At 37.0% G+C, this 57,671-nt stretch carries 55 protein-coding genes and 1 pseudogene (1 of these 56 only partly in view); 15 read left to right on the top strand and 41 right to left on the bottom strand.

All coding sequences use genetic code 11. The features are described from left to right. Positions 1–52: 52 nt before the first annotated feature. The 3 genes from sucC to Q0948_RS11240 all read left to right on the top strand — a co-directional run bounded on the left by sucC (position 53) and on the right by Q0948_RS11240 (position 3,224). Entirely contained in the window at positions 53–1,243 is a 1,191-nt protein-coding gene (gene sucC / locus Q0948_RS11250; protein WP_035328085.1) for an ADP-forming succinate--CoA ligase subunit beta, read from the top strand. Between the two features lie 343 nt (positions 1,244–1,586). Further along, positions 1,587–1,922: a hypothetical protein gene (locus tag Q0948_RS11245; protein WP_298352495.1), complete on the top strand. Its 336-nt coding sequence runs from the start codon at positions 1,587–1,589 to the stop codon at positions 1,920–1,922. A 105-nt stretch (positions 1,923–2,027) separates the two neighbouring features. Then, positions 2,028–3,224 (top strand): DUF4105 domain-containing protein, encoded by a 1,197-nt coding sequence (locus tag Q0948_RS11240; protein ID WP_298352492.1) that lies wholly within the window; start codon positions 2,028–2,030, stop codon positions 3,222–3,224. A 5-nt stretch (positions 3,225–3,229) separates the two neighbouring features. Here Q0948_RS11240 and Q0948_RS11235 read toward each other — a convergent pair whose 3' ends face one another. The 29 genes from Q0948_RS11235 to Q0948_RS11095 form a co-directional block, all read right to left on the bottom strand. Next, positions 3,230–4,624 (bottom strand): sugar transferase, encoded by a 1,395-nt coding sequence (locus tag Q0948_RS11235; protein ID WP_298352489.1) that lies wholly within the window; start codon positions 4,622–4,624, stop codon positions 3,230–3,232. A 36-nt stretch (positions 4,625–4,660) separates the two neighbouring features. Next, positions 4,661–5,677, bottom strand: a complete 1,017-nt coding sequence (locus Q0948_RS11230; protein WP_298352486.1) for a glycosyltransferase family 4 protein — start codon at positions 5,675–5,677, stop codon at positions 4,661–4,663. Next, positions 5,631–6,956 carry an O-antigen ligase gene (locus Q0948_RS11225; RefSeq protein ID WP_298352483.1) on the bottom strand — a complete coding sequence of 442 codons (1,326 nt, stop codon included), beginning with the start codon at positions 6,954–6,956 and terminating at the stop codon, positions 5,631–5,633. The genes Q0948_RS11230 and Q0948_RS11225 overlap by 47 nt, the downstream gene beginning before the upstream one ends. A 40-nt stretch (positions 6,957–6,996) precedes the next feature. Beyond that, entirely contained in the window at positions 6,997–8,070 is a 1,074-nt protein-coding gene (locus Q0948_RS11220; protein WP_298352480.1) for a glycosyltransferase, read from the bottom strand. Next, positions 8,070–9,179, bottom strand: coding sequence for a glycosyltransferase (locus tag Q0948_RS11215; RefSeq protein WP_298352477.1), 1,110 nt, complete (start codon positions 9,177–9,179; stop codon positions 8,070–8,072). Before Q0948_RS11215 ends, Q0948_RS11220 begins: the two co-directional genes overlap by 1 nt. After that, complete coding sequence (locus tag Q0948_RS11210) at positions 9,179–9,724, bottom strand: serine O-acetyltransferase (RefSeq protein WP_035328067.1); 546 nt, start codon at positions 9,722–9,724, stop codon at positions 9,179–9,181. Before Q0948_RS11210 ends, Q0948_RS11215 begins: the two co-directional genes overlap by 1 nt. Next, the gene (locus Q0948_RS11205; protein ID WP_298352470.1) at positions 9,724–10,716 is read right to left on the bottom strand and encodes a glycosyltransferase family 2 protein; all 993 of its coding nucleotides are present in this window, start codon (positions 10,714–10,716) and stop codon (positions 9,724–9,726) included. The genes Q0948_RS11210 and Q0948_RS11205 overlap by 1 nt, the downstream gene beginning before the upstream one ends. A 1-nt stretch (position 10,717) precedes the next feature. After that, complete coding sequence (locus tag Q0948_RS11200) at positions 10,718–11,749, bottom strand: exostosin family protein (protein ID WP_298352467.1); 1,032 nt, start codon at positions 11,747–11,749, stop codon at positions 10,718–10,720. Then, on the bottom strand, positions 11,746–13,212 hold the full coding sequence (locus Q0948_RS11195; RefSeq protein ID WP_298352464.1) for a glycosyltransferase family 2 protein: 1,467 nt from the start codon (positions 13,210–13,212) through the stop codon (positions 11,746–11,748). The genes Q0948_RS11200 and Q0948_RS11195 overlap by 4 nt, the downstream gene beginning before the upstream one ends. Further along, positions 13,209–14,351: a glycosyltransferase family 4 protein gene (locus Q0948_RS11190; RefSeq protein WP_298352461.1), complete on the bottom strand. Its 1,143-nt coding sequence runs from the start codon at positions 14,349–14,351 to the stop codon at positions 13,209–13,211. The genes Q0948_RS11195 and Q0948_RS11190 overlap by 4 nt, the downstream gene beginning before the upstream one ends. Further along, positions 14,351–15,751, bottom strand: coding sequence for a UDP-glycosyltransferase (locus Q0948_RS11185; RefSeq protein ID WP_298352458.1), 1,401 nt, complete (start codon positions 15,749–15,751; stop codon positions 14,351–14,353). Before Q0948_RS11185 ends, Q0948_RS11190 begins: the two co-directional genes overlap by 1 nt. A 2-nt stretch (positions 15,752–15,753) precedes the next feature. After that, on the bottom strand, positions 15,754–16,629 hold the full coding sequence (locus tag Q0948_RS11180; protein ID WP_298352455.1) for an N-acetylneuraminate synthase family protein: 876 nt from the start codon (positions 16,627–16,629) through the stop codon (positions 15,754–15,756). Further along, positions 16,622–17,785, bottom strand: a complete 1,164-nt coding sequence (locus tag Q0948_RS11175; protein WP_298352452.1) for an acylneuraminate cytidylyltransferase — start codon at positions 17,783–17,785, stop codon at positions 16,622–16,624. Before Q0948_RS11175 ends, Q0948_RS11180 begins: the two co-directional genes overlap by 8 nt. Before the next feature lie 89 nt (positions 17,786–17,874). Further along, positions 17,875–19,005 (bottom strand): hypothetical protein, encoded by a 1,131-nt coding sequence (locus tag Q0948_RS11170; protein ID WP_298352449.1) that lies wholly within the window; start codon positions 19,003–19,005, stop codon positions 17,875–17,877. Continuing rightward, the gene (locus Q0948_RS11165; RefSeq protein WP_298352446.1) at positions 19,002–20,096 is read right to left on the bottom strand and encodes a glycosyltransferase; all 1,095 of its coding nucleotides are present in this window, start codon (positions 20,094–20,096) and stop codon (positions 19,002–19,004) included. The genes Q0948_RS11170 and Q0948_RS11165 overlap by 4 nt, the downstream gene beginning before the upstream one ends. Positions 20,097–20,119: 23 nt before the next feature. Continuing rightward, positions 20,120–21,067, bottom strand: coding sequence for a glycosyltransferase family 2 protein (locus Q0948_RS11160; RefSeq protein ID WP_298352443.1), 948 nt, complete (start codon positions 21,065–21,067; stop codon positions 20,120–20,122). Continuing rightward, positions 21,064–22,131: a galactosyltransferase-related protein gene (locus Q0948_RS11155; RefSeq protein WP_298352438.1), complete on the bottom strand. Its 1,068-nt coding sequence runs from the start codon at positions 22,129–22,131 to the stop codon at positions 21,064–21,066. The genes Q0948_RS11160 and Q0948_RS11155 overlap by 4 nt, the downstream gene beginning before the upstream one ends. Positions 22,132–22,172: 41 nt before the next feature. Then, the gene (locus tag Q0948_RS11150) at positions 22,173–23,258 is read right to left on the bottom strand and encodes a glycoside hydrolase family 99-like domain-containing protein (RefSeq protein ID WP_298352435.1); all 1,086 of its coding nucleotides are present in this window, start codon (positions 23,256–23,258) and stop codon (positions 22,173–22,175) included. Continuing rightward, on the bottom strand, positions 23,242–24,078 hold the full coding sequence (locus Q0948_RS11145; RefSeq protein ID WP_298352556.1) for a glycosyltransferase: 837 nt from the start codon (positions 24,076–24,078) through the stop codon (positions 23,242–23,244). Before Q0948_RS11145 ends, Q0948_RS11150 begins: the two co-directional genes overlap by 17 nt. A 100-nt stretch (positions 24,079–24,178) precedes the next feature. Continuing rightward, positions 24,179–24,958 (bottom strand): glycosyltransferase, encoded by a 780-nt coding sequence (locus tag Q0948_RS11140; protein WP_298352433.1) that lies wholly within the window; start codon positions 24,956–24,958, stop codon positions 24,179–24,181. Positions 24,959–24,961: 3 nt separating this feature from the next. Further along, entirely contained in the window at positions 24,962–25,822 is an 861-nt protein-coding gene (locus Q0948_RS11135) for a glycosyltransferase family A protein (protein WP_298352430.1), read from the bottom strand. Continuing rightward, entirely contained in the window at positions 25,822–26,601 is a 780-nt protein-coding gene (locus tag Q0948_RS11130) for a glycosyltransferase family 2 protein (protein WP_298352427.1), read from the bottom strand. Before Q0948_RS11130 ends, Q0948_RS11135 begins: the two co-directional genes overlap by 1 nt. Positions 26,602–26,623: 22 nt before the next feature. Beyond that, positions 26,624–27,562, bottom strand: a complete 939-nt coding sequence (locus tag Q0948_RS11125) for a glycosyltransferase family 2 protein (RefSeq protein WP_298352424.1) — start codon at positions 27,560–27,562, stop codon at positions 26,624–26,626. Between the two features lie 9 nt (positions 27,563–27,571). Beyond that, entirely contained in the window at positions 27,572–28,456 is an 885-nt protein-coding gene (locus tag Q0948_RS11120) for an FkbM family methyltransferase (RefSeq protein ID WP_298352421.1), read from the bottom strand. 2 nt (positions 28,457–28,458) lie between these two features. Continuing rightward, positions 28,459–29,706, bottom strand: coding sequence for an ABC transporter ATP-binding protein (locus tag Q0948_RS11115; protein ID WP_298352419.1), 1,248 nt, complete (start codon positions 29,704–29,706; stop codon positions 28,459–28,461). A gap of 6 nt (positions 29,707–29,712) precedes the next feature. Then, the gene (locus tag Q0948_RS11110; RefSeq protein ID WP_298352417.1) at positions 29,713–30,528 is read right to left on the bottom strand and encodes a polysaccharide pyruvyl transferase family protein; all 816 of its coding nucleotides are present in this window, start codon (positions 30,526–30,528) and stop codon (positions 29,713–29,715) included. Next, entirely contained in the window at positions 30,528–31,400 is an 873-nt protein-coding gene (locus Q0948_RS11105; protein ID WP_298352414.1) for an ABC transporter permease, read from the bottom strand. The genes Q0948_RS11110 and Q0948_RS11105 overlap by 1 nt, the downstream gene beginning before the upstream one ends. 5 nt (positions 31,401–31,405) lie before the next feature. After that, entirely contained in the window at positions 31,406–33,844 is a 2,439-nt protein-coding gene (locus Q0948_RS11100; RefSeq protein WP_298352411.1) for a tyrosine-protein kinase, read from the bottom strand. Positions 33,845–33,847: 3 nt separating this feature from the next. After that, the gene (locus Q0948_RS11095; protein WP_298352408.1) at positions 33,848–34,633 is read right to left on the bottom strand and encodes a polysaccharide biosynthesis/export family protein; all 786 of its coding nucleotides are present in this window, start codon (positions 34,631–34,633) and stop codon (positions 33,848–33,850) included. 268 nt (positions 34,634–34,901) lie between these two features. Here Q0948_RS11095 and Q0948_RS11090 point away from each other — a divergent pair, with 268 nt between their 5' ends. The 9 genes and pseudogenes from Q0948_RS11090 to Q0948_RS11050 all read left to right on the top strand — a co-directional run bounded on the left by Q0948_RS11090 (position 34,902) and on the right by Q0948_RS11050 (position 44,118). After that, complete coding sequence (locus tag Q0948_RS11090) at positions 34,902–36,821, top strand: ABC-F family ATP-binding cassette domain-containing protein (RefSeq protein WP_298352552.1); 1,920 nt, start codon at positions 34,902–34,904, stop codon at positions 36,819–36,821. Between the two features lie 46 nt (positions 36,822–36,867). Beyond that, positions 36,868–37,527, top strand: a pseudogene (locus tag Q0948_RS14950) (class I SAM-dependent methyltransferase); the annotation flags it as partial. Beyond that, a complete protein-coding gene (locus tag Q0948_RS11080; protein WP_298352404.1) occupies positions 37,528–37,653 on the top strand; it encodes a hypothetical protein in 126 nt (41 codons plus the stop codon). Between the two features lie 125 nt (positions 37,654–37,778). Further along, a complete protein-coding gene (locus Q0948_RS11075; RefSeq protein ID WP_298352400.1) occupies positions 37,779–38,468 on the top strand; it encodes an ABC transporter ATP-binding protein in 690 nt (229 codons plus the stop codon). Between the two features lie 124 nt (positions 38,469–38,592). Then, entirely contained in the window at positions 38,593–38,781 is a 189-nt protein-coding gene (locus tag Q0948_RS11070; protein WP_298352397.1) for a hypothetical protein, read from the top strand. A gap of 21 nt (positions 38,782–38,802) precedes the next feature. Further along, complete coding sequence (locus Q0948_RS11065) at positions 38,803–39,378, top strand: cob(I)yrinic acid a,c-diamide adenosyltransferase (RefSeq protein WP_035328013.1); 576 nt, start codon at positions 38,803–38,805, stop codon at positions 39,376–39,378. 176 nt (positions 39,379–39,554) lie between these two features. Then, on the top strand, positions 39,555–39,776 hold the full coding sequence (locus tag Q0948_RS11060; RefSeq protein ID WP_013751528.1) for a DUF2795 domain-containing protein: 222 nt from the start codon (positions 39,555–39,557) through the stop codon (positions 39,774–39,776). A gap of 95 nt (positions 39,777–39,871) precedes the next feature. After that, positions 39,872–43,234: a preprotein translocase subunit SecA gene (gene secA / locus Q0948_RS11055; RefSeq protein ID WP_298352389.1), complete on the top strand. Its 3,363-nt coding sequence runs from the start codon at positions 39,872–39,874 to the stop codon at positions 43,232–43,234. 65 nt (positions 43,235–43,299) lie between these two features. Next, positions 43,300–44,118, top strand: a complete 819-nt coding sequence (locus Q0948_RS11050; protein ID WP_298352387.1) for a Cof-type HAD-IIB family hydrolase — start codon at positions 43,300–43,302, stop codon at positions 44,116–44,118. Here Q0948_RS11050 and Q0948_RS11045 read toward each other — a convergent pair. The 4 genes from Q0948_RS11045 to Q0948_RS11030 form a co-directional block, all read right to left on the bottom strand. Then, a complete protein-coding gene (locus Q0948_RS11045) occupies positions 44,090–44,773 on the bottom strand; it encodes a peptidoglycan DD-metalloendopeptidase family protein (RefSeq protein ID WP_298352384.1) in 684 nt (227 codons plus the stop codon). The genes Q0948_RS11050 and Q0948_RS11045 overlap by 29 nt on opposite strands. A gap of 90 nt (positions 44,774–44,863) precedes the next feature. Beyond that, on the bottom strand, positions 44,864–46,570 hold the full coding sequence (locus Q0948_RS11040; protein ID WP_298352381.1) for a hypothetical protein: 1,707 nt from the start codon (positions 46,568–46,570) through the stop codon (positions 44,864–44,866). Position 46,571: 1 nt separating this feature from the next. Further along, positions 46,572–47,177 carry a hypothetical protein gene (locus Q0948_RS11035; protein WP_038600036.1) on the bottom strand — a complete coding sequence of 202 codons (606 nt, stop codon included), beginning with the start codon at positions 47,175–47,177 and terminating at the stop codon, positions 46,572–46,574. Beyond that, positions 47,161–47,706 carry an RNA polymerase sigma factor gene (locus tag Q0948_RS11030; protein WP_035327995.1) on the bottom strand — a complete coding sequence of 182 codons (546 nt, stop codon included), beginning with the start codon at positions 47,704–47,706 and terminating at the stop codon, positions 47,161–47,163. The genes Q0948_RS11035 and Q0948_RS11030 overlap by 17 nt, the downstream gene beginning before the upstream one ends. Before the next feature lie 209 nt (positions 47,707–47,915). Here Q0948_RS11030 and Q0948_RS11025 point away from each other — a divergent pair, with 209 nt between their 5' ends. Both Q0948_RS11025 and meaB read left to right on the top strand, forming a co-directional pair. Then, entirely contained in the window at positions 47,916–48,383 is a 468-nt protein-coding gene (locus Q0948_RS11025) for a DUF2383 domain-containing protein (protein WP_298352373.1), read from the top strand. Positions 48,384–48,481: 98 nt separating this feature from the next. Then, the gene (gene meaB, locus Q0948_RS11020; protein ID WP_298352370.1) at positions 48,482–49,528 is read left to right on the top strand and encodes a methylmalonyl Co-A mutase-associated GTPase MeaB; all 1,047 of its coding nucleotides are present in this window, start codon (positions 48,482–48,484) and stop codon (positions 49,526–49,528) included. 8 nt (positions 49,529–49,536) lie between these two features. On the opposite strand, the gene Q0948_RS11015 is transcribed toward meaB, so the two are convergent. From Q0948_RS11015 to Q0948_RS11005, 3 genes are read right to left on the bottom strand one after another with little or no spacing between them, the layout of a single operon-like run. Continuing rightward, positions 49,537–50,100: a phosphatase PAP2 family protein gene (locus Q0948_RS11015; RefSeq protein WP_298352367.1), complete on the bottom strand. Its 564-nt coding sequence runs from the start codon at positions 50,098–50,100 to the stop codon at positions 49,537–49,539. 3 nt (positions 50,101–50,103) lie between these two features. After that, a complete protein-coding gene (locus Q0948_RS11010; protein WP_038600020.1) occupies positions 50,104–50,334 on the bottom strand; it encodes a hypothetical protein in 231 nt (76 codons plus the stop codon). Between the two features lie 35 nt (positions 50,335–50,369). Then, positions 50,370–51,716, bottom strand: a complete 1,347-nt coding sequence (locus tag Q0948_RS11005) for an MATE family efflux transporter (protein ID WP_298352549.1) — start codon at positions 51,714–51,716, stop codon at positions 50,370–50,372. A 120-nt stretch (positions 51,717–51,836) separates the two neighbouring features. Here Q0948_RS11005 and Q0948_RS11000 point away from each other — a divergent pair, with 120 nt between their 5' ends. Then, positions 51,837–52,217 (top strand): hypothetical protein, encoded by a 381-nt coding sequence (locus Q0948_RS11000; RefSeq protein ID WP_298352361.1) that lies wholly within the window; start codon positions 51,837–51,839, stop codon positions 52,215–52,217. A gap of 15 nt (positions 52,218–52,232) precedes the next feature. Here Q0948_RS11000 and Q0948_RS10995 read toward each other — a convergent pair whose 3' ends face one another. The 5 genes from Q0948_RS10995 to Q0948_RS10975 form a co-directional block, all read right to left on the bottom strand. After that, a complete protein-coding gene (locus Q0948_RS10995; protein WP_298352358.1) occupies positions 52,233–53,516 on the bottom strand; it encodes a hypothetical protein in 1,284 nt (427 codons plus the stop codon). Positions 53,517–53,730: 214 nt separating this feature from the next. Beyond that, complete coding sequence (locus Q0948_RS10990; protein WP_298352355.1) at positions 53,731–55,158, bottom strand: M20/M25/M40 family metallo-hydrolase; 1,428 nt, start codon at positions 55,156–55,158, stop codon at positions 53,731–53,733. Continuing rightward, positions 55,151–56,020, bottom strand: a complete 870-nt coding sequence (locus tag Q0948_RS10985) for a PPK2 family polyphosphate kinase (protein ID WP_298352351.1) — start codon at positions 56,018–56,020, stop codon at positions 55,151–55,153. Before Q0948_RS10985 ends, Q0948_RS10990 begins: the two co-directional genes overlap by 8 nt. Positions 56,021–56,095: 75 nt before the next feature. Continuing rightward, positions 56,096–57,085 carry a T9SS type A sorting domain-containing protein gene (locus tag Q0948_RS10980; protein WP_298352348.1) on the bottom strand — a complete coding sequence of 330 codons (990 nt, stop codon included), beginning with the start codon at positions 57,083–57,085 and terminating at the stop codon, positions 56,096–56,098. A gap of 53 nt (positions 57,086–57,138) precedes the next feature. Continuing rightward, positions 57,139–57,671, bottom strand: partial view of a sigma-54 dependent transcriptional regulator gene (locus Q0948_RS10975; protein ID WP_298352345.1) — the 3' portion only. It continues 631 nt past the right edge of the window; 533 of the gene's 1,164 nt are visible here — the last part of the coding sequence; its start codon lies off the right edge, out of view; the stop codon is at positions 57,139–57,141.

The following is a 57,671-nucleotide window of genomic DNA, read 5'->3' as shown; positions in this document are numbered from 1 at the left end:
GTAGCGCATTTGTTATTTTTGCGAGGCAAATTAAGCATCTTAAACGAAGATTATGAATCTACACGAATATCAAGGAAAAGAGATATTAAATAGTTTTGGCGTACGTATCCAACGCGGTTATGTAGCACAGACTCCAGATGAAGCTGTTGCAGCTGCCAAAAAACTTACAGAAGAAACCGGTACTGGATGGCACGTAATCAAAGCCCAAGTACACGCAGGTGGACGCGGTAAAGGTGGCGGTGTAAAACTCGCAAAAAGTCTTGATGAAGTAAAAACAATCGCAGACCAGATTATAGGGATGGATCTTGTAACACCTCAGACTAGCGCTGAAGGTAAGAGAGTACACCAAGTACTTGTTGCAGAGGATGTATACTACCCAGGTGACAGCGAGCCAGAAGAATATTATATGTCTGTACTTCTTAACAGAGGGACAGGTCGCAATATGATTATGTACTCTACAGAAGGTGGGATGGATATTGAGACGGTAGCAGAGGAGACTCCGCACCTTATCTTTCACGAAGAGATAGATCCTGCAACAGGATTACTTCCTTTCCAAGCACGTAAAATCGCTTTTAACCTTGGGTTAAGTGGTGCTGCTTTTAAGGATATGACAAAGTTTGTTGCTGCTCTTTATAAAGCATACACAGATTCTGACAGTTCACTTTTTGAGATCAACCCTGTTCTTAAAACAAGTGACGATAAGATTATGGCAGTAGATGCTAAGGTATCACTAGATGATAACGCATTATACCGTCGTAAAGATTATGCAGCTATGCGTGACAAGCGTGAGGAAAACCAAGTAGAGGTTGAAGCTGGTGAGAAAGGACTTAACTATGTAGACCTAGACGGAAACGTAGGGTGTATGGTAAATGGTGCTGGACTTGCGATGGCAACTATGGACCTTATCAAACAATCTGGTGGTGAGCCTGCAAACTTTCTTGACGTAGGAGGTACTGCAGATGCTGAGCGTGTTGAAGCTGCTTTCCAATTAATACTTAAAGATCCAGCTGTAAAGGCAATCTTAGTAAACATTTTTGGAGGAATTGTACGTTGTGACCGTGTGGCACAAGGTATTATCGATGCATATAAAAATATGGGAACTATAAACGTGCCTATCATTGTACGTTTACAAGGTACTAATGCAGATATTGCAAAGAAACTTATAGATGATTCTGGACTTGACGTTCAATCTGCTATCGAGTTTAAAGAAGCTGCAGATAAAGTTCAGGCTGTACTAGCTTAAGACTTACATTATATAAACGTGAGTTATCACGTTGCAAAATCCCGCTTTTATAGAGCGGGATTTTTTTGTTTTGGTAACATTGCACTATATGTAATAAAATCTCATAATTGGTATCTATTCGGTCATAAAAATTGCTTAATTAAGGTGACATAAATAAGGTTTTTAAAGATTACTTAGGGTGTGTTCTATGACGCTTTCGCGAAAGCGTTATTTGAAAATCAACACAACGTTAACGACTGTAAATGAGGGTTAAAGAACAGTTAAGCTTCAAGTCGAGGTGTCACATATAGAAAAAATAGCCGTCTCTTTGTTATAGAATTAATCAAAAAAACAAAAACCTATTATGAAAAAAGTAAACCTATTAGTACTTGTAGCCTTATTATCAATAAGCACAGTATTTGCAACCGAAACTGAACCAACGTCTGACGAGAAAGGAAAGACTGTAACTCAACAAGTGGCAACTCTATTAAGCGAGCCAGGATTTGAGGTAAAAAAAGATCTTACTGCACAAGTTACCTTGATGGTAAACAAAGCAAATGAGGTAGTTGTTATAGATGTAGACACTAAAGAAGAATATGTAGCTGCTTTTATTAAGTCACGCCTTAATTATGAAAAACTAGACACTCAAACTGTAGGAACTCAATTTACAGTGCCTGTACGTATCGTACCGGGAGTATAAAACTCTTTAATATTGTAAAGCCAGACATAGTCTGGCTTTTTTTATGGATTTAAGTTACTAGATAGGCTTTGCTCCTTAATCGTATCTCAACTATCTTTACCATCTATGAAAAAGGCACTACTCCTACTTTTACTAGCTTGTTCTTTTATAAGTGAAGCACAGCAACGGTTTCCCACACTCTCTACAGAGGCAAGTATCGAGCTCATAACTATAGGACCTGGTCCAGAACTTTATGATGCCTTTGGGCACACTTCTGTGCGTGTTAAAGATGTGCCTAACAAGATAGACCTGGTTTTTAATTATGGTGTTTTTGACTTTGATACGCCTAATTTTTACTTAAAATTTGCTAGAGGAAAACTACTTTACAAGCTAGCTGCCGCTCCTTATAAAAATTTTGAGTACAGCTATAAAGCACAACAGCGCTGGATAAAATCACAAGAGCTCAATCTAAATCAGCAAGAAAAGCAAGGTGCCTATGAGTTTTTACTCAATAATTTAAGTGAGACTAATCGCTACTATAAATATGATTTCTTTTATGACAACTGTGCAACACGACCTTATTATGCCGTTGCATCTTCTGTAGAAGGGTCTCTTGCATTACAACATACGGGTATAGATACAACGCTCACTCATAGAGATCTTATAAGACAGTATGTACCCTGGAACAGCTGGGGAAGTTTAGGAATAGATGTAGCTCTAGGATCTGTGATAGATCGTGTTGCCACGCCAGAGGAGCATTTATTTTTACCTAACGAGCTTATGGCTTCTTTTAAAACAGCCCAAGTAACTAGTGGAAATAGTTCAAAAGCACTGGTTAAAAACTCTCAGACTATATTTGAACCTAGTTTTATACACTCTTATGGAGTACCTTTTTATGTAAGCCCACTATTTATACTAGGACTCATTGCTTTATTTATCATTTACAAGACCTATAAAGACTTTAAAGGTGGTAATGGAATAGGGTGGCTAGATACTACTCTTCTACTTTTTACGGGTGTTACGGGTATGCTAGTGGCTTTTTTGTGGTTTGGGACAGATCATATTGCTACCGCTTGGAATTATAATATTCTCTGGGCATTTCCTTTTCACATACTTGCGGCATTTGCCGTTAAGAAGGTGCAACCTGCAAGATGGATTTATCCTTATATGAAACTAGCAGTTATATTAATGTGTTTACTATTTGCTCACTGGGCGATAGGAGTACAGAGTTATGCTCCCTCATTGTTGCCGCTTCTTATAGCAATAACTGTAAGGTATATTTATATATTGAGAAATATAAAACTTACACGCATAGAAGCATAGTTTTATTATTGCCCTCTAAAATTGATTACCGTACTTATAGTCTTAAGGATAATACTCAAATCCATAAAAAGGTTACGGTGCTTGATATAATATAAATCATATTGCAACTTTTCTAGTGCCCCTTCTTCAGAAGTGGTGTAACTTCCCATTACTTGTGCCCAGCCAGTGAGACCAGGTTTTACAATATGCCTTGTCTCATAAAAAGGAATTTCTTTAGATAATTCTTTCACAAATACTGGACGCTCTGGTCGAGGTCCTATCACGCTCATCTCTCCTAAAATTACATTGAAAAATTGAGGAATCTCATCTACTCTACTCATTCTTAAAAACCTCCCAAAGCTGGTGATACGACTATCACCTTTCTGGGCATAGGCAGCTCCATCTTTTTCGGCATTAACAATCATTGTGCGTAGCTTGATAATTTTAAAAGGTTTACCATTATGCCCTACTCGCGTTTGTGTATAAAAAAGTGGCCCCCTATTACCTATTAAATTACCTAACCAAATAAATGGAGCAAAGACTACAAAGAAGCTTATACCAATAATGCCTAGTAAAAGATCAAACACCCTATGTATAAGTCTATAAAACTTATTTTGATTACTTCTGCTAAAAGGAAAGTAGCGATAAAAATCTTTGTCTACGTGTTGAACAGGTACCCGCTGCACAATCTCCTCATAAACCTGCATATACTCCCTTATAGGGAATCCTTTTTCTAAAAGAAGTATGAGCTCGTTGTATAACGGTAGGGTAATACCATCTGAGTAGCTGCTTGCAACAATAATCTCTGAGATACCATTATCACTTATAGTTTGTAATAAGCCTTCTGGCGGGTAACGCTTAGCATCTGTTGCAATTACTTCTTCTATAGACATAGGTTCTGTATTTACATAACCCGCTATTTTATAATTAGGATCTGCACTTTCTAAATTTTTGATTATTGTGGTAATATTAAAAGAGTCTCCTACTACAATGGCTTTTTTGTAAAATCTAGGAGCGGCAATAACAGTGATATATAACCATCTCCAGAGACTTATACCTACAACCATAGCCAAGAAGAAAAATACAATCTGTAATCTGTTTTCTGGCAAAATAGGTGTGTAAAAAGGGGTTAGTAAATAAAACAATACGGTAACAGATACTGTAAGAATAACATTCTTAAGCATTGTTTGAAATTTTACTGTTTTGGGTAAGAAGTATAGTTCAAAAACAGTCCCAAAAATAGAGAGGTACGCAATGAGCACAATAATAGCTACACGATTCTCACTATTAAGTTCTAGGTAGTCAAACTGGAGAAAAATTTGTGTAAGATATAACGCGCCCAGCACCGCTATAATATCAAAAATACGCAACAAAACTTTACGTTCTGAAACGTCAAAATGTATATCTGGCAAACGCGACATTAGAGGGTTGGTTAGTACGGTAAATATATCACAAAATTAGCAGAGCACTTGATGCCACTTACTTTTTACGTTTTGCCAGGCAAAAGAGTTTGCCTTCTCACGCGCATTTTTTGTGATATCTATAGAGTCTTGATTACTAGAAATCACACTAAGTACTTTTGAAACAAATAGTTGAACATCTCCAGCAGGAGTAAGACATCCATCTTCACCATCGCTTATAAGATATGGGAGACCTCCCACATTTGTAGATATTACTATTAATCCTAATGCCATTGCTTCAACTACACTTAGCGGCATATTATCAAAATTTGTGGTATTTATAAAGATATCGTGTTTTATGCTCTCTTTAATCCACTCCTTTTTTGATAATTTTCCAGTAAAAGTCACGGGTAAATTATTAGTTCTAGCATACTCTTTACAGCTTTGCAAACTCCCATCCTTTTCTGGCCCTACCATCGTGAGCGTAGCATCCGGATGATGAGTGAGAAGTTGTTCTAAAACTTTAATCGCCATTAAAGGATTATATATTTTGGCAAATGATCGCACCCAGAGTAACTTGGGTTTAACGTTCTCCCTCTCTGTAAACGGGTACTTTTCTATCTCAAGTGTATTAGGAATGTGTATGAGGTTTGAGAATCCCGCTTTCGCGAAAGCGCTATACAAATAACCACTAGGCGCAACATTTATTTTTGCATTACCAAAAAGTGCTTTACATATTTGTGGTTTATTTTCTAGCCGCTCTGGCAAATTACCACCGTGTAAGATGGGAATATAAGGGATGTTACTCTTGCTACAAAGCCTCCCTATGATCACTGCATACCAGAAGTTAAACGTGCTGTAGGTATCAATTAGAACGACATCTACAGTGTCCCTTACCTTGTAAAATGTAGCAATCATATCCAGCAACCTGAGAAGTTTATTAGGCTTTTGAGATGTAATTATTACGTCATAGCCCTCCTGCTCGAGCAGCGGGCTCAAGGTTTCTATAGTAGTAAGTGTTTTACCACTAGCGGAGAGCGCGTTTCCTACGTACAGGAGTTTTCTTGTTTTCATTTACAATATTTAATAGGCACAAAGCATAAATAAAACCTGGTGCCGCAATACGCATTGAAGAGTGGTTTATAGTTAAAAACCAAAACAACAGCGCAGAAAAAAACAAATAGTTACGCCTGTTTTTGGATCTAAAAACTAATGGATAAATGATTAAAATGCCAAGTATTACTAAACCTAAGATACCGTGCTCTGATAATAGTCTACTTATCTCATTGTGAGAGGCAACTCCAACAATGTTTTCATTACCTCTTAACTCTTTTACCTTTCCTGCACCAACTCCTACAAGCGGATTATTATAAAATGCAGATATCTCTGTCTCTAGTAACTCTGCTCTACCTGTTGTGATATCACTCTTAAGTCTACCCGCTGCATCTCTATTTGTATATCGTTTATTTATAAGTCCATTGGTTTGAAAGGAGCTATACAATGAAGCCCCTACTACAACACCACCCAGTAAGATGAGATAGGTTATCATCTTCCTTCTAACTTTTCCTTTGGATCCAGCAAAATAGATTATTAAAAAAGCACCACTACAGACTAAACCTGTGATAACCCCACCACGCGAAAAAGTAATTATACCCTTATAAAGCAAAAAGCCTATTAAGGCCAGATGAACGAATAACAGCACTTTATTCTTACTATTAACAATTAATTGTACTAGAGCCATAAACATACCTAAACCTAGTACGGTAGATACTTGATTAGGTCCAAAACCACCGGTAGCCGCATAATTTGCTCCGGTACTGCGTAAAGTCTCCCTCAGATCTGGAGTTCCAAGAGTTATATAAATAGACATTGCGACTATGGGTAATAGAATCCATTTTGTAAGATTAGATAGCTGGCGATACGTTATTCTTCTATCTATACAATATAATGCAGATATTCCTAAACATACGGGACCGCTAAGGTTAAAGAAAACGGCTTTCTTCACATCTGTCCCTAAATCAAGTGTTATTGAAGCTACAAGCACGCTAGGTAATAGCAAGAATATATATATCCAATAAACACCAGATTTTCGGCTAGCACCGCTCAAAAAGAGCCCAATTAACATAAATGAAATTACAGAATACTTTCCCGCCTCATAGATAGGGACGGCATTACTCATTCTAAAAAAAACCTCTGCGCCTGCTATGTAAGCCGCCCCCATAAGGGCTTCATTATTTTTATTCCCAGTCCTTAAAATCTGGATTATAAAATAAGCTACAACACCAAGAAAATAAACAATTGCAAATGGCTTTACAAAGTACACCAAAACCCCAATGATAATATGAATTATCAAAAAGACTGTATATGTTTTATTTTGAGAAATACTCACCACCCTAAGATATTAAATCATTATAAATGGGCATTAACTTTTCTATAAAAGCGTCTTTGCTATAGGTTGTACTTACGCTTTCGCGAAAGCGGTCTCCCATTACCCCTCGTATATTATCTTTGTTTGTGATTAATTGAGTAAGCACATCAGGAAGCTCTTCAATAACGTTATCAATAACAAATCCATCTTGACCTACTACCTCAGCACATTGCCCAACGTTTGTTACTACAACCGGCAAACCACAATTTGCATACTCAAGTAGAGATACCGGCAGCCCTTCTGATAAGGAAGTTAAAACCCCAATAGTGCTTTGGTTAAGTATGTGACTTATATCTTGACAGCTTCCGTACAAAAAAACACTATTAGATAGGTTATTTGTAATAATACTATCCATCACAGATTTTGAATAATCGTCATTAAAAGACTTCCCCACAAGATGAAGCGTCCAATCTGGACACTGCAATTGTGTTTTTGCAAAAGCATCAATAAGCGCTAAATGATTTTTTTGAGGGCGTAAATTTGCTAGACACACTATGCGCTTCCCTGCTTCCCCATTAAGTAACGTCTTTTTAGATTGATTAACCGTTACAGTAGCAAAATTTTGTAAAAAGTGTACTTTATTAATCTTAAGCATTTCCTTAGACCATATGGCAAGCTTAGGATTTACAACTATCGCTGTATTTATATAAGGTCCTAGTAGCTTGAGTAAATAGGATTTTCTATTTTCTAAAGAGTCACTCATTCCATAATGATCGTGCCAGATTACCTTAATATTATTATTATAAATTTTTGCAAAAACTGCAAGATGTATTGAGGTAGAATGTGCGTGAATTATATTTATTTGTTTTCTCTTTAACCATTTAAAAAATCGAAAAAAAGCAATTACGTCTAGGGACGCTTTTTTATTTAAAATAAAAAGGCCCTCTTTAACAAACAGTTCATTTTCTAGCAATCCGCCTCGTCTTGTGGCACATATATATGATTCTACACCATCCTGAGATAAAGCATTTGCAATATTTACTGCCATACGCTCTGCCCCTCCTGCGTCTAGTGAGTCTATAAGTTGTAATACCCTCATTAAAGCAATTCTTTTATCTGAGCTGTAAATGTGTCCATCGTATATTGCCTAGACCATTGTGTGGCAGCATTACTCATTTTATGTAAAGATGCACTATCTTCTAGCTGTTTGATTAGTTGAGTAGTGTTTATTTTATCTGGATCTTCAACAAGTATTCCTCTGCTGCCATTATCTAGCATCCAAGGAACACAAGAAACTTGAGTAACTATAGGAATTGCTCCCCAAAACATACCCTCTGCAATAACCTTAGGCCAGCCTTCACTTTTTGATAATAGTATGACAAGATCAGATCTTTTGTAAGCTTCTTTTACTGTGTTTGCCTGTTGGTTTCCTCTCAAAATGACGTAATCAAGGAGACCATTTTCCTTCCTATACCATTTAATATCTTCCATTTGTGGACCATCGCCAAACATCTCAAGCACTATATCAAGACCAGCTTTACGTAACTTGTTTATAAGCTGTACCGTTTCAAATGGTCGTTTATTACTTCCCATTGTACCTACAAAAATTGCTCTTAAAGGTTTATCAAAATTTCTCTTTTTAAAAGAGTCTATCTCTTCTAGGTAATAACTTGCTGTAAAAAAAGGGGTGATATTACTGGTACTATTTTCCCACTCTCCATACACTAGTACTTGTATATTTTTAGTAAGTGTGGTACTCGATAAAATCTTTTTTTGAAGTCTGTAAGCGAGTGGTTGTTTTGACAAAGGGTCCCAATTTCCAGCATACTTGGCAGTTTTCTTCTTATTAGGGAACAGAACTTGTACCATACAAGCAAGTAAGCACAGGTTACCCGGAGCCCGCAAGTGTATGTGATCTGCCTTACACATAGCACTCCATAAAACGATGGCTTGATACGGCAATGTAAGTATAGATATAAGTGCGACAAAAAAGCTGTTAAATTCTAGTCTTCGGAGACTTTTAATATTGATGTCCTGTCTATCAAATGGAGCAGTGAGTAGTGCTCTTTTATAACTAGTGGGACATACAAAGGTTACTTGATCTACAGAATCAAGCCAAATATTCATCTCTTTTACATAAGGGGCATACCCTTCATATATTCCGTTTTTATCTAAGATAGGAGCGTCAGAAATAACTAAAAAATCCATTATATGTAATCTTTAGAATCTTTAGCACTTACCATCTTTGCGGGTACTCCCAATACTGTAGTACCTTCTTTAACATCTGTAATTACTAAGGAGTTTGCTCCTATAACAGCCCCATCACCTACATTTATTCCTCCTGCGATAACAGCTCCAGCAGCCATATAAACACGATTACCTATTGTAGGAACACCGCGGTGTGCTCCTCGTCCACTCACACCTATGGTTACTCCTTGCGAGATATTACAATGCTTCCCTATTACGGTTTCTGGACTAATAATTATACCTGAGTAGTGACCTATATATAAGCCTTCACCTATTGTTGCTGCATAGGGTAATGTTATCCCTGTAATCACTTCAATCCATTTCTGAAAAAAAACACCAACAACCAGTAAGGGTGCTTTTACAATCTTGGGCATTGTAGATCTATAAATGGCATTAAAGAAACGATATACAAACAAAGCCCACAATCCTTGCTGTGTTAACACCAGTAATAATGCACTGCTCTTACTGTACTCTTTATAACGTTGTATGTCCTTTTTATAACGCATTATCTAGGTTTGCTTAAAAGTAAGCTAAAAAGACCAACAGTGCGACCCAGAGCTTCTGTTAATGCTTCTTTACGGCTAGAAGTAGTAACCACATTTACAAAACGAATAAGTGTCAAAACACTACTTATCGCATACCATTTTATAATATTAATAAATCCAGGCTTAGGGTGCATCACTCTCCACACATACCAGCCATTACGTGTTACCATTTTACCATAATGATATTGATTAGGCCTTCCAGAAGCGTCGTGATGATGCGCAAGGTTTGCGCCTGTATGTACATATAGCTGTCCTAGTTTTGAAATTCTGAATGTATAATCTGCATCCTCATAAAGACCGTAACCTTCAAAATATTCAGAGAATTTATTCTTTTTTAAAACCTCTAGAGGAAAGCTGGAGACTCCTCCCATAAGCTGTTTTACTTCATAAATTTTTCCAGTAGGAGGCAAGAAACTAACAGACCTGCCGTGACCATATTTCGGTAGGACGCCTGGTGGAGTATTTGCATCTAGACCTAACTTTCTTCTTAATTTAAAACGCGCTCCCTCTTTCCTTCTATACCCATCATAATAGAAGTGATGTATATCTCTTGGGTTTAATGTTTCTGCACGCTCCCACTGCACTTCGTTATTAATGTAACCTCCTACACCATAAGCATTAGGATATGCTTGATACACGTCAAGTATTTTCTCAAAATATGTAGGTTCAAGCACTGTATCATCATCTAGAAAGCACACCACATCCATCGTATTACTTACTCGATCTATTCCGTAATTCCGCTGTTTAGTAAGACCTCTTTGTGCGTCTAAAACTTTGTAGTAGACGAGGTTTTTTATTCCGCTTTCGCGAAAGCGTACTTCTGTCTCATCATTAACACTTCCATCTATAATGAGGATCTCATCTGGGTAAACCGTTTGGGTTTTTACAGAATCTAGTAGCGTGGTAAGCGCTACTGGGCGCATATAGGTGCAAATTATTAGAGAGAATTTCAAATTATATAATACGTTTTAAAGAATGATATAAATTGCAAAAAAAACGATCTCTCACCAAATAATCTACATATAATTTACGATTAGACTTTTGCAAGGTTGCAAAAGAAACTTGATCATATTTTTTATGAAAAGCCAGTAGCGCTTCCTCTATATTATCTTCTACATTTAATTTACAAATATGTTGCTCCCAATTTATGACACCTTCAAGTGGCAAGTGGCAATCTGTATCTATTAAAACTGGGATACGACCACAGGCTAGGGCTTCATAAAATCTTACAGAAAAATTACCTGCCCCTCTTAGGCAAAAGGTATAAGGAGCGCCGTTTAAATTTTCAAAAAATTCTTTTGAAGTTTTCTGTCTTTCGGCTTTAGATCTGGCACCTGCTCTGTATTTTGATCGATATATAAAACTGGTCTCTACACGATCAAATTTTTCTAATTTCTTCAGATATTTATAACGTTGCAAAGCAGCATAAAAGACATTTTGGAAATCTGTTTCATCTTTAAGAAAAGCTCTTAACAAATTTCTTTTTATTACGGACATTATAACACGGGATCGCTCTAGATAATTTTTTGAAGCAAATCCAGTAAAAGAAATTTGAGGTGAACTTGTATAATTTATTACTTCTCCAGAGACCTCGTCTCGACCTATAGGATCATCTATAAATGCTGGTATAATTACAGTCTGCTTGTCGTTATGACTTTTAAATCCTGCATTACGCCATACAATTACATTATCATCATTAAAGGTTTTACCATAGTCTCCACCAGAGTAGACCATTATTTTTTTTTCAAATTTTAAGGCGGTATTGTATAAATCTCTGTAATGCTTTTTATAACCTCTTTTATTTATGAAATGATAGTTTATAGGAAATAGAAAAACATCAGCACTTTCAGGGGTATCTACTAGACTGTAAAGCCCTAAGACATCTTTATGAGTCTTCTCAAAATAGTACAAATCAAATATTAAGGGATGCGCTATCCCTCTATTATCTGGAGTGAGAAGTGAGTTATCTGTATATATTTTAATCATAACCTAGACGCCCATTTTTCACTTTGTACCCAGGCTTTTTTAAATCTCGCTAAGTGAGACAGAGGGTTCTTAGTTTTAAAAAATCCAAATGTTTTAAAGAATTGAACAACCTTATAACCCCTTACTTGCTCTAAGGTGTAATTTTTCTTCCTGAGATACATTATTTGAGGAGATGGCTTTGGGGTTAAGGCTTCTGTGCTCCAAGGAAACTTGTGCGGACTTCTAAAACCACCTGTAGGAGCCTTGAGGTGTAGTATCTGTATGCTAGGTGCATATATTACATCCTTACCCATATTACGTACCTGCATTCCATAATCCACATCTTCGCCATATCCATTTTCAAAAGCCATATCAAAGGAACATTTACTGTATATATCCCTATGTACAATAGAGCATCCCGACCCAAAAGATTCCCATTGTTTATAAGCTTTCATTATCTCCTTTTCACCCTTTTGTAAACAAGCAAACGTAATACAAGTTGCTTTGGTTCTATTTATAAATAAAGTTACCTCATCAATAAACGTTGACTCAACACGTACATCATCATCAAAAAATAATAACCAAGGAGCTGTAGCTAGTGACACTGCTATATTTCTTGCTCTACAAGCTCCCGCAGTGTCTAGTAATTTATGAACTATAGTAAAATTCCATTTTTCATCATTTATGTAATAAAGTTTTGATTCTTTATCCTCACTAGGATTTTGCTCAATTATAATGACTTGAGATGGAGGATTTGGTTGTTTATTTAAATCTTCTAAGACGTCCTCAAGGTATTCCTCCCTCCCTATCGTAGGTATAATGACATCGTATTTAAGAGGTGCATAATCTTTACAAGAATCTACCTCTTGCAAAGACTCCATATCTAAGGGTATTGAACGGTTTTTATAAAATTGCGCTTTCGCGAAAGCGTACAAAGGCATTTTTTTATCATAGTACAAATGGCACAACAGCAAGTGTAGCGTCCATCTTCTTTTATAATGCTGTTTTACAAAACGATACAAAAGTTCATTGCTAAAAGAGGCTACATCATTAAAAATGGGAATTTGATAATTGAGTACTCCAAGTGGCATTGTAAGCTTTCCTAGAGAATTTATCCAGTACAAATAATTGTCACTTGGCTTAATCTGATTTGCAACCTGATTAATTAAAGATGCGTGAATAAGCAAAGCGGTGGTTCCCTTTTTCCAGGTTGGATACACCACCCTATTATTTGTAGGTATAAATGGTTTATCCTCTACATAACCAAAATCTGAATTAAGTGCATTATATGATGAGACGTAATGATTTTTGGACTTGAAAGATATTGCTTGCTCTAAAAAACGTTCAATATCGCAACCAGACTTATATATTATAAGAAACTTATCAGGATTATTTTTGGCAATTGTGTAGATACAAGCGACAATAGCATCGCCCTTTCCTTCATCACTCTTAACCTTACTACCATCGTGTTCTATAAAAATCATAGGCTTATGACTTTATTATAAAATGAAATATTAGTCTGAGCAATGTGATTTATATCAAATCGTTCTTCTATAGTTTCTCTTGCCGCTTCTGTAATTTTAATTCTAAGAGCATCATTTTCAAACACTGTACTTATAGTGTCCACGTAAGCATCAATATCATCTGGATGATGCATAAAACCATCCTTACCGTGTTCTATAAGGTCTTGTGCCCACCCTATACTAGTATTAACTACCACCTTTTGCAAAGCCATAGATTCAATAGTAACCATACCAAGTGTTTCTGCAAGAGAAGGAAAAATGCATATATGTGCTTTTTGTATCTCTTCTTTAGCTTGGTCATAAGGTACTTTACCTAAATATGTAATCGCCTCTCTAGCTGCAGGGCTCATACGTTCTTGCATAAGCTCCCAAGTAGAAGCACTACCGGTTTGTACATCATAACTATCTGCTCCTATAAAAAAAAGCTTTGCTTTGGGATGCGCAACTATAATTTTATTAAACATCTCTATCAATTGGAACACCCCTTTCTTTCTAATAAGTGTCCCTATATTAAGTAAACGTTTCGATGTAAATACCTCTGGAGAACTGTTATTAAAATTTTCAAGATTAAGACCGTGACATATAACTTTCACATTAGAATACTGTAGTTTAAAAAGCTCAATACTTTTTTTTCCTGCAAAATGCGTAGGTGCTATAAATGCCTTTGCTTTTCTTACCGCTTGCTTTTCAAAAAAAGCATTTTTCCATTTTTGTGGTCTTCCCTCAATATGACAGAAATACGTATCACTTCCGTGAAAACGTATTACAAGTGGTTTTCTTAAGCTCATAAAGGCAGTGATGCCTGTCCAATCTGGAGCCTCGATAATATCGACATCACTACTATGCTTATTTATATACTGCTCTATATGCTTTCTATAAAAGTAGAAGCCTCCTATCTTATAATGCTTTTTGGCAATCAAATGGAAGGTTATCCCATCTTCGATAAAAGTGTCCGTTTTATGTTGATTATAAACAAATAAGCTGACTTTATGACCCATTTTACAAAAAGCCATAACGAGGTTTTTGATACTCGTACCCATCCCTCCAGAATTACCTAATTCTGGATGTGGATATTCTGGAGTTATAAAGGCTATATGCATTAATCAAGAATTTGATTTACACCCTCCCAAATACGTTCACTTGCCTTCTCTGGCCATTCTGGTTTATTTACAATTCCAAACCATTTTTTTGTAACAGGCACTGGATTAAGACTACCATTAAGTAAGCCTTTAATTCCATCATAAATTTCTTCTTTATTCATTGCCCAGGTTACACTTGTATTATAATCTGGCATAGAACGAAAGTGGACGTATTTATAGTTCTGCCCTATGTCACGTATTCCTTTTTTAAGTTGTGGCTGCTCATAATTGGGGTAAATAGTAGGCTTATCGTGCGCCACAAAGTCAAACACCATACTTGAGCATATATTTACCACAAGTTCGCAGTGATGACAAGTATTTACTAATAAAGCAAAATCTTCTTTGGTAGGCATTACTTGATTCCATTGACTCCCCATAGGTTTCCATAAAGGATCTATAGGTGTTATGACATCACTATAGTTAGCCAAAACCTCATCATATCTACCCGAAAAGTCAATAGGGACCTTTCTATATACAATAGCTACATCTTCACCTTCTTCTCTCAACTTGCGCACAGCAATTGCCGTGTCTTCTAGATAAAATTGATCCAGTGGTGACGTGGTTTGATCATCCCCAGAGAAGCAAATATATCGTGTCTCTTCGCTAAGGTTGTGCTCTAGACAAAATTGCTTTCGCGAAAGCAATAAATTCTTATCATAATGAGGCTCAAATTGTGGAGTCCCTGTTACAAATATCTGTTCTTCTCTCGTTTTTGGGTAATACTGTAAGAGCTGCTCCTTCATAAGTTCAGACCATACAAAATAGTAATCTGTTTCTACCGTAGTCATTCCCTTAGGCAGGTTATCCCAACTGTATATCCAGCACGCCGTTTTTATCCCAAGATCCTGCGCTGCTAGTATAGGTGCAATGGCCTGTGTAGCCCGCTGTGTGGTGCAAAAAACAATATCTGGACGGTGTTCTTCTAGTTGTGCTTTAAGCTCCTGGTAGCGAACAGTAGATCGTTCGGCAGCTTGCATTTGGTTCATTATGCGTTGCCATCCCTTTGGTGTGGCACTATATGTTTCGTGATACTTTACAAAAGCACTTTTTAAGGCTTTCTTTAAACTATTCCACTGCAATGGAAAACGATAAGTAGGATAGACATTATCCTTTTCACGCTTTCGCGAAAGCGCAAGTTCTACCCTTTTTCTTGCGTGACTAAGTGCAGGCGTTTTAGGGTGAATCCTTGTGTTTTCAATCACCACTTCTTTATAACCCAGTTCCTTTTCTAACGAAAATATGGTGTTATTCCAGTATGTGATGTCAAACCCTTGCGCCTCTCCTACTTCTTTGAACTTAGTAAAAGCAAAGTTGCGCAAGCCTACACCATCTGGAAAAAGAATGAAAACTTTTTTACCCATTATTATGCTTTACGATACTTAAGCTTATCGCGTTGTACTTGCTCAATAGGCAAGATATCTGTCGCTTTATAGTCTAATGCTTGATATACTGCTCTCAAGTCTCTCGCAAGCTTACGCATACCTGCTGGCTCTAGTGAGGCACTGTGATCTGTACCCTTCCAAGTACGGTCTAGTGTATAATGGCGTTCTACTATATTTGCTCCTAGGGTATAAGCAGCAACATCTACAGCAATACCTAGATGGTGACCAGAAAACCCAATGTGTTTTACACGATCGCCATACTTCTCTATGAGTGTTTTAATATCCAGCAAACAAACATCTGGAAATGGTACTGGATATCCAGACGTACAGTTATAAAGCACTAGGTCTTTACCTCTGTTATGCTTTTCAAAAAACTGTACTAGTTCCTCTATCTCATCTCTAGTAGTCATTCCAGTAGAGCAGTGAATCTCCCCTTTGTAATTCTCACACAACCACCCTAGCATTTCATAGTGATTATTACAAGCACTTGGTATTTTTATAAACTCTGGATGAAGCCCTGCTATTTCCTTTGCACTCGTAGTATCCCAAACCGAAGTTGCATAGGTAATGCCTAACTCCTCACAAAAAGCCTTAAGCTCTGCGTGCTGATTTACATCAAATTCTAAAAACTCCCTGTGTGCCCCATACGTATCTCCATATGAATTTATAGGGTTAGGGTGTGGAGCTTCATATTGCTCCTTAGTGAGCAGTTCTATATTGTGTCGCTTCTGAAATTTTACAGCGTCTACCTTACAAAAGATAGCAGCTACTTTTATCATTTCTTTTGCTATCTCCATATCACCTTTGTGGTTACCACCTATCTCTGCAATGGTGTACGGAGCTTTATAATTACTCATATCTATTGTTATATTTTATAATAAAGTCACAGGCCTCACGTATCGCTCCCTCTGCGCTATTATTTTGTAGTATTACGTCTGCGTGGTTTTTGATAGGCATTGTTGCATTAGCCGGAGTAAATGACCATCCTGCCGCACAAATATTTGCCATATCATTTACATCATCACCTATGTAAGCAATATTTGAAAAGGAGAGTTCTCTATCAGTTACGATTCTAGAAAGCAGACTATATTTATCTTTTACGCCCATAAAGACGTCATTAATTTTAAGCTTCTTCATTCTAGAAGCCACAATCTGCGAGTCTTCAGAGGTCATTACCATTACCTCAACGTTGTACTGTCTCAATATCTCTAGTCCCATACCATCACGCATATCAAACTTTTTCATAAGCTCGCCCTCTGCACCATAATAAATACAACCATCTGTAAAAACGCCGTCTACATCGAGTATAAGATGCGTGATACGATTACTTTGTTTCTTAGTTTTTAAACGAGCAGCTAGTAACTCTTCTACTATTTTCCAGTCTGTGAGGCTATCTATCTCTGTGAGGCTATCTTCAGGCATTTGCACTGTTGCAATGTTACCGCTTATTCTGTTTTTGCTTTCGCGAAAAGCGCTACTTGTCGTCACATAACACGCTCCATTTTCTACAAGTAAACCTTCAAAATCTTGTCTACGTGGGCGATTAAAAACGTCATAATTTTTTGGTGTACCGTCTTCATACCAAGTAAAACGATGCGTATTTACAACCGTAAGTGCCGAATCATAATTTGCTCCCGATTGCACTTTATCTAAGCAAGCATTTATATCAAATGAAGTAGTAAAAGGAGAGGTTGCTTGCAGTAAGCATAATATATCAAAAGGCTCTTCTAAACGATTTACAAACTCTAGCATTCCCATCTCTGTAGAGGCCGCATCTGTAGCGCTTTCTTCACTACGTTTTACGGTCTTTACCTTGTCTGTCCAGTGGTATTCCTTATGAACAAAAGTGATGATATCTTCATCATCTGTAAAAATATAAATTGTATCTAATTGAGATGCAATTGCCTCACCAAGCGCCCAGCAAAATAAAGGACGGCCTAGCAGCTTCTTTTTATTTTTACCTGGTATGCCCTTCGAGCCTTTGCGCAAGGGGATAAATCCAATGGATTTCATTTGTTTAAATTTTGGTGAATTTATAAAAATATTAAATACCAGTGCGCCCTTTAGTGTATTTTATCGGTAAAAAAAGTCAGATAATCGATTTAAGAGCCTATTCTCGATATAACTCTTTTTGCTATTAATTTAAAGGCTTTCCAGTATTGTAAAGTAGTTATTTTGTTCTCTTTTAACCAACTATCTAAAAACTCTCGCTCGTGAATGGATACTTTGTTTGATATGAGTTTGGCTATATAATTGTCAATTTTACTATGATAAATATTTAAATCGAAAACTTTATCAAATCTAGATAAAGAATCATACAGCTCTAATGTTGCTGCCGTACGAAGACATTTATCACAAGATGTGCAGTTTTGCACGTTCATTTTCTTAGCAAGTATGGAATTTGTACAAATATCTAGGTAAGCATTAGCAACATCGTAATGTTGAATATAAGAAATGCGCTCTAAGCGGGTTTTTGTTTGCAGTGTAGAATGTGTATTAAAATAAGAGGTAAATAATAGTGGTAATAAAAAATTATCAAAATTACTTGTATCACCAGGTTTGAAATTACTTTGAGATACAGCATATGCAGATGCATAATGATAGTTATTTATCAGGCCTAGTGTTGCTAGACTACAAGAAATATTTAAAAAACTGTGAGCAGATTCAAATGAGCCACGTATGAAACTATGCGCATTAGTCTTGACTTTTACCAAAGGTAAACCAATTGTAGTGGCAGCTCTTTCGCTGTTATTCAACCTATACTCATAATTTTCCTTAGCATAATTACCATTATAAATACCGTGTGAACCAGCATCAAAAAAAGTTAGATAATCTAAGCCTATAGCATTGTCAAAAAAATATTTTACAGTTGCCAAACTGTCTACCCCACAAGACAGTCCCGTTGCATTGACTTGTTTATTAAGAGCAATAGTATTTTCTGTAACATCTGGTATAACTTTGAGAGTTATAGCTATCTTATTGACTTGACAAAGTCTCGGTATTAAGACATCATTTAACTGCTTACAGAGTACGTCATCCATAGTACCTTGAACCACTATGTCTTCTTGTTTTTCTAATAAAAGTGGTATAAGCGCTACTACAAATGCATCGTACACTAATGAAATATTAGAATTAATATGCGATAATGTAAAATAAATAGAATTGCCGTCTAGTAGGCATTCTAATTTAGAATAATCTTTTTCCTGTTGTAAAGAAATGTCAGATAAAATCATACAGCTAAAGAATTATAAATAGCTAACACCTTTGCCTGGATTTCATTTCTTTCATAGGCTTTTTTAATCTCTTTATTTTCCGTTAATATAGATGATGGGTTTGATAACAGCGCCATTTCTATACTATTAGCAATTGCATTTACATCTTCTGGATTACTTATAATAAATCCATTTATTGTATCCTTAATAATTTCTTCGGTGGCACCTCCGGGATTAGACTGGATAGGTATACAGTCACAAAAAATAGATTCTAACAGTGTATTAGGAAGACCATCACTTATACTATTACCTATATAAAACTTAGATTGAAGCATTAAATCTATGACCTCTGAGTTACTTACTTTCCCAAATACTTTAACCTCATAATCTCTTCCAGTATTCCTATTAAGATATTCAGTAACCTTCTTAGAAGCTCCAAATATTATGATAGATATGCCAGTATGTTTTCTGGCAATGACATCTAATGCTTTTAATACATTAATACATCTTCCAAGTGCATCCTCATAACCTTTTACTATAAAAGAAGAATTTTTTACATAATATTTATCTATATGAGATTCAAAACCTCCACCTCCAGGCACAACGCCTAAAAATCTTCCAGAAAAGCCACCATTTTTTGCTATATGGTAGTCTCTTAAACAATCTGTAAAAAGGTAATCAACTCTTGCGAGCACAGCAGGCACCTCCTTGTGATAATTGGGTTTATTTTCCTTGTAAAATAAGTCACTTCCCCAGCTAGAATATATCCATTTTATGTTTACTTCCTTATTCATAATATGTAATATGGGTAAACAAGAAGTATATAATGCAAAGCTGTGTACAACATCTGGCTTTATGTCTTGTAACGCTTTCGCGAAAGCGGTCTCAACTTTAGTGTCAAGTTTATCGCTCAGGTAGTTATAAATTTTTGGGAAATATTTTTTTATTGTTGTCCTTCCTCTTTTTATTAAAAAACCCTTTTTCCAGCCTGTTATTTGGGTCATCCAAGACATTGATGGTGCATACCCTTGGTCTAAAATATCAAACCAATACACCTCGTGATCACTATCCCGGAGTTGGTCAGACCAACGACGAAAATGTATAGAATTCATTGATACTAGTAAGATCCTCATTGTTATACTATAGATTTTTTTAAGGAGTAAATGTATCTCTTAAATAATATCAAGGATAGATTTGACTTAAGTATTTGTAACATTAAAAAAGCTCCTCTTAAAAACTTTTTATCTCTATTGTAAGATGTTACTAGTGCCAATTGATGGTGCTCTAAACTATTTTTAAACAATGCTTCATTAGGTTTTAGAGCTTCCAAATGCATTAAGCTTTTAATAATTTCTAAATTTTGAATAGCCACATTAGTATTATCCTCTCTCATACGTGCAGACACACCTATAGTACTTCTATAAACAGCCGTAACCTCTGCTAGTTTAAATGCTGCAGTATTTGTTAAAGACATAACTAGCAAATACGATGGCCAGTCGCCATAAGGAAATTTATGAAAAAACTGTGGTAATTCTAGAACACGATACACATTGAGAAACACTGCAGTAGGTGCTATAATTTTATTTTCTAGAGAAAGCTCACTTAACGCAATAGGCCCAGTATATTTATCTATATCTATTTTATTTATTTTATCATCTATAGATTTAAAACAACTTGTACCTACTACACTAAACTCTTTATTCTTTTCTAAAAAGTCAACTTGAAGTTGAAGTTTATTATTATTAATCCAGTAGTCATCACCATCACAAATTGCAACGTATTTGCCTCTGAGCCGCTTTGAAGTTTTTACAAAGTTACCCATCAAGCCTAGATTCTTTTCCTGCTTAATAAAAGTGATATTACTATTTATAGCGGCTAAACTTTCACAAATTTGTGGAGTTTTATCGCTACTTGAATCATCACTTATAATGATGTCAAATGGAAAATTAGTTTTCTGAGAAAGAATACTCTCTATAGTTTGAAGGATATAAGGTTCTTGATTATAACAAAGTACAAAAACACTTACGGTAGGTTCTTGGTCTCTAAGTAAATTTAGCTTTTCAAAATACATAGGCATTTTCATCTATAATGTACTTCAAGTGTGATGACATTACTTTCAGACATTTTATACTGATAAAAAGAATCTCTAGCTTTAGAAACTACCCATTCTAAGATAATGTTATTTGCTTCTTTAATCGTTATAAAATTCAAAGTTTTACCTCTGGCTTTTCTCTTTATTTTCTTAATAAAGTCGTGTCTTTCTGGATGCTCTCTTACTGTTAATAAAACTCTCTTCCCTACACAGTTTTCTATATAATACAAGGCAGATTTTACTTGATCTCGAGTTGTAAGAACATTGATTTTGACCTCCTCTACATTAAGGTCATATGAATCAGGAATTATGCCTGTGCCAGATGAATTATTTACCTTTACAACACTTCCTTTTTGTACTCTGTTTAGGTATTGACCATTTATTAATTCTAAAGTTTCAGCAAAAGGATAGTTACTCTTGAAACTTCGATACATTTTAGGGTGCCATTGATGCTTGAAGTAAAGAGTGTTTTCTACGAACTCTACTGTAACACCTGCTCTTTGCAGTCTTATATGTACATCTGTATCCTCCCCTCCCCATCCGTGATAAAATTCATCAAAACCACCTATAGACTTGAGTTTTACCGTTGGAAAAATCGAAATTCCGGTTGCTTCGTGAGTTGAGATACCCTTAACGATATATTTATGAAATGAAACTTCTCTTTTACTTTCGCTCTCGGTTAGGAAACCCACGGGAAAATAAAGGACTTTTGAACTGTGTAAATATGAGTGTACTTCTTCCAAAAAATCAGGATGCCACAGCATATCTATATCACTTACCATAAAGTATTGAGAAGAACAGTCTTTTAGTACTGAATTTATAATTCTAGACTTGTTCCAAAGCTGTCCTTGTGTTTGATATAAGATAATTTGGAGTTTAGAAAATTTCGCACAGACATTTTTCAGTTCCTTTTGATAACCTACTGGGCTTCCATAATCTACCAGAATTAGCTTAACATTTTCTTCGATCTGACTGTAAACAGAGCTTATAGACTTTACAACAAGTTGTAAATCTCTATTCCTGTTGGGTAAGACTACGGTTAAAAGATCTTGCATTCTATTTTAAATATTTATGGCTTTATTGTAGGTAAATTAGATTATTTCAGTGCTTTATATGTCTCTTCTAGATACTGTTTACCCCACTTTTGACAAGGCTCTAAGTGATTTCCTTCAGCCCACTCATTCCAAGCATTTATAAATAGATAATTTTCTGGCATTTTTTGCCAAGGATAATTTAAAACGATATGCTTTAACCATTTTGCATATTTCTGCGGAGTTGAATTATGTAAAGCAAAATAATTCTTTTTTCGTCTAGCGGTATTATCCCACATAGGAGTTATTCCAGGATAGACCTTCGATTTAAACTCAGTATTTATCTGTAAATCAACAAACTGTTCATAATCATAAAATAACTCATAACGATTATCTATAGTCCATTTAAATTTACGTAGTAATGCGGTAGTATACCTCTTAAACAGATTATTTTTAATACTGGAAGGTCTATTACTAAAATTAGGCTGAAAGTCATAAGAAAAATCAAACCCTCCTACTCCAAGAAGCGACTGGTTTTTTTCTCCTAGCGCGTACCCCAAATAGATATCAGAAAAACCTGCCGCCTTAACCTCCTCTCGCCATATCGCTATTGTTTTTTTAATATCAGGAAACAAGTTAGGTCGGTATATAACAAATACTGGTTTTCCATTAGATTTTATGTAGCGATCATCTTTAAAGTATCTTATCAATTCCCTAATATGTAGTAAATCATCTTCGTGCGAATACTTTTGCTCTAAAAGAATATTCTTTTCCCCACCGTCCCAAACTCTTGTCCAGTTCTCATTTGCCCAACATAACATAAAAGGAAAATCTTCCTTAATATTTTTAAGTTTACGCTCTAATGGTGTTTCTAGTATACGTTTTCCATTAAACCAATAGTGATAATAACAAAATCCGAATATTCCATTAGCACGAGCCAGATCCTCTTGCGCAATCCTTGCCTCCTCAAGTCTTAAGTCATAAAAACCAAGATCTGCTGGTAAATGAGGTTGATAATGTCCATCAAAAAAAGGCTTTGCTTTAGAAACATTAGTCCATTCGGTAAAACCATTACCCCACCATTCATTATTTTCTTTAATGGGGTGAAATTGCGGTAAATGAATAGCGATTGCTTTAATTTCCTTTGACATTCTTGTACTTACTTATAATTTTACGGTATAACCGCTTAGGGTATTTAATCAAAAGCGGCTCTCTACCTCTTCTTAAAATTTCTCGCCTTTTTTTTAATAAAACTCTTGCGTATTCAGGCTGTTTGTTATTCTTAAAAAACTCTTCTAAAAGTCGTATGGCTTGCAAAAAGCCATTCTTCATTTTAAAATAGTCTTGTGTCATTGAGTAAGGATGGATTCTATACTCTGCTAGTATCTCCCTGTTAAAACTAACCTTTTGAGAATAATAAAAATACTTCACCCAAAACACCCAGTCTTCGTGATTATCAAGAGACTCATCAAAATTTAATGCATTATCTAATAGAATATCATTTCTAAATAACGCAGTATGGCAAGGTATTGACAACTTAGACTCCCAGTTGAGTATAACACTATTAACCAAATTATTAGGGGATACAAAAGGTGTTAAATATCTATGGACTACATCTTGATTTGTCTCATTATCAAATGGCCTGTAATCACAAATACAGATATCTGTATTATTTAAATTTACAAGTTGCTTCTCAAACTTAGTAGGCATAAGCAAGTCATCAGAATCTAACAATTGAATGTAAGTGCCCTGAGCAAGTTTAAGTCCGTAGTTGCGTGCACTGCTTAACCCGCCGTTATCTTTTTTAAAATATTTAAATCTATCATCTTTAATCACCCATTTATGGGCTACAGCGGCAGTCTCATCTGTACTACCATCATCAATGATTAAGCACTCCCAACTTTTCTCTGTTTGAAGAAAAACAGAATCAAGTGTTTCATCAAGAAACATTGCTTGATTGTAAGAAGGTATTATGATTGATATTTTAATAATTTGTATTTAAAAATTATACTATTTTCTATTGAAAAGACATAGGAAAAATATACAGAACTACTGAAGATTATTTATATATCTAAAACTTTTTTGGTTTATTAAAGCAAAACTTTATAGTATAAACAAAGCGCCTTAGGGCATACCATAAATCAACAACTAGGGCTTTTTTAAGCCTCCATCCAGTAGCAATAAAACCTTTACCAGCAGAAAGGATACTTACATCTTTATGCCAAAGCTGATAATTGCCTACTAAATCATTCTTCCACCTAAAAAATTGCTGCTTTTTTGTTCTGCGTATTTCATAACTAAAGATAGCAGGTGCAAACTCAATATCAAACCCTGCATTAACCACTCTTTTTGTCCACTCCTTATCTTCGAATGTAGCGACATCTTCTCTAAATGGATACTTCTCCCAAACTTTTTTACTAAAAGCAGAACCCGAGAATATTAACCCTGATTTATTAGGGTCAGTATTTGCACTTATTTTGTTTATGTAATTTCTATAATCATTTGGGCTATGCAAGCAACGTACACCAGCCAGGTTATTATTTGATTCAAATCTATCCTTTATTGTTTTAAAAAAATCGTGACTCACGGGATATGAATGCGCACTAAATATTACGACTATAGAAAATTGAGCTTTACTAGCAGCAAAGTTTGCACTACCACCATAACTAAACTCTTTTATAGTTTCAAAGCGTGCATTATATCTAGCGGTTATCTCCTTACTTCTATCTGTAGATAAATTATCTACTACTATGATTTCAGAAATATCTTCACTGTATCGCTGTGTCAGGTTTTTTAATAAAAACTCCAGTGCTACTTCTTGATTTTTATTACGTATAACAACAGATATCATAAGCTATTTATTTTTTGATTTATTTAATTTGGCAATAAATCTAAAAGGCTTTGTTACAGCTTTTCCTATTCTATATTCAAGAGATTTTTTTAAATTATCCTCACTAGCTTTATGCTTTTTAATTAAATAAAAAACATAATCCATAGTGGTATCAAACTTATTTATATAAACCTCAGGGTGCTTTTTGTAAATATATTTTGTTACTGATTCTAGATGATTTGCAACTGTATTGGTTAACATTGACGCTGCAGCTTTACGATAGTAAAAAAGGAACTCTGGGACAATTTTAAATTCTGCTCCATCCTTTAAAATAGAAATCCAAAAATCCCAATCTTCAAAGCCATCTTTCATACTTTCATCATAGCCTCCTACCCGGTTCCAAGATTCCTTTCTATATAAAGATGTTGCCATTATCATATTTTCATATAATAAAGCATCTATTGTTGTACCAGTGGGTTTTCTTGTATTTACAACATTATCAATAGTATTTCTAAAAAAAATACTATAACAAGAAACTACTTCTACAGCGTCATTATTTTCTATTACTGGTAAGAGCTTTTGTAAATAGTCTGAATGTATCAAATCATCTGCATCTAGTGGAAGGATAAAATCTCCACGACTTATCGCTATACCTGCATTACGAGCGCTAGATAAACCACCATTAGTTTTTTTTATATACTTAAACCTTGCATCTTTTGCACACCACTTTTGAGCTACTTCTTCTGTATTATCTGGGCTACCATCATTTACTATAATACACTCCCAAGCGTCAAAAATCTGATTTAAAACAGATTGCAAGCTGTCATTTAAAAAATGAGCCTGGTTATAACAAGGTACTATTATAGAAACTTCAGGGCTATTCATTAAAATTTGTTTAGAAACTTAAGCTTCACTAGTAAACTTATAATCCTTGATTTTTTTAAACTATTAAGTGTTTTTCTCATATGTAAGGTATCATTAACATCTTGATAAAATGCTGTATACTCTTTACTTAAAACTTCAGTACGCTCATTACTTTTTAAGTCATAATTTTTTGGGTCAGAACTCATTCCTCCTATGTAGAATGTAGTTATAGTTTCGGATACTTTTTTGTAAGATAACTGATATCTACATATGGCATCTATAAAAAATTTCCAGTCTGATACTATCTTAAAATCTTCTCTGTAGGTTCCCGCTTTCGCGAAAGCGGTCTTCTTTATAAAAGTAGCTGGGTGAGGTAATGTATCCTCTACAAAATAAGAAAATGACAAACGACTAGGATAGCTCTTTGTAAAGTCACGTGAGCCTTCTACCACGTGAAGCTTAAAATAAATTATATGCTCTCCTGATAAATGGGTTAAAGCGCGTTGTAAGGACTGCTCATTTATAAAATGATCACCTGCATTAAGGAATAGCAAGTACTCGCCTGAAGCTTGCTCAATCCCTTTATTCATAGCATTATAAACACCTTTATCGGGTTCACTCACCCAGTATGAGAAACTATCCTGATGTTTTTTTATATACTCAACACTTGCATCTGTAGATCCTCCATCAATGATGATATGCTCAAATTCTTGAGAAGTCTGAGTATGCACGCTCTGAACGGTTTTTTTAAGACCGTTCAGATCATTGTAATTAACTGTGATAATGGAGAGTTTGGGCATTTTAATTTAATAATAAGGTAATTCAATTATAAAATCTTGGAAACAAGCGCTTTCTTAACCTAATAATTGGAAAATACTTTATGGCTAGTATAGATAACATTAATCGTGGGTTTTTGAAAATAAAAGCTATCCAATACCGAGTATAAACTACCACTGTCTTTTTCTGTTCGAATTTATGGAACCACTGCCAGTTTAATAGCGTATCTATCTTATCCTTTTTAATTTTATTTTTTAAGGACCAACTCACAAGTGATTCAAAAAGCTTAGGATTATACTCTTTATATATTTCACTCTTGGTAAAAACATTTTCTGTATGAATTCCTCTTTTTGAAACTGGCTCTTCTATATTGCTTGGGTACAAATTGCACACAAGCGCCATTTTAAAGATAATATCTGAATCTTGAGTTACTCTTAGCGTTTCATTAAAATAGCCACTTTTGTCGAATACGGATTTCTTTACAGTGAGACCATTTAAATGTAAGTACCCATATTTACTTGACACAATACCATCAAACAGTTCCTCTGGTTTCAATCTCTTAGAAAGAGTGTTAGCTTTGAAGTGTATTTTTTCAGAATCTAGTGGTTCTCTATAGAAATGAAACCCAACTGCATTATAAACCCCATCGACATTACTATCGTTAAATACGTGCTCATCACCTTTGAAACGATCTTCGAGATAAAAATCGTCTGCGTCTAAAAAAGCAATATAGTCTTGTGTAGCTTTATGTATTCCTAGATTTCTTGTGGCGCCACGACCCTTGTTTATTCCATCCTTGTGTTGATACACTTTTAAAATATGTGTAGAGGCCTGTAACTCACTAACTATCTGCAAGGTACTATCTGTACTACCATCATCTATTACAATCACTTCTCCAACTTGTGACTGATCAAGAGCCGATTGGATTGTTTTTTTTATAAAACGTTCTACGTTGTAGGCTGGTATTATAACTGAAATGAGCATCTCAAAAATTTATTTGCTATTTACACCATAGATGATTCCTGCATTAGGACCTAGACTTCTTGAGAAAACCTGAAATTTGTTTTCTTTAAGTACTTTTTCAATAAAATGAGGACCTTTATCGTGCCACTCTAACATAATTATATCAATGTCCTTTAATAGACCTGTGTGATTTAAATCTTCTATGATTTCATATTCAGCTCCTTCACAATCCATCTTTATAACAATACTACCTAAAGAGTGACGCTCTACAATAGGCCTCAACTGTTTAGATGCATTTTCTATTTGGACCTTTCTTGTTTCATTGTTTTTTAAGTTAAACATCGTCTTGCTTAGTAAACCTCTTACTCCCGTATTACCTTTAAAATGCTTATTGTAAATAAAAGTTTCTTCTCTAGTAGAATTCCCTAAACCTATGTTTTTTATACTACTTAATTTTTCTGAGGGGTTCATCTCAAAATTCATAAGAGCCTGCTTATAGGTGTCTAAAACTGGTTCAAATGAATAAACATTTTTCACATTTTCAAGAGTTGAGAAGAATAGTGAACTAATTCCAATATTTGCTCCTATATCGATTACCGTAGCATCACAAAGAGTACTAAAATTATAGTCATTTGTTAGAAAAACTTCATCTATAATAAAAAACTCCTCTATGGTTTCTACATAAATTTTTAAGTCCAAAAATTGCACTATAAGACCCTTATCTTGAGCCTCTAGTTTAAAATTATCATACCTTGAGTTTAAACGCTCAATATAGGATTTAGCCCCAAAGAAAAGGTTGAGATTATTTTTTATCTCATAAATTTGATGGTTCTCCCAAAGCTCCTCTCTAGTTCTTTTTCTTTCTATTCTATACCCCAGACGGTTAATAGACTTATAAATATATTTTTTCAGCATAGTTATATTGAGTCTATTCTACTTATTGAAACATTAGGTATAATTTGTGACTTTACAGTTGTGGTGTTAATACTATCACTATTTACATCTACAATTTGAAATGGTAAGGTGTTTTCTACCCATAACAGTACGTTCTTAACCTTATCATATACATAAGCGATTATAGTATACTCTCCCATTACTAAGCGAGGGTTTTCTATTTGTATTGTAAACTTATTTGTACCTGGATATAAAATCATAGGGTTACAATTAACATCCATCCTATAATGAAGGACAAATTCTTCTAACTTGTTTACAACTGCGATATCTATGTAGGCATTTTTAGAAGTTGATAATAAAGAATTTGCACATAAATCAATAGTAAAGTTTTCGTCAAAATGGTAAACACTTTTTTGATGTAGCTTGATATCAAAATTAGGATCTAAGGCTTTTATCTCTGAGCTTCTTTTGCTTAGACTCAAATACTTCTCTACCCCTATTATAGCTGGATCACCATCATTATTTACTATTTTACCCTTATCTAAAATGAGTACTCGATTACAGAGGTTTTGTACAGCGGCCATATTGTGACTAACAAAAAGAACCGTTCTACCTCCAGACTGAGATATATCCTGCATCTTACCTATGGCCTTCTTTTGAAACTCTGCATCACCTACTGCTAGTACCTCATCAATCACAAGAATATCGGGTTCTAAAAAGGCAGCTACTGCAAAGCCTAGTCGCACACGCATACCACTAGAGTACCTCTTTACGGGTGTATCTATATACATTTTGCAACCAGAAAAATCTACTATCTCATCTATTTTACTGCTTATCTCAACTTTTGTCATTCCCAGTATAGCACCATTAAGGTATATGTTTTCTCTACCTGTAAGCTCGGGATGCATTCCAGTTCCTACTTCTAGCAAACTGGCAATTCTACCTCTTGTTTTAATAGAGCCTGTTGTGGGGCTTGTTACTCGTGACAATATCTTAAGCAAGGTCGACTTACCTGCTCCATTTTTACCAATGATTCCTAATATTTCTCCACGCTTAACTTCAAAGTTAATATCTTTAAGTGCCCACACATAATCAGACTTAGATTGTAGAGCCCTATCATTTTCTGCACCTATCTTCAGATAGGGATCTTTTTTTCCTCTTATTTTATGCCACAATCTATTAATGTCGTGGCTTAACGTCCCAGTCCCTACAAGACCCAATCTGTATTGTTTAGAAATATTTGAAGCTTTTAGAATAATATGATCCTCCATATAAGTCTATTTAAAAGGGCAAACCTCAATAAGTTGTCTTTGAATTTCTTGTATTTTTTCTAAAGAAGGTAAAGATTCCTTATGATTTTTTACAAGCATAATTAATTCTTCTTCTTTAAGAGCCACTTCCATAGGTAAAGGTTGATAAGGTTTTAAGTTTACAGACATAAAGTAATCGTGATACTTAACGCCATCCCCTAGAATTTTATCAGACAAACGTATTTGAATAGCAGGAATTTGATAAGCGTGAGACACTATGAGTCCGTGTAGTGAAGACGACAATATGAACTCACAAGACAATAGGTCTCTAGTAGTTTTTTCAATATCATTTGTCATAAAATCAATCACTAAAATATCTTTGTCCTTCACATATAAATCGAGAGTTCTATTATAATCGTTTATATGAGGTACGATACCTACTTTAAATATCTTATCAACTTTAGGGTTAAAATAAGATGGTAATAATAATGCTGGGTCACCATAAACTTCTGGACAAGTATAGTTGAGTTCTTGTAAACGCTTTCGCGAAAGCGGACCTCTTACTGCTAAAAAATGTGCATTAGCAACTTGAGAATCTTTGGCTATTATACCACTTCCCCACACAGTACAATGCGCTCCTATATGCTCTAAAATACTACCCACTGTCACATACAAGGGTTTCCAAAAGTTTTTTAAATAAAATCTATTAGCTCTTAGCCACTGTACTTCTTTACCAGAAATCTTTTCAACTAGATACTTCCCGATAAGGTCACCATAATTTTCCTTCTTCTTCTTTTGAATATGAACCTCACTCCACCAATACAATCTAATTTTATCTTTCATTACACTGTATCTATAAAATTGCGCTCGGTACGATTAAAAATTATAAGCCCTACCAGAAAACATATGACGCCTATTAAAAGACTTATTCCCATCATAGCAAAATTGACTTGTGCCGTACCCAAGAGCAAATTTCTATATAACTCAATCGTTTGTGCTATAGGATTATACTCTATGAGCCAATAATACTCTGGCAACTTTGCTCGCATCTCTTCTAGAGGATACATAACCCCGCTTACATACATAAGTAGGTTTATACCAAAGGATACTAATATGGTCAAATCTCGATACTTTGTCGTAAGTGCACTCAAAATCATCCCAACTCCCAGACCTATGAGTGCCATATTAAAGACTAACAACAGACTCAATATAAAGAATGGAGAGGGTGCTATATCTACACCTTTATAGAAAACAAAATAGAGGTAAAATAAAACAAAGATCAATACCTGAATACTATACTTAAAGAGGCCAGAAATAACCCTTGAAGCCGGCACTATAAACCTAGGAAAGTATACTTTTCCAAAAAGCCCAGCATTTGCCGTAAAGGTTGTGCTACTTGTAGTAAGACACTCCTTAAAATAATTCCATAAGGTTATACCAGCTAGGTTGAATAAAAAAGCAGGAACCGCACCAGTACTCACGTTACCTATATTATTAAAAATAAGCGTAAAAACAATACTGGTAAACAATGGCTGAATCAAGAACCATAGCGGGCCAAGTATAGTCTGTTTATAAACTGTAACGATATCACGCTTAACAAAAAGCACGAGGAGATCTCTATAACTCCAAATCTCTTTAAAGTTAAGATCAATAAGTTTGCCTTTAGGCTTAATTTCATAAAGCCAACTATCTTCTGTTATCGTATTACGGCTCATAAATCTTAGTTGCGCCTAGTAAACAGCTTTTTAAACCTGCCTAAGATACCCGTAGGTGCATCATCCTCGTGGTAGCCATTATTATAAGTCCCGTAACCATAGCCATAACCGTAACCATATTTTCGTTTTTGCTGGAAATAGTTAAGTACAAAACTTATGTGTGTTACCTCTTCTCTTTGATACTTCTCATTAACAAGACCTAGCATATCCTTACGAGTATAACCTTGACGTACCATATATAGAGAAGCATCTGCATAAGGCATCAGTTCAAATGCATCAGATACTAACCCTAATGGTGGCGTGTCAAATACAATATAATCATACTCTTGTTTAAGAGTATCAATAAACTCACCCATAGCATCACTTATGATAAGTTCAGAAGGGTTAGGCGGGATAGGCCCAGAAAGAATAACGTCTAGATGATTAATACCAGATTTCTGCTTTACCTCATCCAGCGTAGCATCGCCTATCAAGTAATTAACTACACCTTTATCATTTTCTAACTCAAAATCGTCAAATATTTTAGGCTTCCTTAAATCGAGTCCTACCAGTACTGTTTTCTTTTCGCTTAAAGCGAAAACCGAAGCAAGATTCATTGAAGTAAATGTCTTTCCTTCACCACTTACACTAGAAGTTACTAAAACCGTTTTTGCTCCCTCCACACCACGCTTCTTATACATAAACTGCAACCCAGATCGCAACCCTCTAAAAGCCTCTGCCATTGCAGAACGTGGATAATCTCTCACAACAAGACCAGAGGAACGCTTACTCTTCCCTATTGTGCCTAAAATAGGAATACTAGAGCGTTTCTTGACATCTTCTGGAGTTCCTACTTTTGTGTCTAAAAAGAAGATAATAAGCACAAATGCAATGGGAATTACCATACCAAATACGCCTGCTAGTACCTTGTTTAGTTTTGTATTAGGACCTATAGGCCCCTTCCCAACATCTTTTGCTCTATCTATAAATAGAATATCAGATACATTTGAGGCTTTTATAATCTCTGCCTCGCTACGTTTTTCTGTATACAGGTTATAGGCTTCTTGACTTATTGTAAAGCGTCTTTGTATTTCTGCCAGTTCTTGTTCTTCTTTTGGAAACTGTTTTAATTTTCCTTGAGCCTGCCCTATCTGTCTATTAAGATTAGATATTTGTGCTTTGATTAACCGGTTACTTGACTTTATATTTTCAAAAAGAACCTCTTTTTCGGCATCTATACGTCTGTCTAAATCTCTAAAAGCAGGGTTACCCTCCTTTGCTGTGTAGGCTAGGTTACTACGCTGTAATGCTAGTTGTACAATATTTGCCACCCCAGCGGTAATGCTACCTTCATCTATAAGAGATACAGAGGGAGCAGGCACATTTGTATAATCTGTACGTGTGCGTAGGTAATCTTCTAGTTGCTTGTAATAGACTAGCTGTCGTGACAGACCGTCTTTCTCATTATCAAGGTCTTGTAAAGCAATACTTATTTGCTCTGCACCACCAGAAAGTGTCACAGCACTATTTTTATTTTGAAACTTATTAAGATCTTCTAAGGCTTTATCAAGGTCTACATTGCTTGTTTTAAGACTGCTATCTATATACTTTATGGTCTTTGTTGCAAATAGATTTTTCTGCCTTAGTTGTTCTTCTGTACGCACTTGTACACTAGCATTTAAGTAATCTATTAAGCGTTTTTTATTTGTGCCTACCAGGCTTAATTCTAGTGTAGAGCTCCCTCGCGGAGTTTGAGTTACTCCTATACCTCTATATCTTCCTGCGGTACCATTAAAATTGCCTAGACTTACAAAATACTCTTGCCCTTCTTGAGGATAAACATCTGTAGGCAATAAAGTTGCTTTTAAAAATGGGGTATTGATAGTATCTCCTAGTTGAAATACTTCATCATAGTCCGTATTAGGAGCTGTAATTGATGAGGGTTTAAGCGTTGAATAATTAAACAAAGGGGCTGTACCACCCGTAAAAGGAATCTTCACCCTTACGTTTCCATTACCTTCATCTATAAAGGTCATACGCTTACCGTATAACTGCGGGAATGAGTCATTGAGTTTTAAAGTAAATGGTGTGTAACCATATACATCTTCTATATTGTACTTGCCTTGCCTTTGGTAATTGGTGTAAAATTGTAAATACTGTACCACTCGCTCTGCGTGTGTACGTGATTTAAGCATTATAATACTAGTCTGGACCTTATCTGTAGTTCCTCCCCAGTTAAATACGAGACTGGTATTACCCCCAAACATTTGGTTTTGATCATCTTTAATGGAGATCAAGCTGGTCTCTCTATAAATTGGGACTTTGCGCACATTGATATAGCGAGCTATAGAAAATGTGATGGCTAGACATATTAAAAACAGCCACCAGTAACTAAGTAATCTATATAAGAAGCCCTTAAAATCAAAAAAACTTCCAGAACTCTGTGGGTCAAACTCTTCTTCCATCTTCTATCGTGTTGCTAGTAAAATAACAGAAGCTAGTGTTGTGACTAGTCCCAGTATGGTGGTAAAGGCCTGTAAGCCGGTAGTACCTATCCCTATCGCTTTTTGTGGCAATGGGTTTACGGTAATAATATCGTTAGGTTGTATGTAGTAATAAGGTGACTGCATTACATCTATTTGAGTCAGGTTTATGTGATGCACGCGTTGTCCCCCCGGGTACTGTCTTATAATGAGTACATCTGTAAGATCTCCCGTTATAGGTACTCCACCAGCGTTTGCTATGGCTTCTAGTATAGTCACTTTTTCGGCGAGTACATTTTGTGTTCCTGAGCTCCCTATTTCTCCTACTAGCGTGTATCTTATACCTGGTAGCTTTACCGTAACAAACAGATCTGCTTCGTCTTTTATATAATCTGCTAGTAATCGTTGCTCTATAATCTCACGTATTTCTTCAGTTGTTCTGCCTAGTACGTTTATCTCTCCTAGTTCTGGCACACGTATATTACCGTGAGTATCTATAGCAAAACCATCGTAATAAAAACCCTCGTTAAGCGATACACCCTCTTCTCCAGATGGATTAAAAAACTCAACAAGTTGCTGGTCTAGTGCTTTGAGACGTATACTTAATATATCACCTACTTGAACTCTGTACGGAGGTTGCTGTTGTTGTAGCGAGACTATACTATCTGTAGCAGTCTCATTTTCTTGAAGATATGTGATATCCTTGAGAGGTACACAAGATGCTGTACTCGCCATAATCACGAGTATCAATAATAATAATGGGTATCTCATTTAAGTTGTGTTAGGCTCACAAATATAGACTTTCATCGATAAAAATAAAACTTTCATAGAGAGGTGTGCATTTCATCGCTTAAAATTTTCAAAAAAAGTATCAATAATCGGCGAGAGAGCATCTCGTAAAACGCTATAGTTCTTTTGGGAAGCCTTATTTTTGCTTTCGCGAAAGCGTAAAAAAAAACCTTTATCATATTTATAGTTTACAGATTTACACTGTGCTATATCATAAAAGATGCAGCATACCGCATCCACACAACACACAATGAACTACCTCTCTGTAGAAAACGTATCAAAATCATTTGGTGAACGCCACCTTTTTAAAGACATCGCTTTTGGAATTAATAAGGACCAAAAAATAGGTTTTGTTGCCAAAAACGGTACAGGTAAAACCTCGCTCCTTAATATCATTGCTGGTCTTGAATCGCCAGATGATGGGCAGGTCGTGAGCAGAAAGGGTATCACCATCTCTTTCTTACCACAAGAACCAGACTTAGACCCAAGCCTTACGATAGAAGAAACCATATTTGCAGGAGATAACCCTATACTTAAAACCATTGCAAACTATGAGAAGGCACTTCTTCATATGGAAGAGGCAGATGCTTATCAAAAAGCCTTTGATGCTATGGAGGCAGCACAAGCTTGGGATTTTGAGACGCAGTATAAACAGATTCTCTTTAAGCTTAAGCTAGACGACCTAGGTCGTAAGGTTGAGTTACTAAGTGGTGGACAAAAGAAGCGCCTCGCACTTGCCCAGATGATGCTTACTAAACCTGATCTGGCTATTCTAGATGAACCTACTAACCACCTTGACCTAGAGATGATAGAGTGGCTCGAGGATTATTTTAGAACAGAAAACATCACGCTTTTTATGGTTACACACGACCGTTACTTTTTAGAAAACGTGTGTAATGAGATTGTAGAGCTAGAAAATGGAAAACTCTATAACTATAAAGGTAACTATGCTTACTATCTAGAGAACAAAGATGCTCGAGTTGCTGCCTGGGAGGCAGAAACGGGTAAAGCAAAACAGCTATATAAAAAAGAACTGGAGTGGATGCGCCGCCAGCCTAAAGCTCGTACCACAAAGTCAAAATCTCGTATAGACGACTTTGCAGAGATAAAATCACGTGCACACGAGCGCCGCAATGATCACACCGTACAGCTAGAGATTAATATGGAGCGTATGGGGAGTAAAATCCTTGAGTTTCATAATGTAGGTAAATCATACGGAGATCTCACCTTACTCAACAAGTTTGAGTATGTTTTTAAAACGGGTGAGCGTGTAGGTATCATAGGTAAAAATGGTACTGGTAAAACTACATTTCTTAATATAATGACCGGTGCACTACCTCCAGATTCTGGAAAAGTGATTGTGGGCGACACGGTAAAATTTGGTTATTACACTCAGAAAGGAATCGCCATAAAAGAGGGTCAGAAGGTGATAGATGTTATAAAGGAGTTTGGAGATCACATCCCTCTTAAAAAAGGACGTACCATCTCTGCTGGACAACTATTAGAACGTTTCTTGTTTGACCGCAAGAAGCAGTATGACTTTGTAGAGCGACTAAGTGGTGGGGAGCGCAAGCGACTCTATTTGTGTACCGTTTTTATTCAGAATCCTAACTTTTTAATTCTAGATGAGCCTACAAATGATCTAGACGTAGTAACGCTCAACGTGCTTGAACAATTTCTATTAGACTTCCCGGGATGTCTAGTGGTGGTTTCTCACGACCGTTACTTTATGGATAAAATAGTAGACCACCTCTTTGTTTTTAAAGGAGATGCCGTGGTAGAAAACTTCCCGGGTAACTACTCAGACTTTAGAGCATACGAGGGTGGGATAAGTAACGCTTTCGCGAAAGCAGAAAAAGAACAAGCACAGCTAGAAAACAAGCAAAAATTTGAAGCATCTGTTACTCAAACAGCAAGTGACACCAAAAGCTGGAAAGAAAAACAGCACAAAGGAGCACTCTCTTTTAATGAGCAAAAGGAGCACGCAAAACTAGAACGTGAGATTGCAAAGCTAGAGAGGCAAAAGGAAGAAAAACAAAAAGTGTTTTTAAATCCTGATCTCTCTCAAGATGAGATCACAGAAGAGAGCATAAAACTTCAAAAAATAATAGACGACATAGAGACAAAAGAAGAACGCTGGTTTGAACTGAGCTCAAAAATGGAAGAGTAACCCCTACCCAAACACCTGTAAACCCTCTGTTTTAAAAACACTAGTTATCGCAAATAATAATAGTTTACATACTGCGCTTGCTTACATAAAATGGCTCCCTAAAACCTTTCACCTGCACGGGATACACTCCCCTTTTATATTTAAACTAGAAAAGGAAGTATTACGGGGAAAGAGTGATCCTAGCATCTCACAACAGCTATATGCCTATAAAAAGTCATTACTAGATAACCAGCAAACCATCACAGTAACAGATTATGGTGCTGGCTCACGCGTATTTAAATCTGCCGAAAGAAAGATAAAGGACATCGCCACCTATGCTGGAGCAACTCATAAACGTATTTTATTACTCCAGCGCCTTATTGCCTACTTTCAGCCTCAAGAGGTACTAGAACTAGGTACTTCACTAGGTATTGCGACTGCAGCACTAGCTATAAAAAGTAATGCCCAAGTTACAAGTATAGAAGGCTGCCCTCAGACGGCTCAAATAGCACAGCAAGAGCTGGATAATGCCGGTATAAAAAACGTAAAAATTTGCGTAGGCGACTTTACTACAGAGCTAGATAACCACATTAAGAAGAATTTTGACTTCATATATTTTGATGGTAATCACGCCAAAGACGCTACTATAAACTATGTAAATAAACTTCTAGTTACTGTTAACGATGAGAGTGTATGGGTTTTTGACGACATACACTGGTCGCAAGAAATGACAGAAGCCTGGGAGTATATAAAAGCACTACCACAAGTAACTGCTACGGTAGATGCATTTTATTTTGGAATGGTATTTTTTAGACCCAAACAAGCCAAAGAAGATTTTTACATAAAGTTATAATCGAGGATAATCTATACAATTATAACTGTGGTTAAATCAAGCATCTTTACATCTTACTTACATTTTTAAGTAAATTGTGTAACAAATTGTGTGTAACATCTTCTAATAGCAAACTAAACACATCTATGGGTAACCTCATTAAAATAAGAAACATCATACGTGACTTCCCTCTAGGAAACGAAATTGTACACGTACTTAAAGGTATAGATCTAGATATAGACAAGGGCGAGTATGTAGCATTTATGGGACCTTCTGGGTCTGGTAAATCTACATTAATGAATCTCTTAGGGTGTCTTGACACACCTACAGCAGGATCTTATGTTCTTAATGGCAGAGATGTAAGCCAGATGAGTGATGATGAGCTTGCAGATGTACGTAATACAGAGATAGGTTTTGTTTTTCAAACATTTAACCTACTACCGAGAACAACAGCTTTAGATAATGTCGCACTGCCTATGGTATATGCTGGATTATCAAAATCTGCTCGTAATAAAAGAGCCGAAGAGGTTCTTACAGATGTGGGCCTTGCAGACCGTATGGATCATAAGCCTAACCAGCTCTCTGGAGGACAGCGCCAGCGTGTAGCCGTAGGTCGTGCACTTGTAAATAAACCGTCTATCATACTTGCAGATGAGCCTACGGGTAACTTAGACTCAAAAACAGGGGTTGAGATTATGGCACTCTTTGACGCTATACACGCAGCAGGTAATACAGTGATCCTGGTTACACACGAAGAAGATATTGCAGAGCACGCGCATAGAGTAATACGCCTTAGAGATGGAGTTATAGAGAGCGATTTGAAAAATAAAAAGTAACTAGATCCTACTCAAAAAAACTATTTAAAACGCCACTTGCTGGCGTTTTTTTGTTTTACATACTTACCACTTTTCAAAGAAGAATCATATCCTTTTTTTTATCTTCACGACACAATAACAAACTATGGACTTTTTTAACAACCTCTCTCCTATCACACAGATACTTGTAAGTATCATAGGGGTTGCCGTTTTATTCTTACTAGTTTTTGCAAATACAAAACGTAATACCACAAAGCAACGTGGGAGAAGAACGCGCAACTTTAATGAAGGTTTTCAAAAAAAACGCAAGGAAAGAGAAAAAGAACAACAATAACAGCATACAACTTCATCACAAATGAAAGTATACACAAAAACTGGTGACGCCGGTACTACAGCCTTATTTGGCGGCACGCGAGTCCCAAAACATCATATAAGAATAGACAGCTATGGTACTGTAGATGAACTCAACTCATTTATAGGGCTCATACGTGATCAAGAGATTGATGTGCGTAGCAAGGAGATTCTTATACATATTCAAAACAAACTCTTTACCGTAGGTGCTGTACTCGCTACAGACCCAGAAAAGATGATTCTCAAAAATGGCAAAGAGCGCCTCAATATCCCAAAAATTAATGAAGAAGATATTGAACTACTGGAAAATGAAATAGATAAGATGGAAACAGAACTTCCACCTATGACGCATTTTGTACTTCCTGGAGGTCACACCACCGTGTCACATTGTCACGTAGCACGTACTGTATGCAGGCGCGCAGAGCGTTTGGCAACAGCGCTTTACGAGCTAGAGCCGTTTGACAAGCATACACTTAAATACCTTAACCGCCTTTCTGACTACCTATTTGTGCTGGCACGAAAGTTGTCTAAAGACTTACAAGCAGATGAGGTAAAATGGATACCTACCAAGCTAGATTAAGAGTACCGAATACAGAAAACAATTATTGAGAGGTATCTCGCTTTCGCGAAAGCGTAATTATACTCTCTACAAGGTCTGAAAGCCACGTTCTTACATTTATTTTGAAATAATCTTCAATTCACTTGCATTTCTGCTTAGAAAAATTATTTTTGCACAAATTAAAAAACACAAATGCTATGTACTGGACACTTGAACTAGCTTCTTACCTAAGTGACGCGCCTTGGCCTGCTACTAAAGATGAGTTGATCGATTATGCGATTAGAACTGGAGCACCACTTGAAGTTGTAGAAAATCTACAAGCTATCGAAGACGAAGGTGATTCTTATGATTCTATCGAAGAGATCTGGCCAGACTATCCCTCAGACGAGGATTATCTCTGGAACGAAGACGAATATTAAATATATACCCGTTAAAACACTAAAAAGTCTCTCTATGAGGCTTTTTTTTTGATTAAATTTACGGGTTCAAAATTGACACAAAACAACACCATATTATGGGATTTTTAGATAGTGTATTAAAAATTTTTGTAGGCGATAAGTCTAAACAAGATGTAGGAGCAATTACTCCTATCGTTGAAAAAATTAAAGCACACGAAGCAGCATTAGCAAAGTTATCACTAGATGGCTTAAGAGATAAAACCACTGAGTTTAAAGCTACTCTAGCTGCTGCTCTTAAAGAAAATACAGAAGCTACCGAAGCACTCAAAACAAAAGCAGAAGCTACCGAAGATATAGATGAGCGTGAAGACGTTTACCTAGCCATAGATAAGCTTAAAGACGAGGCTTACGAGATTTCTGAAAAAACACTTACAGAAATACTTCCAGAAGCATTTGCCGTTGTAAAAGAAACTGCAAAGCGATTTACTAATAACACAGCACTTGAGGTAACAGCCTCAGAGTATGATCGCTTACTTAGTGGGACAAAAGATTATGTAACACTAGAAGGTGATAAAGCCATCTGGTCAAATAGCTGGGATGCTGCTGGTAAAGAAGTAACCTGGGATATGATACACTATGACGTACAGCTCATAGGTGGTGTGGCAATGCACCAAGGTAAAATAGCAGAGATGCAAACAGGTGAAGGTAAAACACTCGTGGCGACGCTACCTGTTTACCTTAACGCACTTACTGGTAATGGTGTACACCTTGTAACGGTAAATGATTACCTAGCTAAGCGTGATAGCGCGTGGATGGCTCCTTTATTCCAGTTTCACGGGATGACTATAGATTGTATAGATTATCACAGACCTAACAGTCCTGAGCGTCGTGCAGCATATGCGGCAGATATTACATATGGTACAAATAACGAATTTGGTTTTGACTACCTACGTGATAATATGTCTCATAAACCAGAAGATCTAGTACAACGCCCACATAACTATGCGATTGTAGATGAGGTAGATTCTGTACTTGTAGATGATGCTCGTACACCACTTATTATATCTGGACCTGTACCTAAAGGTGATGTGCACGAGTTTAATGATCTTAAACCACAAATAGAGAAGATTGTAAACCTACAGCGCCAGGAGCTCGTAAAAGTTTTACCAGAAGCAAAAAAACTTATTGCTGCAGGTGACACAAAAGAAGGTGGTAAACAACTCTTACGAGTATACCGTGGGTTACCTAAAAATAAAGCCCTCATAAAATACTTGAGTGAAGAAGGAATACGCCAGTTATTACAAAAGACGGAGAACTTCTATATGCAAGACAATAATCGTGAAATGCATCAAATAGATGAGGCACTATACTTCACGATAGATGAAAAGAACAATCAGATTGAACTTACAGACAGAGGTATAGAAACACTTTCTGGTAAAGACAATCCAGATTTCTTTACAATGCCAGAGATAGGTCTTGAGATAGGAAAAATAGAAGCAAAAGGATTATCACCAGAAGAAGAAGCTACAGAAAAGGAAGAACTCTTTAAAGATTTTGGAATCAAGTCTGAGCGTATTCACACAATGAACCAGCTGCTTAAAGCATACACGTTATTTGAAAAAGATACCGAGTATGTTGTGATGGAAAATAAGGTGATGATTGTAGATGAGCAAACCGGTCGTATTATGGATGGTCGTCGTTATAGTGACGGTCTGCACCAAGCGATTGAGGCAAAAGAAAATGTAAAAATTGAAGATGCTACACAAACTTTTGCAACAGTAACGCTTCAAAACTACTTCCGTATGTATCGCAAGCTATCTGGTATGACAGGTACAGCGGTTACAGAGGCTGGAGAATTCTGGGAGATTTACAAACTAGACGTAGTAGAAATACCTACTAACCGCCCTATTGCAAGAAAAGATAAAGATGACTTAGTTTACAAAACGAAGCGCGAGAAGTATAATGCCGTTATAGATGAAGTTACAGAACTTTCAAAATCTGGACGTCCAGTCTTGATAGGTACAACTTCTGTAGAGATATCAGAATTACTAGGTAAAATGCTTACCCTTCGTAAAATACCTCATAACGTACTTAACGCAAAGCTACATAAACGCGAGGCAGACATCGTTGCAGAGGCTGGTAACCCTGGAGTGGTAACCATTGCAACAAATATGGCAGGTCGTGGTACAGATATTAAGTTATCTGACGAGGTAAAGGCAGCCGGTGGTCTTGCCATAATAGGTACAGAGCGTCACGACTCACGCCGTGTAGACAGACAGTTACGTGGTCGTTCTGGACGTCAAGGAGATCCAGGAAGCTCACAGTTTTATGTATCGCTTGAGGATAACCTAATGCGTTTATTTGGGTCTGAGCGTATTGCAAAGATGATGGATAGAATGGGGCTCAAAGAAGGAGAAGTGATACAACACGGTATGATTTCAAAATCTATAGAGCGCGCACAGAAAAAAGTAGAAGAAAACAACTTTGGAGTACGTAAGAACTTACTTGAGTATGATGATGTGATGAATATGCAACGTGAGGTTGTATATAAGCGTCGTCGTCACGCACTATATGGAGAGCGTTTACGTGTAGACCTTGCAAATATGATCTATGACACCTCTGAGGTAATTGTAGAGTCAAACAAGCAAGCACAAGACTTTAAGAACTTTGAGTTTGAGCTCATTCGTTATTTCTCTATGACGAGCCCAGTAAGCGAGAGCGACTTTAACAGTAAGTCTGCAAAAGATCTTACAGACCTCATTTACAAAGCAGCTTTTGATCACTATAAAGAAAAGATGACTAAGAATGCAGACCTTGCCTTCCCTATCATCAAGAGAGTGTATGAAGATCCTAATGCAAAGTTTGAGCGTATCGTGGTACCATTTACAGATGGTACAAAAGAGCTACGTGTAGTTACAAATCTTAAAGAAGCTTACGACTCAGACGGTAAGCAACTCGTGACAGATTTTGAAAAGAACATCACACTTGCCATTATAGATGACGCTTGGAAAACACACCTTCGTAAGATGGATGAGCTTAAGCAAAGTGTACGCCTTGCTGTACACGAGCAAAAAGATCCATTATTAATCTATAAGTTTGAAGCATTTGAGCTTTTCAAAAAGATGATTGATAAGGTTAATAAAGAGGTGATTTCATTCCTATTTAAAGGAGAGATTCCTCAAGGTAACCAAGAGCAGGTGAGCGATGCATCACAAATACGTGAGCGCCGTGAAGAAACGCAAACTCAAAAGGAAGAAATTCCTAATATGGATGAGCGTTCTGCACAGGCTAGAGCTGCTGGTAATACACAACCACAGCAACAACAGGTTACAGAAACGATTGTAAGATCTCAACCTAAAATAGGTCGTAACGACCGTGTTACTATTAAAAATGTAATAAATGGTGAGACAAAAGAAGTAAAGTACAAACAGGCTGAACCACTTATTGCAAAAGGACAATGGGTGATTGTAAACAGCTAGATTGTTTTAATAATTTTCTACTTAAGGCGGCTCTCTTTTGAGGCCGCCTTATTATTTTTATAGCTATGACAGATTCCATACAGCTTTTATGTTCAGATATAGACGGTACGTTACTCAATGCAGACCGATGGTTGAGTGATGCTACTATTTCCGCTTTCGCGAAAGCGGGATTACCCCTCATACTAGCTTCCTCACGCCCACCACAAGCTATGCGCTACTTGCAAGAAGGGCTGGGCAATCTAGGTGAAGCACTTATTGCCTTTAATGGAGGACTTATTATAGGAAAGGATGGAACTATAATAGAAAATAATAGCTACGACACGCAAGTACTGTCTACCCTTATCCCACATCATACAAAACATTCTTACAACTTAAGTATTTATAGCAACCAGCACTGGTTTACAGACCAAGAAGATGAATGGAGCTTACGCGAAATAAACAACACAAGAGCTACTCCTATCTATCAAGCGGCTAGTGAAAGTCTTGACTTTCTAAATAACAAAAAGCTAGGCATACACAAACTAATGTGTATGGGAGCCCCAGAAGAACTTGATAGTCTAGTTGCATTACTAGAACCACTCTATAGTGATAAAGTTCACCTTTACAGATCTAAAGACACCTACCTTGAGATTACCCCAAAATATATAGACAAAGCAAAGGCGCTAGCGGTCTTATTAAAAAAGGAACATAACTTTGGGCTAGAGGCTGTAATGGCTTTTGGCGATAATCATAATGATGATGAGCTTATACGTCGCGTAGGTAAAGGTGTTGCTGTACAGAATGCTACTCCTACTCTAAAATCACTAGCAGATTATACGAGCGCTTTTACAAATAAAGAAGATGCTGTCGCAAAGGCTATTCATAAATTTTTAATAGCAGATTAGGGTCTGGGCAATTCTTTTTATAAAACTCAAGATCATTTTGGCTTCCTACACCAGGATAGTCACCCTCTTTACCTTGCATATCTATAACTATCTGAAAGTGTAGATGAGGCGCATAATCACCATTTACATCTGGAGTACCTAGAGTGGCAATTACTTCGCCAGCTTTCACCTTTTGACCAATCTTTTTATTATGCAAAGATGCTACACTTAAGTGACCATATAGCGTGTGAAACTCTTGTCCGTCTATGGTGTGCTTTACAATAAGCGTAGGTCCATAATCACCAAAATTTTTATTGTGCTTAAAGCTATGTATCTCTCCATCTAGCGGGGTCACAATACTTTCTCCTGCGTTGCACCACAAATCTACACCAAGATGAATATTGCGCTTGTCTCCCGGATCTTGTGCCTGAAAATAATCTGATCTATCATAGAGAGGTCGTTTCTCTAGATAACCGCCGTAGGCTACCTTAGAACCACTTATCTTAAGATACAGCTGTAAGAACTTATGATGATCATAAGGTCTTGTAAGGAGCTCAACATCTAGCTCATTATTTGACGTAGATAAATCTAGCGGATAGAAGTCTTCTTTTTGAAAAGGAGTGTGGAGAGGAGATGTAAATTCTTTTGTAAGCGCACTAAAAAAACTAGTATCCATTGGTTGTTATTTGTTGCCTAAAAATACAACTTCAATACAAAACACAAAAAGCAGCCATAGCTGCACAATAATTTAGTATGTAATCGCTGTTTATTGCAATACTACGTCACTATACTTAGCATTAATCGTAATGGTATTACCAGTACTTCTAGATTTATGAAACCCATTTACCATCTCTGTAGATCCGTTTTTCATAGACTGTGTCTCGAGTTGCTTAGGGATAAAGAAGTCATTATGATCACCACTGTAACTAAAGTTAAATGCCGCCTGTGGTAATTTTAAAGCGAGGTCGCTATTTTCTAAAAATAAAGTAAGCGTCCCAAAGTTATCACTCACTTGAGGGATTGACAACTTACCAAATGACCCAGATATCATACCAGAACCATCTAGACGATTAATGTGTACGTTACTAGAGTTAGACGTGACTTTAATGTCTGTAGCTGTGTTTATATCACAATCTTTAACGTGATTAGTCACGAGAGTTCCTTTGTTCCAGTTTGTGATGGTTACAGGGCTGTAAGAAACATCGATGGAGGTGTTTCTTCCATCGATGGTTGTGGCAGCAAGACTACCGTGTGAGATAACCGCTTTTGCATTATAAGCATCTGCCATTTTTACTTTACCGTAACGTACATTAAGATCTAGCTCTGCACGCTTAGGCATTTTTATGATAATAACACGTTTTACGTTTCGGTTAGACTTTTTTGATGAAGCCTTATCAGAATCATAATTAAGGCTGTAGTGGCTACTTCTATTTCCGTTTTCATCTCTTGTATGAGTTTCTTCCCACTCACCTTCGTGCTCTTCTGCCCATTTTTCCATTTTCTTGCCGAAGTTTTCTCCCCACTTCTCCATATCTTTTCCAAAAGACTCTCCCCACTTCTCCATAGACTTTCCGAAATTTTCACCAAAGTTTTCACCCCACTTCTCCATAGATTTACCAAAGTTCTCACCCCAGTCTTCCATTCTCTCTCCAAAATCTTCTCCCCAGGCCTCAACATCTTCAAGCCAGCTATCTACCTCACGTACACTTACTCTCGTACCGTACTTTCGGTTTAACTTATTTACGTAAGCTTGCTTGTCTTTTTCATACTCATCACTATCAAAAGTGATATTTCCTTTGCTATTAAAAGGCCATTTTGGGATGCCAGATTGCTCTATAAGGCGCTCGCTCCAGTCTTCAGACCTTTGCTCTGCTTCTTTCTCCCACTTCTCCATTTTACGCTCAAACTCAGGGCCAAAACTCTTATCCATCTCACGCTCCCATCGCTTTATGTAAGCTCTACCTTCTCTTTTATATGCCTCGTGGTCAAATTTCATTTTCCCCATTTCTTCATAATACTCATCTGGAAGTCTTGCTCCAGAGATACCTTCTAGCAGCGGCCCTACAAGGCCATTCATCACAGGCTCAACAATACTAAGTGATTGCCCTATAATTTCTCCTAGATCAAGATCTAGGTGTACGTTATCTAGATCACTTATATCATAAACTTTTGAATCTCCATAACCTCCTTTACTTGTAACTCGTACCTGGTTACTATTACCACTCACGTCAAGATCCCAAGACCTTGCTGCTTCACTTGCATTTGCTCCCTCTACATATGCCTCTATTGCGACTTCATTTTTGTTCCAGGTTTCAAAAATCACATCTGCATAACGTGTGTCTACATCTATCTGCACGTCTTTGTTTACAGAAAAGCGCTCGTTTAACTTTGTTTTTTTAGCCTGCGCAAATACGCTCCCAGATGCTACAAATAGTAACATCATCACTGGCCATAATATCTTATACTGTTTCATCTTATACCGTTTGAATGGCTGCTTCTTGTTGAGCAGCGTTTTTCATTTCTTTAAGTTTTGCTTTGAGTTTTATCATAAGCTCCACACGCAATTTTAAGTTTTCTATCATTGCGTTTACCATCTCTTCACTTACACCACTTTCGGTAATCTCACGATTGAGACTTTTATACTCTGCATCAAGATCTGACAGCTGTTTCATAAAAGCATCTATAAGCTCTTTATTATCATCTGTTATCTCAAGGCGGGCAATCTCTAGGTTTACACTAGCGAGGTAGTAATCTTCTACTTTTTTAAATTCTGGTGATATAGCACTTAATAAGATTTCTGGTTCTACCGTTTCTGTATTTTCTGGGGTAGCTTGTACTATGGGTGCGTCTTCCGCTTTCGCGAAAGCGTTATTATACACCATCATTACAATACCACCAGCTACAATAAGTACGGCTGCTATCTTCATCCATAAAAATATACCGCCTTTAGGCTTTGAAGGTTTCTGCTCTTCTGGCATACGCTCTTCAAGTAATTGCTCAAAACGTGATAAGTGGCCTTCTCGCAGCTGCTCTTGCTCACCGCTCTCGCTCTTGATAAGCTCTCTAATATCCTGTGCCATAATTAAGGGTCTTTAAGTGTTGTTGAAGCTTCTTCTTACCGCGGTGCACCAGCGTTCTAGAAGCGACTTCTGTAATCTGTAATATCTCTGAGATCTCCTGGTGATCGTATCCCTCTATTAAAAATAGCATAAGAGGATACTCATATCGCTCAGGAAGCTCACTGATGGTTTTCTTAATGTGGTCTACGGTTACTCCATCTGCCACATTCCAATCATTATCATCATCTACCTTGCCCATTACTTCCTCATTAAGTGGGATAAGTGTTGCTTTTTTTGCCTTAATCATATCGAGACTTTTATTAATCACGATGCGCTTAAGCCAGGCTCCAAAGGTGACTTCTCCCGTAAACTGATGAAGCTTTGCAAAGGCATTTATAAAGCCCTCGTGCATTGCCTCTTCTGCCTCAAATGCATTTTTCAAAAATCTAAAGGCTACGCAATACATACCATCACAGTATTTATTGTACAGCTGCAGCTGTGCCTTTCTATCATTTGCCTTGCATTTTTGTATGAGATCACTAACTAGCAAAATGGATGGTTGGTTTTGATTGGTTTATTATTGCTATTCTTCTTAAAGACGAGGTCTTTTTTGCAATGTTGCAAAAAGTTTTATTTTTTTTGAGTTAACAACCCATTAAGATACTACTAGATTATAAATAAACTATTCATAATTTTTAAGTAATAATGAAGTAAGACTATTTTAAATACCGCGACTAGTCTATATTTGAAGCTCAGTATATGAATCACCTCGATATTGCATATGAAAATCTTAACGACCTGCTAGACGAATGCTTCTGGGCAGAGCGTCGCTATTTTAATGCTGCAGAAGAAATTGAGATTACAGAGTACAAAAGATTTCTAGCTAAGGAAAGCGTAAGCCGTAATAAGTTTTGTCACAAGATAGTATCCCGAATGGCAGAAGAAGGTATCACGCCAAACAGGCTAGATATTGTAAAGGGTAGTGCAGATCGTGACTGGCTAGATGTAACAGCAGCTATGGAGCATAAAACACCTACAAACATTGTGGGCGCGTGTATGATTCAAGACGAGATGGTACTCATACTCCTCAAACGTCTTATAGATGACAGCTGGTTACCCGTACATATACTAGAAGTGCTTGTACCTATGGAGTTCCAGATAAAGCAATCACACGCAGATCTTACAAAGCTTAAAGCCAAGGTTAAAAAGAAGTACAAAGACTCATAACTCTAGTTTTACTTCTTTACACTTGGCAGTTCTTTTAGGGATAAAACGCAGCTCTTAAACTCACATAATTATGAAGAAAGTAGTAATTTGGTACTTCTGTGAGTAAAGATGCTACACATATTAACAAGAGTATTAATCCTGCGTTTTACAAGACTCGTAAAAGGCAAAAAACTATAAATACTCAAGAGCTAGCAACTGCTATTGCTCAAGGAGATATCACGGCACTCTCTCAAGGCATCACTCTCATTGAGAGCACCGTACAATCACATCAAGATAAAGGACAACATCTTATAGAAGCTTGCCTAAGTAAGGCTAATAAATCTGTAAGGATAGGTATTACCGGCGTGCCTGGCGTGGGTAAGAGTACTTTTATAGAAACCTTTGGCAACCATCTTACTTCACAAGGACATAAAGTTGCCGTACTAGCGGTAGACCCTACAAGCTCAGTCTCCCACGGTAGTATTCTAGGTGATAAAACTAGAATGTATACACTGGCTCAAAACCCTAAAGCTTATATACGTCCCAGCGCATCAGGAAAATCTCTGGGAGGTGTAGCTCGTAAAACACGAGAAGCCATCATCCTTTGTGAGGCTGCAGGTTATGACGTGATTATAATCGAAACGGTGGGTGTAGGTCAGAGCGAGACCATCGTACACTCTATGGTAGACTTCTTTTTGCTACTCAAACTAGCTGGGGCTGGTGATGAGTTACAAGGCATTAAAAGAGGTATTATTGAGATGGCAGATGCCATTGTGATCAATAAAGCAGACGGTGGTAATACAAAAGCTGCAAAGCTGGCTAAGACCGCTTTCGCGAAAGCGTTACACCTCTTCCCTCCTAAACCCAGCAACTGGACACCAAAGGTTACAACCTGTAGCGCGCTAGAAAACACGGGGATTGAAGAAGTATGGAAACTCATATCTGATTATACCTCAACAACCAAAAAATCAACTTACTTTAAAACAAAAAGAGCCGAGCAAAATAAATTCTGGCTACTACAAACTATAGAAAATAAGCTTAAAGACGCCTTTTATGCAAATGACAAGGTGGTTGGTAAACTAGATGCTGTCTTATCTAAAGTGGCTCAAGGAGAAGTTTCTCCCTTTATAGCAGCACAGCAATTGCTAGACATCGCAAGTAAGTAATAGTCTAACTACTTATCATATTTCACAATCAAAAACTGCTGCAATTTATAAAGACCATAGCCTATGGCTGCTCCTATAATCCACCCAGTAAGTACATCGCCAGGATAATGTACTCCCACATAAATGCGGCTATAACCCACTACCGCAGACCAAAAAAGCAAAAAGAAAATCAAATTCTTATAACTACGCCTAAGCGCTAGACCTGCAAAAACGGCAACAGCCATACTATTACCAGCGTGTGCAGAATAGTATCCGTAACGACCACAGCGCTCTGCAATGTATCTTATGGTCGTTTCAAAAGCGGCAACTCTACACGGTCTTGGTCTCATAAAACCGTGCTTAAAAGCATTTGCGAGCTGGTCTACCCCAGTAATGAGTAATGCTACGCATACCACAGTAATGAGTGTACCCTTCATCCCGTACTGCTTGTAAATAAAGAAAAGTAAGAGCGCATATAAGGGTATAGAGCTAAGCTTATTTGTTACAATAAGCCAGAACTGATCCCAGGTGGTACTACCCAGACCGTTTAAGAATAAAAAAAGCTCTTGATCATATTGTACGAGTTGCTCCATTATCTACTCGTTCTCAAATTTTTCCATTTCGGCGTCGTACCACTCTGTAGCTTCCTTTATAGCATTTTCGGTCTCTGAGGCAAGCTCATCTTCGTCTTGACGGTCAAACTCTTCAAACCACTCTATCTCATCAATAGTGAGATCTATTATAAAACGAGGAAACTCTGTATGAATCACAAAAATATGATCAGAAAAATCTGAATTATCACCTAGTAAGAACTTTGGTACTGTCATAATTATCTATTTATATATCTCTTGTTATGGTGCGGTTACACCCCACTTATCAACTTTTTACTAAGGTAGTTAAATCTAAAATATAGCATTGTGGCAGATGCTGTGAGCCCTACCAGTAGCCCTACCCAGATGCCTTGAACACCCATTTGCGCCTCTTTCCCAAAATACCACATCACCGGGAAGCCTATTACCCAGTAAGCTATAAAACATATCACTGTAGGGATATTTACATCTTGTAAACCTCTTAACGCACCTAGAATGGTAACTTGTACTCCATCACTGAGCTGAAACAATGCTGCCACAACGAGTAATTGTGCTGCCATAAAAATCACCTCTGGATTATCTATATAGAAAGGAGGTAACCAGTCTTTGAGCACTATAAAACCTACAGCAAAGACCGCCTCGATAAGGAAACAAAGTATAAAGATAGAAAAAGCGATACGCCTCAAATTTGGATAATCCCTTTTCCCCTTTTGGTTTCCTACACGTATGGTACCCGTGACTCCCAGCCCTACAGCTATCATAAATGTCATAGACGCAAGATTAAGCGCAATTTGATTTGCCGCCTGGGCATTAGTCCCCAGAATTCCAGATAAGAAAATAGCCGCCGTAAACACACCTACTTCAAAAAGCATTTGTAAAGCTGTGGGAAAACCTAGTTTTATAAGTGTTTTAAACTCGCTAAGCTGTATGTGACTTGCACCATCCCAGAAAAAATACGATTTAAATTTACGCTTTCGCGAAAGCATAAAAATGAGCAGCCCCAGCATAAAAAATCGTGATATGAGTGTCCCCCAGGCAGCCCCCTCAACCTCAAGCCTTGGAAAAATCCAGATCCCGTAAATGAGCACATAGTTAAATAAGACATTTACAATATTTGCAAGTATAGTGGCATACATCGCATATTTAGTTTGTGACAATCCATCTGCAAACTGCTTAAAAGCTTGAAAAATCATAAGCGGAATCATAGATAACGCTACAATCTCAAGGTACGGTATCGCAAGCGCTACCACCTCTGGCGGTTGGTCTAGCATATACAAAACCGGCTTTGCAATAAGCAAGGTTACAAAAAGCAACACACCGTTTACAGCACACATAATCACCCCGTGGTGAAAGTGCAGTCGCCCCTTCTCTATATTACCTTGACCATCTGCCTCTGCCACAAGTGGCGTGATGGCAAATGAGAAACCTATACCTATAGAGAGTGCTATAAAAACGAGACTATTACCCAGACTTACTGCTGCCAGTTGTGCGGCACCTAGCTGCCCTACCATCAAGTTATCTGCGAGAGCTACAAGTATATGACCCAGCTGTCCCAGCATTATAGGGAATGCTATTTTAAGGTTTGTGCCAAATTCTTTTGTGTAGTCTGAAAACTGCATTGGGTTGGTTTTTTTTACGCTTTCGCGAAAGCGCAAAAATACTTCATCCATAAACAAAGACCGAGTAGTTTAATAGCAAATTCTTATCTTAAAGCATTAATCACATAGTACATCATACCTATGCTCACTAACCCTATAGAAATAGACCTAGCTTTAAGAACACTTATTAAAGCCCACGAAGACAAGCTACAACTCAGAAAAGACGACAGCGCAGGTCTTGAGGCGGCGGGAATTATACCCACAATGCAAGGCAAACAAAAAGTAGATGGTCATTACTTTGCAAGTGTGATACCCAAACCCAAAGACTGTAGACTTTACTTCTTCCCTATTTATACAGATGTTGCGGCTTTTACAGACATAGACCCTGCGCTTAAAAAATGTCTTAAGGGCAAGAGTTGTTTTCATATAAAAAAAATGGACGCCTCGCTAGAAGCATCCATTAGTGATATGATAGATAAAGGTATTGCCATTTATCAAGAAAAGGGACTGCTGACAAAATAAATCAAGCTGCGTATTTTATTCAAATACCCAAACATCATTTGGGATTTCTGATGCATCTTCTAAACTTCCAGAAACTAGATAAATTCGATCTTGAAAAACAGTTGTTGCTACTGAATATCGCTTACCAAAGACACTTCTATCTATAGCTAAGTTCCAGTTCTCACCATCTTCACTCATCCATATTTCGTCAGAGCTTCCTAAAGTACTATTCTGTAAACCTCCAAAAAGCCAAATTCTATCATCAAAAATTTGTATTGAGCTTAAAGTCCTTTCTGTAAATATTTCTCCGTTGGTTTGGACTTGGGTCCACGTGTTTCCGTCTGTAGAATTCCATATTTCGTTAGAGCTTAAACTAGAAGTTACGGTTCCACCAACAATCCATAACTTATTTTCAAAAACAAACGCACTATGAGAACTTCTTTCACTAAAAGCTGGATTATCATTTACTAATGTCCAATTAATCCCATCTGTTGAGTTCCAAACTTCATTTATAAATCCTGCATTGTTTTCTTGAACACCACCTATTAACCACAATGAGCCATTAAAACTTGTTAATGAAGCATTACCTCTTGGCGCAAAAGCAGCATTTGCCGTTTCCTGAGTCCATAACAGCCCATCCTCTGTACTCCAAACGTCATTAGTAAACTCTAAATCATCTCCATTGTAACCTCCTATAACCCAAAGTTTACCATCGTGAACGACCGCAGATTGCAAGTATCTACGTCCAAATGGTGCCACCTCTGAAACTAGTGACCAATTCTCACCATCTTCAGAATTCCATAAATCTCCATAGTATGTTGGTCCTCCTGCAAAACCTGCAAGAAGCCATAACTTGTTATTAAAATTCAATAAACTATGACTAATCCTGCCTTCAAAAGGAGCTTCGGAAACTAAAGCTTGTTGAGGAAATATAACTCCACTTGTGGTGAAGCTGAAAATAGGGCTCGTAGTTAACTCTCCACTCGGGTCTTTTGCTACAACTTTCCAATAATATTTTTGGTACGGCTCTAATGGATTAACTAAAGTATAAGAAACATTAGACAGACTCTCTTCTATACTTGTTACTGGATTACTAGATGTGTCTAAAAATAGTTCATAAGTAACTGTATCTCCATTAGGATCAACCGAAGTTGTCCACTCGAGCGTAGGAACTACTGTCACGCCTAATGATTCATTAGGTACGTTTAGTAAGGAAAAAGAATTAGGAGGTAAATTAATTTCCTCCATCATATCACCACTGTCGTCTGAAGTTGGCATTGTTGCTTCTTCATCCTCACCAGAGCAAGACGAAATAGTCAAAACAACTAAAATTAAAGACAATATCTTAGAAAGAAATAAAGGATTGGTAATTGACTTATTCACGAATAATTGATTTAGGTTAAAAGCTGTGAAAATAACAAATCTTAAACGTTATAGCTAATAAAGAAAAGGGCGCCTCGCTAGAAGCATCCATTAGTGATATGATAGATAAAGGTATTGCCATTTATCAAGAAAAAGGCATTATCTAAAACCCTTATTGCTTTATGGGTGCCTGTATTAATTTGGCAGGTTTTTGAATATAGTTATCCATTAAGTACACAAGACTTGTCATAGTTGCTGCGCCTAGTTCTAGTTCTCGTTTATTTACCGCATCAAAAGTATCATTTGCCGCGTGGTGATGGTCAAAATAACGTTGCGAGTCTGGTCGTAAGCCAGCTAGTACAATCCCTTCATTTGTAGCTTTAAGTGGACCAATATCTGCACCACTACCTCCTCTTGTAAAGTCGTGTATGAGGTAAGGCTCAAAAAGCGATTTCCAGCTTAGTACTTCATTATAATTACGATCATCTGTATCAAAAGAGAAGCCTCTAGGTGTAAACCCACCTGAGTCACTCTCTAGTGCAAAGATGTGTTGCTCACCTTTTGCCTTAGCTTCTTCTGCATATTTTCTACCTCCACGTAAACCGTTTTCTTCATTCATAAATAATACCACACGTATGCTATGCTTAGGTTTATATCCTACTGCCTTCATAAGTCGTAAGACTTCCATACTCTGTACAACTCCTGCACCATCATCGTGAGAGCCATCTCCTAGATCCCAAGAGTCTAAATGACCACCTACAACCATATATTTATTAGGAAACTCACTCCCTGTTATCTCACCTATCACATTGTACGACTCAACTTCTCCCATATTTTTACAAGACATCTTGTAAAAGAATTTTAACTCTGGATTGAGCTTTAAAGATGTACTTAACAGGTTTGCCCCTTTTGTACTTATGGCAGCGGCAGGTATACGTTTTGACACAGGTAAATCTCCATAAGACATAGACCCCGTATGTGGGTAATCATCTATACTGTGCGTAACAGACCTTACTATCACTCCCACTGCACCTAGCTTTGCAGCCTCCATAGCTCCTGCATATCGCTGGTCTACACAACCACCATACGCTTGAAAGGTGCGTATAAGCTCATCATTCATAGGGCGGTTATAAAAGACTATTTTACCTTTTACATTTTCCTCCCCAAGCGCTTTGAGCTCTTCTATACCCATTACCTCTACTACGTTTGCTCTAAGTCCTACAGACTTAGTCGCCACAGATCCTCCTAGTGCACAAATAGGCACAGAGGTTATGCGTGCATTTTCTCCTTCTATATGTGCTCTTTCTGCCTCGCCACGTACCCACTTAGGTACCATTACCGGTTGTAACCAGACTTTATCAAGGCCTGCCTTTACAAGTTCGGCTTTTGTCCAGGTTACGGCTCTTTCGGCACCTAGACTTCCGCTTAGGCGAGAGCCTATATCATTAGAGAGGTAATCAAGCCACTGGTAGCTCTGCCCTTTTGTTAATGCTTCTGTATAGATGTTACGTACGGTGATTGAGTCGTTTTGCGCTTTCGCGAAAGCGGAAACCCCCACCACTACAGCAACCGTAAAGATGTTTTTGAGTACTTTATTCATTTTCTAACTGTTCTTTGTATGCTGAAAGATTTGCTTTTGTTTTATCATCTAGTTCTGGCTCTTGTATATCTTCATATTGCGAGAGTGTCTCTAGTAAAATGCTTGCAACTGCTAGACGAGCAGCGGGTTTATTATCTGCAGGGATAACGTACCACGGTGCCTTATCTGTGGAGGTGCGGTTTATAGCGTCTTCATAATAAGTTTGATAGGTATCCCATAGCTTGCGCTCTTTGAGGTCGCCGGCAGAAAATTTCCAATTTTTTTCTTTTTTCTCCAGACGACGTAGCAATCTATTTTTTTGTTCACCTTTTGATAGATGCATAAAGAACTTATAGATAAGTGTCCCGTTTTCTACAAGATGCTTTTCAAAGTTTTTGATCTGCTCAAAACGCTTATCCCAGAAAGCGTCATTTACATCTTCTACCGTGTGGACATCTGGTAGGTTTTCACCCAGAATATACTCGGGATGTACGCGCGTGACTAGTACATTTTCATAATGTGTGCGGTTGTGCACACCAAATTTTCCTCTCTGAGGTAGTGCGATATAATGACGCCACAGGTAATCGTGACCCAGCTCAAGATCTGTAGGTACTTTAAAGCTTTGTACCTCAACACCACGAGCATTAAAGTCTTTAAAGACTTCTCTTATAAGGCTGTCTTTACCAGAGGTATCCATACCCTGCAAACATACGAGTACCGCATACTTATCGTGCGCGTACATTGTGTCTTGAAGTTTACCGAGCTGCTTGCGTACTTTTTTGAGTTTTTTCTCTAGTTCTTTTTCTTCTTGATCTTGAAAAAGCGTCGTGCTCTTATCTGAAAGCTTTACGGGCGCTGTTACTTTAAATGTGTTGTAATCCATATATAAATATAAAAGAAAAGGTTGCCAATAGACAACCTTTTTACTTTAGACTAAGTTAATGAGTACAAGGTCTCATTATTTTTTTACAATGCGTCTTGTTGTTTTTGTATTGTTTTCTCCAAGTATTTCTACTACATAAACTCCTTTATTCAGAGAAGAAATATCTACTGTAGTCATATTACCATCTAAGGTAAGTACGCTCTGACCTAATAAATTAAAGATAGTAACTCCTTTTACAGAAAGATTGTTTGTACCTGTAATATTAAAACGATCTACAGTAGGGTTAGGGTGTACAGAAAATGAATCTATATTTCCATTATTACCAGCACTAAGCGTCTCTGTACCTTCTATAGTAAACGCTATTGAGTCAAAAGTTAATCCAAGATCTGTAAATGGTGTCCACGATGTTGCTCCCGCACCAAAAATATCATCTACATCAATTAGATGTGCTTGCTCACCTACATCTACCCCTGCATCAAACCAGACCCATCTATCTGGAGAATTTGTCACACCAGCACCTACTCGAGGCGCGGCTACTATCCAGTAAAGACCAGCATCTAAGGTCAATGCTTCTCCATTTGCAACCGTAACATCTACTGTAAGATCGTAAGAATTTGAAAACATTGGATCATCTGAAACAGTTTCTACTATTGTTAATGCTGGGCTATCTGGCGCAAGATTTACAATTTCTAGTAAGGCAGCCTCACCAGCTCCAGAAGGATCTCCGCCTGGTAAACCGTCTACATCTGCATAAATAAAAAGGTCAAAACCTTCTATAGCTGTAAGGAAGTTTCCAGAATTCTGAAAACCATAAACGGTAATCATATCAACTTCGGCAATATTTTCTGCCTCTATAATAAAGTCATCTGCAGAGTAAACTGCACCTGGGATCCCGTTAAAAACGTCTGAAACAATCCCGCTACCACCAGCAGAAGGTTGATCAAAAATAATAGCTTGCGCATCACGTTGTGCTGAGGCAGTCTCAAGACCATTATTTTGCACTAAGCCTTCTTGAGCTCCTAATGCAAAGGTTGATAGTAAAACTAAAAGAGTAATTTTTTTCATATTATTTGATTTTAATTGATGTTTTATAAAGATATAAAAGTTTTCAAGTTATGTTATTTACTTGCAAATAGTTTAACATCTCCCTCGGTAACCTCTGCCCCACTTAAGATAATAAGACGCTCTACCACGTTGCGTAATTCTCGTATATTACCCGTCCAGTCATAGGCTTTTAAAAGGTCTATGGCTTTGCTTGAAAACGTTTTAAGCGCGGTGCCTTGCTCTTGCGAGATCTTCTTTGCAAAATGTGCTATAAGGATAGGAATATCGTTACGACGGTCATTAAGTGCAGGTACTTTGATTAGTATAACCGCAAGCCTGTGATATAAATCTTCTCTAAAATTTCCATCTGCAATTTCTTGCTTTAGGTTTTTATTAGTCGCTGCTACTACGCGCACATCTACTTTAATATCTTTATCACTACCTACTCGCTGCACTCTACTTTCTTGTAGTGCTCTTAGTACTTTGGCTTGTGCAGATAGGCTCATATCGCCTATCTCATCAAGAAAGATGGTACCCCCATTTGCTGCTTCAAATTTTCCTGCGCGATCCTTATTTGCACTTGTAAAAGCTCCTTTTACGTGGCCAA

It is taken from the genome of uncultured Dokdonia sp. (assembly GCF_947496725.1).
GTDB lineage: Bacteria > Bacteroidota > Bacteroidia > Flavobacteriales > Flavobacteriaceae > Dokdonia.
Note: the sequence above shows the minus strand (reverse complement) of the source record. Positions and strands in the feature narration are given on the sequence as shown.

What these genes read in the sequence shown, in the direction of transcription:
- sucC (WP_035328085.1), top strand. Translation starts at nt 53, where the DNA reads ATGAATCTACACGAATATCAAGGAAAAGAGATATTAAATAGTTTTGGC.
- Q0948_RS11245 (WP_298352495.1), top strand. Translation starts at nt 1,587, where the DNA reads ATGAAAAAAGTAAACCTATTAGTACTTGTAGCCTTATTATCAATAAGC.
- Q0948_RS11240 (WP_298352492.1), top strand. Translation starts at nt 2,028, where the DNA reads ATGAAAAAGGCACTACTCCTACTTTTACTAGCTTGTTCTTTTATAAGT.
- Q0948_RS11235 (WP_298352489.1), bottom strand. Translation starts at nt 4,624, where the DNA reads ATGTCGCGTTTGCCAGATATACATTTTGACGTTTCAGAACGTAAAGTT.
- Q0948_RS11230 (WP_298352486.1), bottom strand. Translation starts at nt 5,677, where the DNA reads ATGAAAACAAGAAAACTCCTGTACGTAGGAAACGCGCTCTCCGCTAGT.
- Q0948_RS11220 (WP_298352480.1), bottom strand. Translation starts at nt 8,070, where the DNA reads ATGAGGGTATTACAACTTATAGACTCACTAGACGCAGGAGGGGCAGAG.
- Q0948_RS11215 (WP_298352477.1), bottom strand. Translation starts at nt 9,179, where the DNA reads ATGGATTTTTTAGTTATTTCTGACGCTCCTATCTTAGATAAAAACGGA.
- Q0948_RS11210 (WP_035328067.1), bottom strand. Translation starts at nt 9,724, where the DNA reads ATGCGTTATAAAAAGGACATACAACGTTATAAAGAGTACAGTAAGAGC.
- Q0948_RS11200 (WP_298352467.1), bottom strand. Translation starts at nt 11,749, where the DNA reads ATGATTAAAATATATACAGATAACTCACTTCTCACTCCAGATAATAGA.
- Q0948_RS11195 (WP_298352464.1), bottom strand. Translation starts at nt 13,212, where the DNA reads ATGATTTTTATAGAACACGATGGTAGTAAGGTTAAGAGTGATGAAGGA.
- Q0948_RS11190 (WP_298352461.1), bottom strand. Translation starts at nt 14,351, where the DNA reads ATGCATATAGCCTTTATAACTCCAGAATATCCACATCCAGAATTAGGT.
- Q0948_RS11185 (WP_298352458.1), bottom strand. Translation starts at nt 15,751, where the DNA reads ATGGGTAAAAAAGTTTTCATTCTTTTTCCAGATGGTGTAGGCTTGCGC.
- Q0948_RS11180 (WP_298352455.1), bottom strand. Translation starts at nt 16,629, where the DNA reads ATGAGTAATTATAAAGCTCCGTACACCATTGCAGAGATAGGTGGTAAC.
- Q0948_RS11175 (WP_298352452.1), bottom strand. Translation starts at nt 17,785, where the DNA reads ATGAAATCCATTGGATTTATCCCCTTGCGCAAAGGCTCGAAGGGCATA.
- Q0948_RS11170 (WP_298352449.1), bottom strand. Translation starts at nt 19,005, where the DNA reads ATGATTTTATCTGACATTTCTTTACAACAGGAAAAAGATTATTCTAAA.
- Q0948_RS11165 (WP_298352446.1), bottom strand. Translation starts at nt 20,096, where the DNA reads ATGAATTCTATACATTTTCGTCGTTGGTCTGACCAACTCCGGGATAGT.
- Q0948_RS11160 (WP_298352443.1), bottom strand. Translation starts at nt 21,067, where the DNA reads ATGAAAATGCCTATGTATTTTGAAAAGCTAAATTTACTTAGAGACCAA.
- Q0948_RS11155 (WP_298352438.1), bottom strand. Translation starts at nt 22,131, where the DNA reads ATGCAAGATCTTTTAACCGTAGTCTTACCCAACAGGAATAGAGATTTA.
- Q0948_RS11150 (WP_298352435.1), bottom strand. Translation starts at nt 23,258, where the DNA reads ATGTCAAAGGAAATTAAAGCAATCGCTATTCATTTACCGCAATTTCAC.
- Q0948_RS11140 (WP_298352433.1), bottom strand. Translation starts at nt 24,958, where the DNA reads ATGATATCTGTTGTTATACGTAATAAAAATCAAGAAGTAGCACTGGAG.
- Q0948_RS11135 (WP_298352430.1), bottom strand. Translation starts at nt 25,822, where the DNA reads ATGAATAGCCCTGAAGTTTCTATAATAGTACCTTGTTATAACCAGGCT.
- Q0948_RS11130 (WP_298352427.1), bottom strand. Translation starts at nt 26,601, where the DNA reads ATGCCCAAACTCTCCATTATCACAGTTAATTACAATGATCTGAACGGT.
- Q0948_RS11125 (WP_298352424.1), bottom strand. Translation starts at nt 27,562, where the DNA reads ATGCTCATTTCAGTTATAATACCAGCCTACAACGTAGAACGTTTTATA.
- Q0948_RS11120 (WP_298352421.1), bottom strand. Translation starts at nt 28,456, where the DNA reads ATGCTGAAAAAATATATTTATAAGTCTATTAACCGTCTGGGGTATAGA.
- Q0948_RS11115 (WP_298352419.1), bottom strand. Translation starts at nt 29,706, where the DNA reads ATGGAGGATCATATTATTCTAAAAGCTTCAAATATTTCTAAACAATAC.
- Q0948_RS11110 (WP_298352417.1), bottom strand. Translation starts at nt 30,528, where the DNA reads ATGAAAGATAAAATTAGATTGTATTGGTGGAGTGAGGTTCATATTCAA.
- Q0948_RS11105 (WP_298352414.1), bottom strand. Translation starts at nt 31,400, where the DNA reads ATGAGCCGTAATACGATAACAGAAGATAGTTGGCTTTATGAAATTAAG.
- Q0948_RS11100 (WP_298352411.1), bottom strand. Translation starts at nt 33,844, where the DNA reads ATGGAAGAAGAGTTTGACCCACAGAGTTCTGGAAGTTTTTTTGATTTT.
- Q0948_RS11095 (WP_298352408.1), bottom strand. Translation starts at nt 34,633, where the DNA reads ATGAGATACCCATTATTATTATTGATACTCGTGATTATGGCGAGTACA.
- Q0948_RS11090 (WP_298352552.1), top strand. Translation starts at nt 34,902, where the DNA reads ATGAACTACCTCTCTGTAGAAAACGTATCAAAATCATTTGGTGAACGC.
- Q0948_RS11080 (WP_298352404.1), top strand. Translation starts at nt 37,528, where the DNA reads ATGACAGAAGCCTGGGAGTATATAAAAGCACTACCACAAGTAACTGCT.
- Q0948_RS11075 (WP_298352400.1), top strand. Translation starts at nt 37,779, where the DNA reads ATGGGTAACCTCATTAAAATAAGAAACATCATACGTGACTTCCCTCTA.
- Q0948_RS11070 (WP_298352397.1), top strand. Translation starts at nt 38,593, where the DNA reads ATGGACTTTTTTAACAACCTCTCTCCTATCACACAGATACTTGTAAGT.
- Q0948_RS11065 (WP_035328013.1), top strand. Translation starts at nt 38,803, where the DNA reads ATGAAAGTATACACAAAAACTGGTGACGCCGGTACTACAGCCTTATTT.
- Q0948_RS11060 (WP_013751528.1), top strand. Translation starts at nt 39,555, where the DNA reads ATGTACTGGACACTTGAACTAGCTTCTTACCTAAGTGACGCGCCTTGG.
- secA (WP_298352389.1), top strand. Translation starts at nt 39,872, where the DNA reads ATGGGATTTTTAGATAGTGTATTAAAAATTTTTGTAGGCGATAAGTCT.
- Q0948_RS11050 (WP_298352387.1), top strand. Translation starts at nt 43,300, where the DNA reads ATGACAGATTCCATACAGCTTTTATGTTCAGATATAGACGGTACGTTA.
- Q0948_RS11045 (WP_298352384.1), bottom strand. Translation starts at nt 44,773, where the DNA reads ATGGATACTAGTTTTTTTAGTGCGCTTACAAAAGAATTTACATCTCCT.
- Q0948_RS11040 (WP_298352381.1), bottom strand. Translation starts at nt 46,570, where the DNA reads ATGAAACAGTATAAGATATTATGGCCAGTGATGATGTTACTATTTGTA.
- Q0948_RS11035 (WP_038600036.1), bottom strand. Translation starts at nt 47,177, where the DNA reads ATGGCACAGGATATTAGAGAGCTTATCAAGAGCGAGAGCGGTGAGCAA.
- Q0948_RS11025 (WP_298352373.1), top strand. Translation starts at nt 47,916, where the DNA reads ATGAATCACCTCGATATTGCATATGAAAATCTTAACGACCTGCTAGAC.
- Q0948_RS11015 (WP_298352367.1), bottom strand. Translation starts at nt 50,100, where the DNA reads ATGGAGCAACTCGTACAATATGATCAAGAGCTTTTTTTATTCTTAAAC.
- Q0948_RS11010 (WP_038600020.1), bottom strand. Translation starts at nt 50,334, where the DNA reads ATGACAGTACCAAAGTTCTTACTAGGTGATAATTCAGATTTTTCTGAT.
- Q0948_RS11005 (WP_298352549.1), bottom strand. Translation starts at nt 51,716, where the DNA reads ATGCAGTTTTCAGACTACACAAAAGAATTTGGCACAAACCTTAAAATA.
- Q0948_RS11000 (WP_298352361.1), top strand. Translation starts at nt 51,837, where the DNA reads ATGCTCACTAACCCTATAGAAATAGACCTAGCTTTAAGAACACTTATT.
- Q0948_RS10990 (WP_298352355.1), bottom strand. Translation starts at nt 55,158, where the DNA reads ATGAATAAAGTACTCAAAAACATCTTTACGGTTGCTGTAGTGGTGGGG.
- Q0948_RS10985 (WP_298352351.1), bottom strand. Translation starts at nt 56,020, where the DNA reads ATGGATTACAACACATTTAAAGTAACAGCGCCCGTAAAGCTTTCAGAT.
- Q0948_RS10980 (WP_298352348.1), bottom strand. Translation starts at nt 57,085, where the DNA reads ATGAAAAAAATTACTCTTTTAGTTTTACTATCAACCTTTGCATTAGGA.